General features: G+C 53.0%; 47 protein-coding genes, 8 tRNA genes, 2 rRNA genes and 1 pseudogene (2 of these 58 only partly in view). 16 read left to right on the top strand and 42 right to left on the bottom strand.

The window, feature by feature from the left end:
- The 11 genes from THEAM_RS08355 to THEAM_RS08305 all read right to left on the bottom strand — a co-directional run.
- Positions 1 to 1,066, bottom strand: a 23S ribosomal RNA gene (locus THEAM_RS08355); it reaches 1,912 nt to the left of the window's first position.
- Positions 1,067 to 1,160: 94 nt separating this feature from the next.
- Positions 1,161 to 1,236, bottom strand: a tRNA-Ala gene (locus tag THEAM_RS08350).
- A 10-nt stretch (positions 1,237 to 1,246) separates the two neighbouring features.
- Positions 1,247 to 1,323, bottom strand: a tRNA-Ile gene (locus tag THEAM_RS08345).
- Between the two features lie 69 nt (positions 1,324 to 1,392).
- Positions 1,393 to 2,981 (bottom strand): 16S ribosomal RNA (locus tag THEAM_RS08340).
- Together the 16S and 23S rRNA genes with 2 tRNA genes alongside form the textbook arrangement of a ribosomal RNA operon.
- A 563-nt stretch (positions 2,982 to 3,544) precedes the next feature.
- Positions 3,545 to 3,620, bottom strand: a tRNA-Gly gene (locus tag THEAM_RS08335).
- Positions 3,621 to 3,646: 26 nt separating this feature from the next.
- The gene (locus THEAM_RS08330; protein ID WP_013538386.1) at positions 3,647 to 4,105 is read right to left on the bottom strand and encodes a hypothetical protein; all 459 of its coding nucleotides are present in this window, start codon (positions 4,103 to 4,105) and stop codon (positions 3,647 to 3,649) included.
- A 10-nt stretch (positions 4,106 to 4,115) separates the two neighbouring features.
- A complete protein-coding gene (priA, locus tag THEAM_RS08325; protein WP_013538385.1) occupies positions 4,116 to 6,425 on the bottom strand; it encodes a replication restart helicase PriA in 2,310 nt (769 codons plus the stop codon).
- Between the two features lie 106 nt (positions 6,426 to 6,531).
- Positions 6,532 to 6,795: a hypothetical protein gene (locus tag THEAM_RS08320; protein ID WP_157629632.1), complete on the bottom strand. Its 264-nt coding sequence runs from the start codon at positions 6,793 to 6,795 to the stop codon at positions 6,532 to 6,534.
- 25 nt (positions 6,796 to 6,820) lie between these two features.
- Positions 6,821 to 7,909 (bottom strand): glycosyltransferase family 4 protein, encoded by a 1,089-nt coding sequence (locus THEAM_RS08315; RefSeq protein ID WP_013538382.1) that lies wholly within the window; start codon positions 7,907 to 7,909, stop codon positions 6,821 to 6,823.
- The gene (locus THEAM_RS08310) at positions 7,878 to 8,645 is read right to left on the bottom strand and encodes a glycosyltransferase family 2 protein (protein WP_013538381.1); all 768 of its coding nucleotides are present in this window, start codon (positions 8,643 to 8,645) and stop codon (positions 7,878 to 7,880) included. Before THEAM_RS08310 ends, THEAM_RS08315 begins: the two co-directional genes overlap by 32 nt.
- Positions 8,642 to 9,673 carry a polysaccharide deacetylase family protein gene (locus THEAM_RS08305; protein WP_013538380.1) on the bottom strand — a complete coding sequence of 344 codons (1,032 nt, stop codon included), beginning with the start codon at positions 9,671 to 9,673 and terminating at the stop codon, positions 8,642 to 8,644. Before THEAM_RS08305 ends, THEAM_RS08310 begins: the two co-directional genes overlap by 4 nt.
- Before the next feature lie 28 nt (positions 9,674 to 9,701).
- Here THEAM_RS08305 and ispE point away from each other — a divergent pair, with 28 nt between their 5' ends.
- The 6 genes from ispE (at position 9,702) to THEAM_RS08275 (ending at position 10,975) form a co-directional block, all read left to right on the top strand.
- A complete protein-coding gene (ispE, locus tag THEAM_RS08300; RefSeq protein ID WP_013538379.1) occupies positions 9,702 to 10,547 on the top strand; it encodes a 4-(cytidine 5'-diphospho)-2-C-methyl-D-erythritol kinase in 846 nt (281 codons plus the stop codon).
- A gap of 1 nt (position 10,548) precedes the next feature.
- Positions 10,549 to 10,623, top strand: a tRNA-Gln gene (locus THEAM_RS08295).
- A 13-nt stretch (positions 10,624 to 10,636) separates the two neighbouring features.
- Positions 10,637 to 10,712: transfer RNA gene (locus tag THEAM_RS08290), tRNA-His, on the top strand.
- Between the two features lie 12 nt (positions 10,713 to 10,724).
- A tRNA-Leu gene (locus THEAM_RS08285) sits at positions 10,725 to 10,810 on the top strand.
- A gap of 10 nt (positions 10,811 to 10,820) precedes the next feature.
- Positions 10,821 to 10,896: transfer RNA gene (locus tag THEAM_RS08280), tRNA-Gly, on the top strand.
- 4 nt (positions 10,897 to 10,900) lie between these two features.
- Positions 10,901 to 10,975: transfer RNA gene (locus THEAM_RS08275), tRNA-Cys, on the top strand.
- A 13-nt stretch (positions 10,976 to 10,988) separates the two neighbouring features.
- Here the strand turns inward: THEAM_RS08275 and THEAM_RS08270 are convergent.
- The 8 genes from THEAM_RS08270 to THEAM_RS08235 form a co-directional block, all read right to left on the bottom strand.
- Entirely contained in the window at positions 10,989 to 11,513 is a 525-nt protein-coding gene (locus THEAM_RS08270; protein WP_013538378.1) for a hypothetical protein, read from the bottom strand.
- 2 nt (positions 11,514 to 11,515) lie between these two features.
- Positions 11,516 to 12,499 (bottom strand): hypothetical protein, encoded by a 984-nt coding sequence (locus tag THEAM_RS08265; RefSeq protein WP_013538377.1) that lies wholly within the window; start codon positions 12,497 to 12,499, stop codon positions 11,516 to 11,518.
- Positions 12,500 to 12,577: 78 nt separating this feature from the next.
- Positions 12,578 to 13,792: a homocysteine biosynthesis protein gene (locus THEAM_RS08260; protein ID WP_013538376.1), complete on the bottom strand. Its 1,215-nt coding sequence runs from the start codon at positions 13,790 to 13,792 to the stop codon at positions 12,578 to 12,580.
- Between the two features lie 129 nt (positions 13,793 to 13,921).
- Positions 13,922 to 15,217: a 30S ribosomal protein S12 methylthiotransferase RimO gene (gene rimO, locus THEAM_RS08255; RefSeq protein ID WP_013538375.1), complete on the bottom strand. Its 1,296-nt coding sequence runs from the start codon at positions 15,215 to 15,217 to the stop codon at positions 13,922 to 13,924.
- A gap of 1 nt (position 15,218) precedes the next feature.
- On the bottom strand, positions 15,219 to 16,262 hold the full coding sequence (gene selD / locus THEAM_RS08250) for a selenide, water dikinase SelD (RefSeq protein WP_157629690.1): 1,044 nt from the start codon (positions 16,260 to 16,262) through the stop codon (positions 15,219 to 15,221).
- A 13-nt stretch (positions 16,263 to 16,275) separates the two neighbouring features.
- Positions 16,276 to 16,983 carry a 7-cyano-7-deazaguanine synthase QueC gene (gene queC, locus THEAM_RS08245; protein WP_013538373.1) on the bottom strand — a complete coding sequence of 236 codons (708 nt, stop codon included), beginning with the start codon at positions 16,981 to 16,983 and terminating at the stop codon, positions 16,276 to 16,278.
- A 64-nt stretch (positions 16,984 to 17,047) separates the two neighbouring features.
- Entirely contained in the window at positions 17,048 to 17,278 is a 231-nt protein-coding gene (locus tag THEAM_RS08240) for a hypothetical protein (RefSeq protein WP_013538372.1), read from the bottom strand.
- A 24-nt stretch (positions 17,279 to 17,302) separates the two neighbouring features.
- Positions 17,303 to 17,731: a roadblock/LC7 domain-containing protein gene (locus tag THEAM_RS08235; RefSeq protein WP_013538371.1), complete on the bottom strand. Its 429-nt coding sequence runs from the start codon at positions 17,729 to 17,731 to the stop codon at positions 17,303 to 17,305.
- Positions 17,732 to 17,931: 200 nt separating this feature from the next.
- On the opposite strand from THEAM_RS08235, the gene THEAM_RS08230 reads away from it, so the two are divergent.
- The 5 genes from THEAM_RS08230 to THEAM_RS08210 all read left to right on the top strand — a co-directional run bounded on the left by THEAM_RS08230 (position 17,932) and on the right by THEAM_RS08210 (position 25,299).
- A complete protein-coding gene (locus THEAM_RS08230) occupies positions 17,932 to 18,804 on the top strand; it encodes a glycine--tRNA ligase subunit alpha (RefSeq protein ID WP_013538370.1) in 873 nt (290 codons plus the stop codon).
- Complete coding sequence (gene glyS, locus THEAM_RS08225; RefSeq protein ID WP_013538369.1) at positions 18,779 to 20,848, top strand: glycine--tRNA ligase subunit beta; 2,070 nt, start codon at positions 18,779 to 18,781, stop codon at positions 20,846 to 20,848. Before THEAM_RS08230 ends, glyS begins: the two co-directional genes overlap by 26 nt.
- Positions 20,849 to 20,862: 14 nt before the next feature.
- A complete protein-coding gene (ppdK, locus tag THEAM_RS08220) occupies positions 20,863 to 23,550 on the top strand; it encodes a pyruvate, phosphate dikinase (RefSeq protein WP_013538368.1) in 2,688 nt (895 codons plus the stop codon).
- Positions 23,551 to 23,623: 73 nt separating this feature from the next.
- Positions 23,624 to 24,523: a DsbA family protein gene (locus THEAM_RS08215; protein ID WP_013538367.1), complete on the top strand. Its 900-nt coding sequence runs from the start codon at positions 23,624 to 23,626 to the stop codon at positions 24,521 to 24,523.
- Positions 24,523 to 25,299 (top strand): metal ABC transporter ATP-binding protein, encoded by a 777-nt coding sequence (locus tag THEAM_RS08210; RefSeq protein ID WP_013538366.1) that lies wholly within the window; start codon positions 24,523 to 24,525, stop codon positions 25,297 to 25,299. Before THEAM_RS08215 ends, THEAM_RS08210 begins: the two co-directional genes overlap by 1 nt.
- Here THEAM_RS08210 and THEAM_RS08205 read toward each other — a convergent pair.
- The 12 genes and pseudogenes from THEAM_RS08205 to THEAM_RS08150 form a co-directional block, all read right to left on the bottom strand.
- Positions 25,296 to 25,523, bottom strand: coding sequence for a hypothetical protein (locus THEAM_RS08205; RefSeq protein WP_013538365.1), 228 nt, complete (start codon positions 25,521 to 25,523; stop codon positions 25,296 to 25,298). The two genes, THEAM_RS08210 and THEAM_RS08205, sit on opposite strands and share 4 nt — an antisense overlap.
- A gap of 117 nt (positions 25,524 to 25,640) precedes the next feature.
- Complete coding sequence (gene cas6, locus THEAM_RS08200) at positions 25,641 to 26,459, bottom strand: CRISPR-associated endoribonuclease Cas6 (RefSeq protein WP_013538364.1); 819 nt, start codon at positions 26,457 to 26,459, stop codon at positions 25,641 to 25,643.
- Between the two features lie 79 nt (positions 26,460 to 26,538).
- Positions 26,539 to 26,799 (bottom strand): CRISPR-associated endonuclease Cas2, encoded by a 261-nt coding sequence (cas2, locus tag THEAM_RS08195; protein WP_041439587.1) that lies wholly within the window; start codon positions 26,797 to 26,799, stop codon positions 26,539 to 26,541.
- A pseudogene (gene cas1b, locus THEAM_RS08190) lies at positions 26,800 to 27,765 on the bottom strand (type I-B CRISPR-associated endonuclease Cas1b).
- Positions 27,766 to 27,769: 4 nt separating this feature from the next.
- Positions 27,770 to 28,294 (bottom strand): CRISPR-associated protein Cas4, encoded by a 525-nt coding sequence (cas4, locus tag THEAM_RS08185; protein WP_013538362.1) that lies wholly within the window; start codon positions 28,292 to 28,294, stop codon positions 27,770 to 27,772.
- Positions 28,263 to 30,506 (bottom strand): CRISPR-associated helicase/endonuclease Cas3, encoded by a 2,244-nt coding sequence (locus THEAM_RS08180; RefSeq protein WP_013538361.1) that lies wholly within the window; start codon positions 30,504 to 30,506, stop codon positions 28,263 to 28,265. Before THEAM_RS08180 ends, cas4 begins: the two co-directional genes overlap by 32 nt.
- Complete coding sequence (cas5, locus tag THEAM_RS08175) at positions 30,493 to 31,230, bottom strand: CRISPR-associated protein Cas5 (protein WP_013538360.1); 738 nt, start codon at positions 31,228 to 31,230, stop codon at positions 30,493 to 30,495. Before cas5 ends, THEAM_RS08180 begins: the two co-directional genes overlap by 14 nt.
- Before the next feature lies 1 nt (position 31,231).
- Positions 31,232 to 32,248, bottom strand: coding sequence for a type I-B CRISPR-associated protein Cas7/Cst2/DevR (cas7i, locus tag THEAM_RS08170; RefSeq protein WP_013538359.1), 1,017 nt, complete (start codon positions 32,246 to 32,248; stop codon positions 31,232 to 31,234).
- Complete coding sequence (gene cas8a1 / locus THEAM_RS08165) at positions 32,238 to 33,881, bottom strand: type I-B CRISPR-associated protein Cas8b1/Cst1 (RefSeq protein ID WP_013538358.1); 1,644 nt, start codon at positions 33,879 to 33,881, stop codon at positions 32,238 to 32,240. Before cas8a1 ends, cas7i begins: the two co-directional genes overlap by 11 nt.
- Entirely contained in the window at positions 33,881 to 34,342 is a 462-nt protein-coding gene (locus tag THEAM_RS08160) for a hypothetical protein (RefSeq protein ID WP_013538357.1), read from the bottom strand. The genes cas8a1 and THEAM_RS08160 overlap by 1 nt, the downstream gene beginning before the upstream one ends.
- Positions 34,343 to 34,362: 20 nt before the next feature.
- Positions 34,363 to 35,175, bottom strand: a complete 813-nt coding sequence (gene cas6 / locus THEAM_RS08155) for a CRISPR-associated endoribonuclease Cas6 (protein ID WP_013538356.1) — start codon at positions 35,173 to 35,175, stop codon at positions 34,363 to 34,365.
- Between the two features lie 190 nt (positions 35,176 to 35,365).
- On the bottom strand, positions 35,366 to 36,616 hold the full coding sequence (locus THEAM_RS08150; RefSeq protein WP_013538354.1) for a glutamate-5-semialdehyde dehydrogenase: 1,251 nt from the start codon (positions 36,614 to 36,616) through the stop codon (positions 35,366 to 35,368).
- 62 nt (positions 36,617 to 36,678) lie between these two features.
- Here THEAM_RS08150 and THEAM_RS08145 point away from each other — a divergent pair, with 62 nt between their 5' ends.
- Genes THEAM_RS08145 through THEAM_RS08125 form a run of 5 tightly spaced genes read left to right on the top strand, consistent with a single transcriptional unit; the run spans position 36,679 to position 40,671 of the window.
- Positions 36,679 to 37,434 carry a YiaD family glycine zipper/OmpA-like lipoprotein gene (locus tag THEAM_RS08145; protein WP_013538353.1) on the top strand — a complete coding sequence of 252 codons (756 nt, stop codon included), beginning with the start codon at positions 36,679 to 36,681 and terminating at the stop codon, positions 37,432 to 37,434.
- Positions 37,435 to 37,472: 38 nt separating this feature from the next.
- Positions 37,473 to 38,801: a tRNA (N6-isopentenyl adenosine(37)-C2)-methylthiotransferase MiaB gene (gene miaB, locus THEAM_RS08140; protein ID WP_013538352.1), complete on the top strand. Its 1,329-nt coding sequence runs from the start codon at positions 37,473 to 37,475 to the stop codon at positions 38,799 to 38,801.
- Positions 38,798 to 39,268, top strand: coding sequence for a bifunctional nuclease family protein (locus THEAM_RS08135; protein WP_013538351.1), 471 nt, complete (start codon positions 38,798 to 38,800; stop codon positions 39,266 to 39,268). Before miaB ends, THEAM_RS08135 begins: the two co-directional genes overlap by 4 nt.
- Positions 39,265 to 40,113, top strand: a complete 849-nt coding sequence (locus THEAM_RS08130) for a tRNA (5-methylaminomethyl-2-thiouridine)(34)-methyltransferase MnmD (RefSeq protein ID WP_013538350.1) — start codon at positions 39,265 to 39,267, stop codon at positions 40,111 to 40,113. The genes THEAM_RS08135 and THEAM_RS08130 overlap by 4 nt, the downstream gene beginning before the upstream one ends.
- A gap of 54 nt (positions 40,114 to 40,167) precedes the next feature.
- Positions 40,168 to 40,671 carry a BCAM0308 family protein gene (locus THEAM_RS08125; RefSeq protein ID WP_013538349.1) on the top strand — a complete coding sequence of 168 codons (504 nt, stop codon included), beginning with the start codon at positions 40,168 to 40,170 and terminating at the stop codon, positions 40,669 to 40,671.
- A 63-nt stretch (positions 40,672 to 40,734) separates the two neighbouring features.
- On the opposite strand, the gene atpE is transcribed toward THEAM_RS08125, so the two are convergent.
- The 11 genes in view from atpE to pheA are tightly spaced (at most 39 nt apart) and all read right to left on the bottom strand, a layout consistent with a single transcriptional unit that may run on beyond the window.
- Positions 40,735 to 41,076: an ATP synthase F0 subunit C gene (atpE, locus tag THEAM_RS08120; RefSeq protein WP_013538348.1), complete on the bottom strand. Its 342-nt coding sequence runs from the start codon at positions 41,074 to 41,076 to the stop codon at positions 40,735 to 40,737.
- A gap of 26 nt (positions 41,077 to 41,102) precedes the next feature.
- Entirely contained in the window at positions 41,103 to 41,801 is a 699-nt protein-coding gene (atpB, locus tag THEAM_RS08115; RefSeq protein WP_013538347.1) for a F0F1 ATP synthase subunit A, read from the bottom strand.
- Positions 41,783 to 42,169 (bottom strand): hypothetical protein, encoded by a 387-nt coding sequence (locus THEAM_RS08110; protein WP_013538346.1) that lies wholly within the window; start codon positions 42,167 to 42,169, stop codon positions 41,783 to 41,785. Before THEAM_RS08110 ends, atpB begins: the two co-directional genes overlap by 19 nt.
- Positions 42,166 to 42,375, bottom strand: coding sequence for an AtpZ/AtpI family protein (locus THEAM_RS08105; protein WP_013538345.1), 210 nt, complete (start codon positions 42,373 to 42,375; stop codon positions 42,166 to 42,168). Before THEAM_RS08105 ends, THEAM_RS08110 begins: the two co-directional genes overlap by 4 nt.
- The gene (locus THEAM_RS09505; RefSeq protein WP_013538344.1) at positions 42,362 to 42,937 is read right to left on the bottom strand and encodes a DedA family protein; all 576 of its coding nucleotides are present in this window, start codon (positions 42,935 to 42,937) and stop codon (positions 42,362 to 42,364) included. Before THEAM_RS09505 ends, THEAM_RS08105 begins: the two co-directional genes overlap by 14 nt.
- On the bottom strand, positions 42,912 to 43,490 hold the full coding sequence (locus tag THEAM_RS08095; RefSeq protein ID WP_013538343.1) for a DedA family protein: 579 nt from the start codon (positions 43,488 to 43,490) through the stop codon (positions 42,912 to 42,914). The genes THEAM_RS09505 and THEAM_RS08095 overlap by 26 nt, the downstream gene beginning before the upstream one ends.
- An 11-nt stretch (positions 43,491 to 43,501) precedes the next feature.
- A complete protein-coding gene (hemL, locus tag THEAM_RS08090) occupies positions 43,502 to 44,803 on the bottom strand; it encodes a glutamate-1-semialdehyde 2,1-aminomutase (protein ID WP_013538342.1) in 1,302 nt (433 codons plus the stop codon).
- Positions 44,804 to 44,842: 39 nt separating this feature from the next.
- A complete protein-coding gene (locus tag THEAM_RS08085; protein WP_013538341.1) occupies positions 44,843 to 45,136 on the bottom strand; it encodes a nucleotidyltransferase family protein in 294 nt (97 codons plus the stop codon).
- On the bottom strand, positions 45,133 to 45,720 hold the full coding sequence (gene hisB / locus THEAM_RS08080) for an imidazoleglycerol-phosphate dehydratase HisB (protein WP_041439581.1): 588 nt from the start codon (positions 45,718 to 45,720) through the stop codon (positions 45,133 to 45,135). Before hisB ends, THEAM_RS08085 begins: the two co-directional genes overlap by 4 nt.
- Before the next feature lie 20 nt (positions 45,721 to 45,740).
- Positions 45,741 to 46,187, bottom strand: a complete 447-nt coding sequence (locus THEAM_RS08075) for a hypothetical protein (RefSeq protein WP_013538339.1) — start codon at positions 46,185 to 46,187, stop codon at positions 45,741 to 45,743.
- Positions 46,184 to 47,118: the 3' portion of a prephenate dehydratase gene (gene pheA / locus THEAM_RS08070; protein ID WP_013538338.1), read on the bottom strand. 142 nt of this gene lie beyond the right edge of the window; 935 of the gene's 1,077 nt are visible here — the last part of the coding sequence; its start codon lies off the right edge, out of view; it ends in the stop codon at positions 46,184 to 46,186. The genes THEAM_RS08075 and pheA overlap by 4 nt, the downstream gene beginning before the upstream one ends.

The raw sequence follows: 47,118 nt of genomic DNA, 5'->3' as shown, positions 1-47,118 counted from the left end.
GGGCTGTTTCCCTCTTGTCCACGGAGCTTATCCCCCGCGGACTGACTCCCACGGAGCATCTGCCGGCATTCGGAGTTTGGCGGGGTTCGGTACCCCTTTCGGGGCCCTAGCCCCACCAGTAGCTCTACCTCCGGCAGACTCGACCGTGAGGCTAGCCTGAAAGCTATTTCGGGGAGAACCAGCTATCTCCGTACTCGATTAGCTTTTCACTCCTACCCACAGCTCATCCCCTGGTTTTTCAGCACCAGTGGGTTCGGTCCTCCATCCGGTGTTACCCGGACTTCAACCTGGCCATGGGTAGATCGTACGGTTTCGGGTCTACTCCCGGCGACTTAGCGCCCTGTTCGGACTCGGTTTCCCTACGGCTCCGCCTTACGGCTTAGCCTTGCCGCCGAGAGTAACTCCCTGGCCCATTACGCAAAAGGTACGCCGTCAGGGAGCTTACGCTCCCCTCCGACCGCTTGTAGGCACACGGTTTCAGGCTCTCTTTCACTCCCCTCACCGGGGTTCTTTTCACCTTTCCCTCACGGTACTGGTGCGCTATCGGTCGCCAGCGAGTACTTAGCCTTGGAGGGTGGTCCCCCCGGATTCCCGCAGGATTCCACGTGTCCCGCGGTACTTGGGAGCGCACCCCAGGGAGAGGCTCGAGTTTCGCCTACGGGGCTATCACCCTCTACGGCTGACCGTTCCAGGCCATTCGGCTACCCGAGCCTTTTGTAACTCCCCGAGGAGTCCGCAGCCTCCTCCAGGTGCGTCCCGCAACCCCGGGTGGGCAACGCCTGCGGGCTTTAACACCCACCCGGTTTGGGCTGGTCCCCTTTCGCTCGCCGCTACTCAGGGAGTCTCGTTTGATTTCCTTTCCTCCGCCTACTGAGATGTTTCAGTTCGGCGGGTATCGCCTCCCGGCAAAGCCGGGATGACGGGCTTTGAGCCCGCCGGGTTTCCCCATTCGGGCATCCCCGGGTCATCAGCTGTTTGCGCCTCGCCGGGGCTTATCGCAGCTTACCACGCCCTTCATCGCCTGCTGGCGCCAAGGCATCCACCGTGTGCCCTTAGCACCTCGGCCTTACACTACCTCAGTGCTGGTTCCCTTATTCTGCTGTCAAAGACCCCTCTTTCCGGGCCAGTTATTCTGAACCCACCACTGGTTAGGGAATTAATGGTGGAGACGGCCGGACTTGAACCGGCGACCGCCTGCTTGCAAGGCAGGCGCTCTCCCAGCTGAGCTACGTCCCCACACTTCTTGTGGTGGGCCAGGGTGGACTCGAACCACCGACCTTACCCTTATCAGGGGTACGCTCTAACCGACTGAGCTACTGGCCCTTGACAAGACGATAAGGGACACGCACCTGCCATCTTTTAGGGGCGGGCGCTGCCCGCCCCTGCTCCATAAAAGGAGGTGATCCAGCCGCAGGTTCTCCTACGGCTACCTTGTTACGACTTCACCCCAGTCACCGGCCCTACCTTCGGCCCCTGCCTCCCCCCGAGAGGGGGGTTGGCTCGGGGACTTCTGGTAGAGCCAGCTTCCGGGGTGTGACGGGCGGTGAGTACAAGGCCCGGGAACGTATTCACGGCCGTGTAGCTGACCGGCCGTTACTAGCGATTCCAGCTTCATGCAGGCGAGTTGCAGCCTGCAATCCGAACTGGGACCGGGTTTCTGAGATTTGCTCCACCTCGCGGCTTCGCAATCCCTCTGTCCCGGCCATTGTAGCACGTGTGTAGCCCAGGGCGTAAGGGGCATACTGACCTGACGTCATCCCCCCCTTCCTCCGGCTTGTCGCCGGCAGTCTCCCTAGTGTGCCCGGCATTACCCGCTGGCAACTAGGGACAGGGGTTGCGCTCGTTGCGGGACTTAACCCAACACCTCACGGCACGAGCTGACGACGGCCATGTACCACCTGTGCCGGGTGGGCCCCCCGAAGGGGGCCACGACCCTGCCTTTCGGCAGGGCTACCCCCGGCATGTCAAGCCCTGGTAAGGTTCTTCGCGTAGCATTGAATTAAACCACATGCTCCACCGCTTGTGCGGGCCCCCGTCTATTCCTTTGAGTTTCAGCCTTGCGGCCGTACTCCCCAGGCGGGGTGCTTAACGCGTTAGCTTCGGCACTGCACCCTTTAGGGTGCAACGCCCAGCACCCATCGTTTACAGCGTGGACTACCCGGGTATCTAATCCGGTTTGCTCCCCACGCTTTCGCGCCTCAGCGTCGGTACCGTCCTCGCTGGCCGCCTTCGCCACCGGTGTTCCTCCCGGTATCTACGCATTTCACCGCTACACCGGGAATTCCGCCAGCGTCTTCCGGACCCTAGGCCAGCAGTATCAGAGGCAATTCCCCGGTTGAGCCGGGGGCTTTCACCTCTGACTTACTGGCCCGCCTACGCGCACTTTACGCCCAGTAATTTCGCGCAACGCTCGGGACCTACGTATTACCGCGGCTGCTGGCACGTAGTTAGCCGTCCCTTCCTCTCCGGGTACCGTCACGGGCGGGGGCTATTCACCCCCGCCCGCATCGTCCCCGGCGACAGGAGTTTACACCCCGAAGGGCTTCATCCTCCACTCGGCGTCGCTGGGTCAGGCTTGCGCCCATTGCCCAAGATTCCCCACTGCTGCCTCCCGTAGGAGTCCGGGCCGTGTCTCAGTCCCGGTGTGGCTGGCCATCCTCTCAGACCAGCTACCCGTCGTAGGCTTGGTAGGCCGTTACCCCACCAACTACCTGATGGGACGCGAGCCCATCCCGAGGCGGCAGCATGCGAAGCAGAGGCCACCCTTTTCACACGGGCCATGCGGCCTGTGCGCTTATGGGGTATTAGCCCGGGTTTCCCCGGGTTATCCCCCTCCTCGGGGTAGGTTGCTCACGCGTTACTCACCCGTTCGCCGGTCGCCGGCACCGGTTCCCGAAGGAACCGGCCCGCTGCCCCACGACTTGCATGTGTTAGGCACGCCGACAGCGTTCGCGCTGAGCCAGGATCAAACTCTCCAGCGGAAGAAATTGGAGTCAAGGTGAAACTCGAATCCGCCCGTAGGAGAACAACCCTACGGAACACCTCAAGGGAAAGCCGTAAAGGCTTGAGGACTCAGCGCAGGTGCGTGTCCCTTATTCTCCTGTCAAAGACCGGCTACGGAAGTTATCCGTGCCGCGCAACTATCTAATTTATGCCCTCGCTTTTACTGTGTCAACCCCTTTTGCAGGTTGTGGTCTTTTCTGCAAGGGGTTGAGGGTACAGGAGCTGATAATAGCTCCTGTGGAGGGGTTTGATTTTTTGCTCGGTTGGAGCGATTGCTAAATTTATACCCCTCCTTTTTGGTTGTCAACCCCTGGTTAAGAGAGGGAGTTATCTGCCAAGGGGTTGACGTTGAGGGCCGTATTCGAAGATGTTTTCAAAGAGCGCGAAGTTTAAATTTAGTCGTGTTATCTGAGTTGTCAAGGGGGAGAGGAACCCGGTTAAGGGTTCGTCCTTGGCGACAGCCTGGAGCTGCCGGTTTGGAGAGCGTATTCAGCTGTTGCGAGCCGATAATATAGACCTTGTTTTGAAGGTGTCAAGTTTATGGAGCGGGCGACGGGACTTGAACCCGCGACCTCAACCTTGGCAAGGTTGCGCTCTACCAACTGAGCTACGCCCGCTCAGCTACAGCCATATAAGATAGAGCTCAGTTTTGGTTTGTCAATACCTGAGGAGGTGTTTCTGCGGAAGCTTGTCCGCGAGGGCCTAAGGATATGATTAGGTAGGTTTGCCCGAACTGTTTTTTCACTTGAATTTGGAGGAACTGGTCGGGGGTTACGTATGTGAGTTGGGCGCTGTCGCCGTAGATGGTTATGGCTACAGGTTCCCAGCCTTTTTCCGGCAGTGTGGCTTTGTAGTAGGAGACGATGTCTTTTACGGGAGCGTCTCCTTTGAATATGAGCCTTCCCACTTTGATGTTACCGGATTCGTAGATGAAGCTTTTGTCGGATACCAGCTGGAAGCCGGGGTAGATGGGAACGGTGTCTCCCAGGAGCTCAGCTTTTACCTGTTCTTGGGTTAGGACGGTTGTTTTTGGGGGTTTTTGGTTTACTGCACATCCCGTGACGGCTGCAGCTATGGCGAGGGGAATGAGCAGTTTTTTCATGTTCCACCTCTCAGGGTATTTTGATGGGTTCTACATCTATTTTATACGTAACTTTGAATCGGGAGAGGAGCTGTTTGATTTTGGGAAGTAGGGTGTCGGATTTTAGTTTGATGAAGATTGAGTAGGTTTTGCCGTTGGGGAGGGGTAGGGGCTTTGAGACTTCCTGGGATGGGAGTTTTTTCATGGCAGCGTAGAGTTCTTTCAGTTTGCTTTTTTGTGTTTCCGGTACTTCTACTTCTATAACGGCTCCTAAGGTGTAGGGCGGGTAGTTGAAGAGTTTTCTGTAGCTCAGCTCTTCTTCGTAGAAGGTGTGGAACTGGCCGGTTACGGCGTATTTGATTGGGTAGAAGTCGGGGTTGAAGGCTTGGACGACGGCGTATCCGGGTTTGAACCTTCCCACCCGTCCTATGGCCTGGACGATGGCCTGATAGGCTCTTTCCGCTCCCATGTAGTCGGGCGGGCCGGTGAGTTGGTCTGCGATTAGTATACCTAAGAAGGTGAGGTTGGGAAGGTTGTGACCCTTTACGGCAATTGAGGTGCCGACGATGACGTCTATTTTTCCCTCTACAGCGAGTTTTATGAGGCGGTTTGCGTCTTTGTAGGTTTTGACGGTGTCGAGGTCGAACCTTTCTATTTTCCAGTTGGGGTAGAGGAGTTTGAGTTCTTGGGTGACTCTCTCGGTGCCGTAGCCTGTGAACTCCAGGCGCTGACCGCACTTGATACACCTGAAGATTAGTTTGTAGCGGGTTCCGCAGAGGTGGCAGATGAAGCACTTTTTCTCTTTGTGGTAGGTTACGGGAACGCCGCACTTTTTGCAGTTGAGGGTATAGCCACAGTTGGGGCAGATTATTTTGTGGCTGTATCCTCTTCTGTTTATGAACAGGAGGGCTTGGCCTCCCGAGTTGACGGCTCTTTCAAGGGCAGATAGGAGCTTCTCGCTGAATATCCCTACCCGTTTCCTCTCTTTTTTGAGGTCTACAAGTTCCACTTTCGGGGGCGGAATTCGGGTTACTCTGCTCGGTAGGAAGTGGAAGAGGAACTCCCCCCTTTTGGCCCGGTAGTAGCTTTCTACAGAGGGCGTTGCCGAAACGAGAAGGAGAGGCACTTTTTCCAGCTCGGAGCGCTTAACTGCAACGGTTCTTGCGTGGTAGTAGGGTTTTTGTTGCTCTTTGTATGAGGGGTCTTGCTCTTCATCGAGGACTATGAGGCCGAGGTTTTTCATGGGAAGGGCTACGGCGATTCTCGTTCCTACAATCAGCGGCACTTCTCCTTTAAGGGCCTTTAGCCATACCGATGCCCTCTGGGCCGGCGTGAGGCCCCCGTGGTAGAGTGCGTAGTTTGTGCCGAAGAGGGACTCTATTCTGCTTTGGAGCTCCGGGGTAAGTAGGAGTTCGGGGACGAGAATCAGAACCGAGTTGCCCGAGTCTACAGCTCTCCTTGCGGCGTGTAAGTAGACCTCCATCTTCCCGGAGCAGGTGACTCCGCTGAGCAGGTGAATTCCTCTGTACTTGAAGAGGCTCTCCAGAACGGCTTTCTGCTCTTGCGTGAGTTCTGTTGTGCCCCTTGGTGAGAGGCTCGGGGGAGGGGGCGGGAGGAGAGACTCTTTTTCTGTTATCTGTATGAGGCCTTTTTGCCGGAGGTTTTCTATTACTCCTCGGGAGAAACCGAAGTAGGTTAGGTGTTTCAGCGGGAGTTCGCCGTGTTTTTTTAAGAGGTTGAGAAGCTCTCTGCCCTTCGGACCGCATTTACCTTCCTTCAGGTAGCGGACCCACTTTTCTTTTGGGGGCCCGCCCGGTTTAAGTTGGGTGTTGAGCCGGGCGGCTCCTTTTTCTACCAACCTCTTGAGGTAGGCGTTGAGTGAGCTTCCCCCAAATTTCCTCCTTAGGAAGGAGACCGAAACGGGGGAGGAGAAGGAGGAGATGAGGGTGTGAAGCTCCTCCTCCTTGGGGGTTAAGGGCTTTTGCGGCTTTAGTGGGGAAACTCTGACTTTCTCTTCCACTATAAACGCTCCCGGCAGGAAGCGAAAGAGGGCCTCGCCTAAAGAGGAGCAGTAGCGGCGGGAGACGAACTCGGCCAGCCGGAACAGGGTTTCTGTAAATAGGGGGTATGGGTCGGGGATGTCGAAGACCTCTTTGATTTCGAAGTTTCCCTCGGGAGGAGAGGTGGAAACGGAAACGATTATTCCGGTTTGAAGCCGGTTTGAGGGGCCGAAGGGCACTATGGCCCTCTTGCCCACCTCCGGCTTGTGGGACTCCCTGCCGGTGACTCTGTAGGTGAAAAGCTCCTCTACCGGAAGGTTGAGGGCAACCTGAATAAACACTACTTCTTACCGCTCCTTATGGTTGAGCCTACTGCCATAAGAAGAAGCAGTAGAGAGGTTACAACTACGAGCACGATAACAAAGGCTTTTATGAAGCCGGCCACTCCTACCTCCCCAGGGGTTCTATTTTGATTACGTCAACGTAGGGAAAGTTGAAGGTATCCACCTTTACGAAGCCGAGCACCTTGACTTTTTTGCCTAAGAACTTGTTTAGGTCTTCGGTGTCGTCGTGGATGTAGATGCAGCCGGAGCTATCGCACAGTAGAGGGTCTCCCGGGTAGGGAGGGAAGAGGTCTTGGGGCCTTTTGTCGGTAACGGTTCCTACGAGCTCAACGTAAGAGCCCAAGTAGGATTTTGGAAATCGCTCCACAACCCCAGCCTGGTCGTAAACCGGCTTATTGGCCGTTGCGCACCCCAGAGCAGATAAACCTATCAATGCGGGGAGAAAGAGCTTCAAAAGAGTATTTCTCACGGGCCACCTCCTGAGCCGCCTTACCCAATTCTAAAAGCCTCTCCGCTCCGAGTTTGAGGAGGGAGGATAGACCTAAAGCTATGCCGTCGGCCGATGGCTTCACAAGTCTGCCCCACGGCGGGGCGATAACCTCGGGAAGTGCACCAACGGCCGTTGCCACAAGGCAGGTGCGGCAGGCCATAAACTCAAGGGGCGCCCTTAAAACCACCTCTGAGCCTTTAGAGGGGACAACTCCGATGTCGCACGCCGAGAGCAGGCCAGGCAGGTCGGCTACTCTGTCTGTGAAGAACGCTATCCGTTCAAGTATGCCCAGCGAGGCCGCAAGCTCTTTTAGCTGCCGGAGGGATACTCCCTCTTCCCTGCCAACAACTACAAGTTTCCACCTTTGGTTTTTTACGGCGTGGAGCGCTTTGAAGAGGAGGTCGTGGCCCTTTACGGGGTCGAACCGTGCAACCACTCCTATGAGCGGAAGCTCTGCCGGAACGCCGAGTCTCCTCCTCCAGCGGTGCCTCGCCTCTTGGCTAAAGGAGAAGAGGGATGTATCTACGATTCCCGGAATCAGGAGCTTCTCAAGGGGTGCAACCACATCGTTCAACAGCCTTCTGCTGCTTACTACAACCCCGTTTACGAATCTTTTATGGATGAACCTATTGAGCAGGGTGTTCCTTATCCCCTTTGCGTGGCCGTGAACCCTGAAGAGCTTGTAGCCGTGGCGTTTCTTTAGAAGGGCGGCAAAGAGCATCTCGTCGCCCCTTATGGTTACAACTACCTGGGGTTTTACCGCTTCCACGGCCTTCTTAAACGAGAGGAAGGCTTTAAGGGGGAGCCCTCGCCTCGGGTCTTCAATCGGTAGAGTCTCAAGGCCGAGCTCTGCGGCGCGGCTGAAGGCCGGGTATCCTTTCAAGGCGGCAACGGTTACCCGGCAGTTTAAAGAGCGGGCGATTTTCAGCCCCAAGTCGGTCAGCGCGCTGTTCCAGCGCTCATCGAGAACCACCAGTGCCTTTCGGGCCATTTCTCTCAATCTCCCACAGTTTTGCGTACTTCAGGAATGAGTAGTAAGAGGCCATAACCGAGAGGAGGAACCCCTCAAAGCCGTCGAGGAATCCCCTTTTGAGTACGAACCTCCTTAGGAAGGCGCCGGCCGGCGAGGTGAGCAGTTTCAGGAGCGAAAAGCGCTTTCCTTTTCGGTGGGCGCCTTCGGCGTAGAGGGTGGAGTAGAGGTCTATTTTCCTGAGGTGTTCCGAGAGGGAGGAGTAGGAGTAGTGGAGAAGCTCTCCTTGAAGGTAACCCAGGCTCCCGTTTACTTCAAGCCTTTCGTGGACGCCGTTTCCCACCCAGCGGCACCTTTCCCTTTTTGCAAGGCGGAGCTGCCAGTCGGGGTTCCAGGCGTGCCTTATCCAGCGCCCCAGGTAGTTGGTAACCCTGTTAAGGTGGTAGCCGGCGTGCTTTTCCTCCCTTACCGCCTCCTTAACGCTTCGGGCCAGCTCCTCCGATAGAACTTCGTCGTCGTCGAGGAAGAGGACCCACCGGGTTCTGCACAGGGAGAGGAGGTGGTTCTTCTGGTTTACGAAGTTGTCGAACTTCCGGGTGAAAACTCTTGCTCCGAACTGCTTTAGAATTTCAACCGTTTCGTCGGTTGAGCCTGAGTCGAGAGCTACTATTTCATCGGCAACCCTTTCAACGCTTTTCAGGACCTTCTCTAAGTGGCGTCGGGAGTTGTAGGTTAAAAGGGCAACGGTTAGGCTCATAGGCTCTTACCCCGCTTAAAACGTTGGTATAAGCGCCAAAGGGGCGTGGAGAAAGTTATAACCCTGCCCAGTGCGGTGAAGAGGTCTCTTCCCAGGGGAACTCTGGGAAGCTCAAGGGGCGAGGCGCCGTTTAGGACTCCCCGCTTCGTTGTGAAGAGGAAGGAGTGGTGTTTCGATGCAACTTCTCTTGAGAGGGAAGTGTAGTGACCGAAGGGCCAGGAGAAGGTATCGGGCTCTATTCCGAGGTTTTCCCTGATAAGCCGTTTCGTTTCAAGGAGCTCCGACTCTATTCGGGAGGCCGCCTCTCTCTCCGTTTCCAACCTGCCGGGTTTAACCGAGCGTAGCTCTTGCCTGAGGCGCTCTTTCCAGTTGCCCTCTTTTGGGAAACTTCTGCAGAGCTCAAGGAGCTCCCGTGACGGTATGAAGGCCCGACCCCAAAGGGTACTTCTGGTTTTAAACCGGGGCTTTCCGGGAAAGAGCTCGGGTTCGGGGAAGAGGAAGTCCCGGTGGAGGTTTTTGCCGTCGAAGAAGTCGACTATCTCCTCTGATACGGGGAGCTTCCCGTGGTTCAGTCCGTGGGCCCCGAAGGTGAAAACGTCGGCCATGGCGTGAAGCTCTTCCCAGGTTAGAAACTCGCTTAGGTCCCCGTTCCTGAAAAAACGGATGTGACACTCGCCCATAGAGGTGGGTTTAAAGAGTTCCCTTAGGCTTACTTTACCGCTCCAGTAGTCTGAGAGCGTTGGCCTTACCGTTGGGGCGTTTTGGATTCTGTTTGCCGTTATGAATAGGTGGGCCTTCAGTCCGAGCTTTTTCAAAATGGGGTAGGCGTAAACCCAGTTATCGGCGTAGCCGTCGTCAAAAGTTATCGAGGCCAGGTTCCCCCCGGAATCTGCCGACAGGAGCTCCTGAAGGGGAACAACTTTGAATCGTCCCTTTATCGCCTTTAGAACCCTCTCAAAGCTTTTCAGAGAGAGGTCGTCGGGTCCGCTTTCCGGGTAAACCCTGTGAAGGTAGAAGACAACCTTCAAACTGCCTCCACGCTGTATAATTGCGGTTATGAAACTTATAGTTCCTGCACCGGCAAAAGTTAACCTTTCCCTCTGGATAAACGGCAAGAGGCCCGACGGCTACCACGAGCTCGTTACCGTTCTACACACGGTTAACCTCTTTGACACCCTTACCTTTATGCCCTCCGATAGGTTCGAACTCCAGGTTGAAGGCGACCAGCTGCTCCCCTTGGGAAGGAGCAACCTCATAGTAAAGGCTGCGGAGCTCTTTAGGAGGGCTACCGGCATAAAGCCCAACGTTAAGATAAAGCTGCTGAAGAAGATTCCGATTGGTGCGGGCCTTGGGGGAGGCTCCTCGAACGCTGCTGCGGCCCTGAAGGCTTTAAACACCCTTTACGGGAAGCCTCTTTCGGAGCCGGAGCTTCACCAGCTTGCCGCTCAAATAGGCAGCGACGTTCCCTTCTTCATTAGGGGCGGCCTGGCCGTGGCAACGGGCAGGGGGGAGAAGCTCAAACACTACAATCCCGCCCACTTTAAGCTTTTACTTGTCTATCCCGACTTTAGCTGTCCTACGGCGGAGGTTTACAAGAGCCTTCCTCCGATAAACAGGGAAATGGGCGTTGAAGACGCCGAGAAGCTCATAATCTCTCCTCTTATAGTAGGGAACCTGAGAGAAGTTGCCGAAAACGCCCACAACGACCTTGAGGAGAGTAAGCACCCTTGCGTTGAAAGGGTCAAGAGGGAAGTTAAGCCGGTCCTTGAAGAGGTAGGTGTTAAACCGATAATGAGCGGCAGCGGCTCCTGCGTTTTCGGCCTTGTGGAAGATGAAAAAGAAATCGACCTCTCCCCCTTGAAAAAGAGCGGCTGGTGGTATAAATTACTCACCGCGATATAGCTGGGGCGTAGCCAAGCGGTAAGGCAGCGGACTTTGGATCCGCCATTCGCAGGTTCGAATCCTGCCGCCCCAGCCATTTTATTATTGTGGTGGGAGTAGCTCAGTTGGTGGAGCGCCGGGTTGTGGCCCCGGCGGTCGCGGGTTCAAGTCCCGTCTCCCACCCCATAGAAATCCGCCGCGGGAGTGGCGGAACTGGCAGACGCGCTGGACTTAGGATCCAGTGCCCTCGTGGCGTGCGGGTTCGACTCCCGCCTCCCGCACCAAAAAAAGGGCGCGGGCGTAGCTCAGTTGGTAGAGCACAACCTTGCCAAGGTTGGGGTCGCGGGTTCAAGTCCCGTCGCCCGCTCCACTAAGGCGGCGTAGCCAAGTGGTAAGGCAGGGGACTGCAAATCCCTTATTCGGCGGTTCGATTCCGCCCGCCGCCTCCACTTAAACCTTCCCTCATTCCGCCATTTCGGCTGCCAATACTTTCACGATAGTGTTGTTTTTACTCTTCCTTGATACTAAAAACCGTTTCAGCGGCTTTCTATCGGGGAAAAGAAAGAAAACTGTTAGAACTTTAACCCTTTCATCTTCAAGGCAGCTTCCGAGTAACCAGTGACCTGTTCCAAACATTTTCTCTGCACAGTAGCAGTAGAGAACCTTTCTTCCGTTAGTAAGCTTTGCGTAGGCCCACTGGAGGGAGTCGGAAAGGACCACTTTCCTGACTACGGTATCTAAATCCTTGGGGCTCTTTAAAGAAAGCGGAATGCCGTTCTTCTCCGACTGGAGTATCCGTTTGCAGAAGTCCTTCTCCCGTGCTGTAATGGAAGAGGTGTCTTTGCAGATACTGTTGCAGAAGCTATGACTCTTCAGTGCTTTTCTTAAATGTTTTATCTCTTTGTTATTACACTCTATCTCTTTCCACTTGTACTCTCCCCTTCTCAGGGCGGATAGAAGTTTCTGAGCTTCAAGTTTGTAGTGCAACTTTATACCTGTAAGACGATGTCTCCACTGAGTTCGGATGTTTTCTCGGGAAGTAGTTTTTTCTCTCCGCTTTCCTTTTTTAGTTCGATTTCAAGCTCTCTACTTATAACTATATCTACCTTGAAAAAGGCAAACTGCTCTTCCTTTAAGGTTTTTTCGTTCAGAAACTTAGTGTTTCCTTTGAAAATAGCTTCCTTTAACTCTTGATAGAACCGAGTTTTAAAAACACTTGTCTCTTTTGGAAAGGCTATTAGGAGCTCCTTGTGTTTAAGCTCTTCAAGGTACAGTTTGTTTGTTAAGTGGAGTTTGGCGATTAAGCCCGAAATGGGGAGGACAAATGCGGAGAAGCTGTGTTGTTTTTTTACACGGCCCGAAATTCGAAACTCGTCGTAGATGAATGTGGGATAGTCAAAGTCGATGTTTGAAACGATGTCTTTCTCAAGCTTTTCTCGTTTTTTTAGGTTGGTCTCTATCGGAACGTACAGTAAAACCTTAACCGGTTTCTCTTTTAAACGGCCTGAAACTATTACGGCCTTAAATTTACAAGTTTCTGGAACAAGCAGCCAAATGGGAACGTTGAAGTCGGGAATTTCGTTGGAGTCTAAGTGGTACCACCACAGTTTCTTTGGAATCTCCTTCCAGTTCCTGAACTGGCATTCTTCCGTTCTGAACGACTCAAAGTCAAATTCCTTTTTTAGGAAATCCCTTTTCTTGAGAAGTTTTAGGTCGAGTTCCCTGAGCTTCCTGCATAACTTTATGTACTCTTTCTTTTTCCTGGCCGTTACGGCCAAACCCGGGAGAGGAAGTAAGAAGAGCTTCTGAATGTTGGTTCTGATGTGGAATACCTGGGTCCACTCTTCAGTTTCGGAGTCGAACTCCATCTCTTCAAGGTACCATCGGTAGAAGGAGAAGAGGAGCTTCAACTCTTCGGTTAGGGCGTTAAGCTCTTTTAAGGCTTCTCTCTGGGCTCTGTTTAAAGGTTTCATAGTTATCTAAAAATTCGGATTAGACTCTTCGTTCCACAAAATTCTAACCTTCTAATGGGCTTAGAACCTGATTCTGTTTTAATCTTTCCTGGTGTCGTACTCTATTTTCACGTTCGGCTCGGGGGCGGGGAGGGTTTCGGCGGGTTTGCTGATTTCAAACTCCCCGCTCTTTATCCACTCTTTCAGTATGTTGGCAATCTCCCTTGCCTTGTAGTAGGAGGAGACTGGAGAGGTTGGAACTTTCTTGCCGTTCAGCTCTATGTAGCCCCTACGGAGCTCTGCATAGCTAACGTACTTTAGAGGCTTGGCGTTACCCGAGGGGTAATCGACCGAGTAGTCTATTACCGGGGCGAAGATTTCGTCGTCCCTTACGGAGGTGTAGTAGGCGATTCTCTCGTTCAGAATCGGAATGGGAATGCCTATCCCGACGAACATTGAGACGCCGTAGCCCAAAATGGAAGCGGCCTTTATAAAGTCGGTGCTCATCTGTTTCATGTCCCCTACAACCATCAGGGTGCCAGCCCCTTCCATAGGTTGCCCTTTCTTGCTCCTTTTAACTCCAAAGGGGGCGTGCTGGGTGCCGTGGAAGGCTACGTACCCGATTCCTCCCCCTAAGAATATTCTCGTTCCCACCCCTATCGTTTCGAAGAAGGGGTCGTTCATCAGGGGGGAGAGCTGGCCGGCGCCAGAGTAGGTGGCGTTTCCGAAGTTTGGTTTTAGCGTTCCCATGTAGGTGTAAATGGTTCTTGAGGACTTGTTTACGGCAACGTTGTAGTTCTGGTAGGCGTTACGGGGGCTGCAGAGGATTGCGTCGTTTATGGTTTTTATGTTTATGAGCTTTTTAATCTCCCGCCTTGGGTAGCAGTCGGTTCCGTACCCGTAGGCCTCAAGCTCTATGTCTTCGCCGGCTATGAGCTCCTCTATAACGTGGGCCCCTCCGTACTCGAACCTGCCCGGGTACACTTCGTTCCTGGGGTCGTTTTCGGGGAGGGCGGTTGCTCCTATGTAGAGGTCAACTGCGGCAATTCCTCCGTAGGCGGGAACGCCGTTGAGGTAAATCTCCTCCATTTTCATCCTGGGCTTTGTGTGGCCTACGTTGAGGAAGGCCCCCGAGGAGCACATTGCGCCGAAGGTTCCGGTTGTTACTACGTCTACTTCCCGGGCGGCTTTTACAACGCCAAGCTCTTCTACTATCTCTATCATCTCTTCGGCCGTAACTACTACGGCCTCGCCTTTCCTTATTTTCTCGTTTATCTCTTCGTAGGTTTTCACTACTTTAAACTGCTCGGCCATTAACCTCTCTCTCCGGTTGGGTTTTGAAGCTCCCTTTAAAGAGAAAGTATAAGGTTTTCAAGGGGGGTGTGGGAGCTGGCCGTTCTACCGGATGCAGGAGAGAGGAAGCTCTGCAGTAGGCCGAAGGCGTTAGAGGGGTTCGGCTGTAAGGTCTACGTTGCTTGCAAGGCCCGTGACTTTGGCTTCAACTATTTTGCCGGGGGTGTGGTTTCCTTTTAAGTAGACTATGCCGTCTATTTCGTAGGCGTTTCTGTAGCTTCGGGCCTCTACGAAGCCGGGCATGTCCGACGACGGTGAGTCGACTATGAGCTTGAGGCGTTTTCCGACCAGTGAGCGGTGGAGCTCTTCGTATATCCAGAACTGGGTCTCTTCAAGGAGGTTGAGCCTTGAGTCTTTAAGCTCTTCAGGGAGGTCTCCAAGTCTGTAGGCGGCGGTGCCTTCTTCCCTGGAGTATTTGAAGAAGCCTGCCCAGTCGAATTTGAACTCTTTGATGAAGGTGTGAAGCTCTTCGAACTCGGCTTCCCCTTCTGTGGGGAATCCTACGATGAAGGTTGTCCTTATGGCTATTCCGGGAACCCTGAGCCTCAGCTTCTCTAAGAGTTTTTCGGCGGATGCCCTTGTGTACTTCCTCCCCATGGAGGCGAGCACTTTGTCGTTTATGTGTTGTAGGGGAACGTCTATGTATTTAACGAGCTTCTCGGAGGATGCCATGTAGTCTATGAGGTTGTCGGTTATGTGGGAAGGGTAGGTGTACATGAGCCTAATCCACTCTATTCCTTCAACTTTTTCGAGCTGCTCTAAGAGTTTGATGAGTGCCTTTTCCTCTCCGAAGTCGCGCCTGTAGGCGGTTGTGTCCTGGGCTATTACGTATAGTTCTTTAACGCCCCTTTCGGCGAGGCGTTTGGCCTCTTCCACTACTTCGTTTACCGGCCGGCTTTTAAGGGGCCCTCTGATGATTGGGATTGCACAGTAGGTACAGGCGTTTGAGCAGCCTTCGGCTATTTTCAGGTAGGCAAGGTGGGGAGGGGTAAGGACCTCCCTGTAGAGGTAGGGCTTCCTGACGGCGGCTTTCCTGTTAAGGATTCTCTCTACGCTCCTGAGGAGCTCGTTAACGCCGATGAAGGCGTCTACCTCTGGGAGCTCCCTTTTGAGCTCCTCTTTGTACCGCTGGTAGAGGCAGCCGGCAACAACCACCTTTTTGTCTGGAGACTGCTTTTTCGCCTCTATGGCGTTCAGGATTTCGTCTATGGACTCCTCTTTTGCCGGCGTTATGAACCCGCAGGTGTTTACCAGTATAACGTCGGCTGCTTCAAGGGAGGAGACCAGCTCGACTTCCCCCGTTGCCTTTAAAAGGCCGACCATCAGTTCTGTGTCTACCCAGTTTTTCGGACAACCGAGGCTTATAACGGCGATTTTCTTTTTCAAGCTACTTCTCCGCTTCGAGTTTACCGCTTCTAACCCTTATTTTACCTTCGGCGGTTATTCTGCCGACAACCGTTACCCACTTGACTCCCCTTTTGGTCAGGGCGTTTATGAGTTTCTTAAGGCGCTCCGGGGGAACCGAGATGAGCAGGCCTCCGGAGGTTTGCGGGTCGAAAAGGAGTGAGCGGAGCTCCGGGGTTACGGCTTCTTCGAACTCTGCCGATTCGGCAACGAACTCTTCGTTTTCGTAGGTTGCAGCGGGAAGGAGTCCCATGGAGGCGTATTCCAGGGCACCCGGGAGGAGTTGAAAGCTTTCGGCAAATACTTCGGCTCCCGTGCCGCTGGCCGAAACCATTTCGAGCAGGTGGCCTAAGAGGCCGAAGCCGGTTACGTCGGTACAGGCGTTAACTCCCACTTCTACCATGGCTTCCGATGCGTTTTTGTTGAGGGTGGTCATCGCCTCGCAGACGGCGTCTATCTCCTCCGGCTTTGCAAGGTCTGCTTTTATGGCCGTTGTGAGAACTCCTATGCCGAGGGGTTTTGTGTAGATGAGGTAGTCTCCCGGTTTGGCCGTTGAGTTTCTGACCAGTTTTGAGGGCTCTGCCGTGCCGGTGACCGCAAGGCCGTACTTTGTTTCAAGGTCGTCAACGGTGTGGCCTCCGAGGATTACCGCGTCTGCTTCTTTAACTTTTGAAGCTCCTCCGGCCACTATCTCCGAGAGGAACTCGGCGGGCAAGCGGCAGGTGTCGAACATGAGGAGGTTTAGTGCCGTTACGGGTTTTGCCCCCATGGCGTAGATGTCGGAGAGGGCGTTGGCGGCAGCAACCTGGCCGTAGATGAAGGGGTCGTCTACAACCGGGGTTATGAAGTCGGCTGTTTGAACTAAGGCAAGTTCCGGGGAGAGTAGGTAGACGCCTGCGTCTTCGGCGGTTTCTACGCCTACTAAGACTTTATCGTTTGTGGGAAGCTCTACTTTGGAAAGGAGGTTTGAGAGCCCGACCGGGCTGAGTTTTGCCCCTCAGCCGGAAGCTCTGACCGTTTGTGTCATCTTCACTTTCTTGCTACTCAAGGATTTTGCCCTCCTCCTTCAGCCTTTTTATGAGGTGGTCTTCCTCTCCTACCTCTTCCCAGCCTTTGGCGCGCAGTATGCAGCTGTCGCACTTCATACAGGGTACTTCATCTCCCCTGTAGCACGACAGGGAGTAGGAGTAGTCGGCACCGAGCTCCAGCCCGAGCTTGATTATCTGGCCCTTTGTGAGGTTGATGAGGGGGGCGTGGATGTGCCACCTCTTCCCCTCTGCACCCGCCTTCGTGCCCAGGTTAAGGGCCTCCTCCATCGCCTTGAGGAACTGGGGGCGGCAGTCGGGGTATCCGCTGTAGTCTACCGCGTTCCAGCCTCCTACCAGGTTTGTACACCCCTTTGCCTCTGCGTAGGCGGCTGCTATCGAGATGAATATGCCGTTTCTGAAGGGGACGTAGGTTACTGGAATTCCCCGCTCTTTGATTTCTTCAACGGAGCTCGTTTCGGGAACTTCTATCGACCGGTCGGTTAGGGCGGAAGCTCCTATTCTGGAGAGGTCTACGGGGAATATGAGGTGTTCGTCTACGTTGGCTTTTTCCGCCGTGATTTTGGCGAACTCAACCTCGAGGCTGTGCCTCTGGCCGTAGTAGAAGGTTATTGCGTAAACTTTCTCAAAGTGCCTTTTTGCCCAGTAGAGGGCCGTTGTTGAGTCGAGGCCACCCGAGAATATAACGACGGCGCCGTTCAAGGCTCCTCCTTTAACGGTTTAATCACAAATTTAAGAAGGAGGAGCCATCGGCGCACACCGGGAGTTAATTTCCCCTGCCTTTCATCTTCTTCAGCTGTTCGGTAATAAAGACCTTTAGAACCGGAATCTGGCGTTTAACCTCTAATTCCGATATATCTTCCTCCTGTAGGGCGTCGGCAAGCTCTACGAGCAGGAGCATGAGTCCCTTGTAGTACTCCCGCGAAGAGAGTTCTCCGCTTTTTCGCTTTCTGTTCAGTTTTTCCAGTTTATCTTTCATAGTATCGCTTACGCTCACAATTGCCTCCGTTAGAGGGCAGGTTTAAAGGCGTCTCTCTATGCTCCGGACTGCGGAGAGCACTATTCCGAGTTTTGAGCTTTTCGGGGCGACAACGCTTATAACGTACTCTCCTTTAACTTCTTTAATTACTAAATACCCGTCAACAGACTCAACGGAGAGCTGAACTACGCCTCCCTTCCATCCGTCTGTAAGTTTTGAGTCACTAATCGAGAGTATGGCGGCAGATGCGGCTGCAAGTTCGTCTTCGTCTACCGAAGGGGGCAGGTGTGACGCAAGGGGAAGGCCTTCAATGTCGGCGATTACTGCTCCGTCGAGTCCGTTCTCCTTAACCACTTGGGTAAGGAGGTTTTCCATCTCTTGATGTTTTGTCATACCGTTACCTCCGTTTCCAGTTTCACCCCCCTGGTGAGCCTCTATTAACATTTTCGCAACCGGGTGGGAGTTTTCCATTTGAACCTCCTTAAAGGCCCAGAAGGCCCCCTGTCGTTTTTTTGTTAATGCAAACATTACCAATATTGGAGATTGGTTTATTTGATTTAAATCAAACTCTGTTTGTGCGGCGGCGCAGGTGAAGGGGTATTCACTCCTTGAAGTGGCGGATTTTCCAGTTAAAATTACAGCGAGCAAACCAGCTGAGCCGGAGAGGAAGGTTGACTTTTCAGGAAATCGTTTTCAGGCTCCAGGAGTACTGGGCCTCTAAGGGCTGCATAATTGCCTCTCCTTACGACGTTGAGCAGGGTGCGGGAACGATGCACCCTTTTACTTTTTTAAAGGTGCTCGGTAAGGAGCCGTGGAAGGTAGCTTACCTTCAACCCTGCAGGCGCCCCGCCGACGGACGTTACGGAGAGAATCCGAACAGACTTCAACACTACTTTCAGTTTCAGGTGATTTTGAAGCCTTCTCCTGAAAACTCCCAGGAGCTTTACTTGGGAAGTTTGGAGGCTCTGGGGATAAACCTGAAAGAGCACGACGTTCGGTTTGTGGAGGACGACTGGGAGTCTCCCACCTTGGGCGCTTGGGGACTCGGGTGGGAAGTGTGGCTCGACGGAATGGAGATTACTCAGTTTACCTACTTCCAGCAGGCGGGCGGTATAACCCTCGACCCGGTCTCTGTTGAAATTACCTACGGCCTTGAGAGGATAGCCACCTTTATTCAGGGGGTAGATAGCGTATTTGATATAGAGTGGACCGAAGGTGTTAAGTACGGCGACCTCTACAGGGAAAATGAGTACCAGTGGTCGGTTTACAACTTTGAGAAGGCCGATGTTAAAATGCTTTTAGAGCTTTTCAATATTTACGAAAAAGAGGCCGAGAGGTTAGTTGGGGAGGGGCTCGTTCTACCCGCTTACGATTACTGCCTTAAGTGTTCTCACACGTTCAACTTGCTCGATGCCCGCGGGGCCATATCGGTTGCCGAGAGGGCGGCTTTTATAGGGCGCGTTCGCAGGCTTGCCTCTATGTGCGCCAAAAAGTACCTGGAGCTGAAAGAGGGTAAAAGTGAGAGTAAGGAACCTACTGCTTGAGATAGGGTGTGAAGAGCTTCCCGCCCACTTTGTCACTTCCGGCATTGAGTTCTTAAAAGAAAAACTGCCCCAGGAGCTTGAAAGTAACTTTTTGCCTCCGTCATCGGTGGAGGTTTTCGGAACCCCCAGGAGGCTCATAGCCGTAGCCTACGACGTTCCCGAGGTTCAACCCGACAGGGAGGAGCTGCTTGTAGGCCCTTCGCTAAAGGCCGCCTTCGACACCGAGGGCAGGCCTACGAGGGCCGCAGAGGGGTTTGCCCGCTCTAAAGGTGTTTCTGTAGAGGAGCTGATAACCGTTGAGAACCCTCCCGGGAAGAGGGGAACGTACGTTGCGGTTAAGAGGGTTGTAAAGGGGCGTTCGGCTGTAGAGGTTCTGAGAGAGCTTCTTCCGAAGCTGATACTCTCCATACCCTTTAAGAAGAGTATGCGCTGGGGCACCAAGAGGATAAGGTTCGGCAGGCCTATAAGGTGGATAGCCGCCGTTTACGGAGGAGAGCCGGTAGAGTTTGAGATAGACGGCATAGTCAGCTCCAATATCTCTTACGGCCACAGGTTCCTCTCTCCCGAGCCTTTCGTTGTAGAGGAGCCGGCCGAGCACCTTGAGAAGCTGGAAGAGCGCTTCGTTGTTGCCGACCAGGAGAAACGGTGCGCCCAGATACTCGACGGTGCCGTTTCCCTTGCAAGGCGCGTAGGCGGACACCTCTTAAAGGACGAAGAGCTCCTTGAGGAGGTTACGAACCTCGTTGAGTTTCCCTACCCGATACTGGGGAGCTTTGAGGAGGAGTTTTTGAAGCTCCCCAAAGAGGTGCCCGTTGTTGTTATGAAAGACCACCAGAAGTTCTTCGCCGTTACAGACGAAGCCGGCAACCTAAAAAACTACTTCGTTGGCGTTGCAAACATTAAGCCGGTAGATGACTCTACCGTTTGCCGGGGTTACGAAAAGGTTCTGAGGGCCCGGCTGAAAGACGCCCTCTTCTTCTTCAACGAAGACAGGAAGAAAAGGCTCGAAGAGCGGGTACCCAAGCTTGAGGGCATCATATTCCACGAGAAGCTCGGGACGATGCTCCAGAAAACTAAAAGGTTGGAAGGACTTGCCCCTTGGGTTGCAGGAGTTACCGGTCTGGGCTCTGAAGGTGAGAGCCGCAGGGCGGCCCACCTGTGCAAGGCCGACCTTCTGACAGAGATGGTTAACGAGTTCCCCGAGCTTCAAGGCACCATGGGCAAGTACTACGCCCTCTTAGACGGCGAACCCGAGGCCGTTGCGGTGGCAATAGAGGAGCACTACCTCCCCAGGTTCTCGGGCGACTCCGTTGCTAAAACGGCGGCCGGCGTGGCCCTTTCGGTTGCCGAGAAGGTAGACAACCTCACCGGCTTCATAGGGGTGGGCCTTAAGCCCACGGGCTCGGCAGACCCCTTCGCCCTGAGGAGGAACGCCCTCGGACTCATTCAGACCCTAATAGAGAATGAACTCTTCCTGGATATTCTTGAAGCCGCAAGAGAGGCGGCCCGGCTCTACGGGGAGCAGGGTATTGAGCTTATTCGGGAAGCTCCCGAAGAGACCGCCGAGTTCGTAAAGGAAAGACTTAAAAACTTTTTAAAGGAAAAAGGGTTCAGACCCGATACACTTGAGGCGGTTCTTGCAGTTACCCACGACCCCTACGACGCCTTCTTGAGGGCGAAGGCGGTTGAGAAGCTCCGGGAGAACCCGGAGTTTGAGGCAACGCTGATAACGATGCGACGGGTTGTGAACATAATACCTGAGGGATTTGAGGCCACAGACTTCACCCCGCAAGGGGAGTTTGAAGAGAACCTCTTTAACGCCTTCAAAGAGCTTCAGTCCAAACTCAACAAGCTCATATCCGAAAGGAACTACACCGAAGCCCTGCTTCAGGTAAGCTCGCTCAAACCGGCAGTAGACGCCTTCTTCGACAACGTGATGGTTATGGACAGAGACCCTCAGGTGAGGAACAGGAGGCTCAGCCTCCTGAAGACCATAGCCGACCAACTCCTTAAACTCATAGACTTCTCAAAACTTGCTATCTAAGGGGGGCGCGAGCGATGCGTAAAAAAATGGTTTACTACTTCGGCGGTGGTAAAGCCGAAGGTAGTGCCGACATGAAGATGCTTCTCGGCGGTAAAGGTGCAAACCTTGCCGAGATGACAAACCTTGGTCTTCCCGTTCCTCCGGGAATAACCATAACAACCGAGGTGTGCAAAGACTACTACAAGCTCGGCAAGCAGTTCCCGGAAGGTATGTGGGACGAGGTTCTCGAGGGCCTCAGGAAAATCGAAAAAGAGATGGGCAAGAAGTTCGGAGACAAGGAGAACCCTCTCCTCGTTTCCGTAAGGTCGGGAGCTCCGGTCTCCATGCCCGGAATGATGGACACAATCTTAAACCTGGGCCTTAACGATGAAACCGTTGAGGGCCTTGCAAAATCCACCAACAACGAAAGGTTCGCCTGGGACTCCTACCGCCGCTTCATTCAGATGTTCGGAAACGTTGTGATGGGTATTCCCCACGAGAAGTTTGAAGAGGTTCTCGAGGAGAAGAAGAGGGAAGTTGGGGCCAAGCAAGACGTTGACCTCTCTGCAGAAGACCTTAAAGACGTTGTAAAGCGCTACAAGGAGCTTGTAAAGAGGGAGACCGGCAGGGAGTTCCCTCAGGACCCTTACGAGCAGCTTAAAATGGCCATTAAGGCCGTTTTCGACTCCTGGAACAACCCCAGGGCCATCAAGTACAGGGAAATCAACAAGATTCCCGAAGACTACGGAACTGCCGTTAACATAGTTGCGATGGTCTTCGGGAACATGGGCGAAACTTCCGGAACCGGCGTTGCCTTTACCAGGAACCCCTCTACCGGAGAGAACGAGTTCTACGGCGAGTACCTCAAGAACGCCCAGGGTGAAGACGTAGTCGCCGGAATAAGGACTCCTCAGCCCCTTACAAAAGCCCAGAAGACCAGCCAGGAGCAGACCTCCCTCGAGGAGGAGTTCCCGGAAGTTTACAAAGAGCTCCTCAAGATTAGAGACATCCTTGAGAAACACTACAGAGAGATGCAGGACATAGAGTTCACCATTGAGAACGGCCGCCTCTGGATGCTCCAGACGAGGACCGGTAAGAGGACCGCAAAGGCGGCAGTTAAAATAGCCGTAGATATGGTTAAAGAGGGGCTTATCTCCAAGGAGGAGGCCATTTTAAGGGTTGACCCCTCCCTCATAGACCAGCTCCTCCACCCGATGCTCGACGAAGAGGACAGGAAGAGGGCGAAGGCCGAAGGCAGGCTCATAGCCAAAGGACTCCCCGCAGCTCCGGGAGCCGTAAGCGGTAAAGTTGTGTTTACGGCCGATGAAGCCGTTGAGCTTGCCGAAAAGGGAGAGAAAGTTATCCTCGTAAGGCACGAAACCTCCCCGGAAGATATCCACGGAATGCACGCGGCAGAGGGTATTCTCACCGCAAGGGGAGGAATGACCTCCCACGCTGCAGTTGTTGCAAGGGGTATGGGTAAGACCTGTATAGTCGGTGCCGAGTCCATTCACGTTGACTACGACAGGGAGGAGTTCAGGGTAGGCGACGTTGTTGTTAAGAAGGGAGAGGTAATCACAATAGACGGCTCAACGGGAGAAGTTTTCCACGGTGAGCTCAAGACCATTCCTGCCCAGATTTCCGGCGAGTTTGAAGAGCTTATGAAGTGGGCAGACGAGATAAGGACCCTCCAGGTTAGGGTAAACGCCGACACCCCCGAAGACGCCGAGCAGGGCAGGAAGTTCGGTGCCGAAGGTATAGGTCTGTGTAGAACCGAGCACATGTTCTTCAAAGAGGAGAGGATTCCCGTTGTTAGGGAGATGATTCTCGCCAAGACCCAGGAGGAGAGGGAGAGGGCCCTTGAGAAGCTCCTTCCCATGCAGAGGGAGGACTTCATTGCAATCTTCGAGGTTATGAACGGCCTGCCCGTAAACATCAGGCTCCTTGACCCGCCCCTCCACGAGTTCCTCCCCAGAACGGAGGAGGAGTTTGAGAGGACCGCTAAGGAGATGGGTCTTCCCGTTGAAGAGCTTAAAAAGCGTGCAGAGGAGCTTCACGAAGTCAACCCGATGCTCGGCTTAAGGGGTTCAAGGCTTGGAATCACCCACCCGGAAATCTACAGGATGCAGGCAAGGGCAATCTTAGAGGCCGCCTGCATCTGCAAGAGGAACGGCGTAGAGGTTCTTCCCGAGATAATGCTTCCCCTCATTGCCGACGAGAAAGAGCTTCACGAGCTCAAAAAGCTCATAGACGACGTTGCCGCTCAGGTCTTCCTTGAAATGGGCGTAGAAGTCCCCTACCAGGTGGGAACCATGGTAGAGGTTCCCAGGGCGGCGGTTATAGCCGACAAGCTGGCAAGGGACGCAGAGTACTTCTCCTTCGGAACCAACGACCTTACCCAGATGACCTTCGGCCTCTCCAGGGACGATGCCGGTAAGTTTATCGGTAAGTACGTAGAGCTGGGAATCCTTAAAGGAGACCCCTTCATCCACATCGACGAAGAGGGAGTGGGAAGGCTCATAGAGATGGCCATAGAGCTCGGTAACGCCACAAGGCCGGGCATAAAAACCGGAATCTGCGGCGAGCACGGCGGAGACCCGCGCTCTATCAACTTCTTCCAGAAGGTCGGCGTTAAGTACGTAAGCCCGTCTCCCTTCAGGGTGCCGATAGCAAGGCTTGCAGCCGCGCAGGCCCGTATCCGTCAGCTCAGAGGAGAACTATAAAAACAACAAGGGGGGCGCGAGCCCCCCTTTTTCAATTTACCCCCGCCCAAACCACAATCTTTCGGAGGAAAAAATGAGAACCCTAATCGCCTCTGTGTTGTCGCTGCTGCTCATCAGCTCTTGCGGCATGGCAACCGAAAACACAAAGGCTCAGCCCCAGAAGAGCTTAACAACCGAGGAGAAGATAATAAAGGCCCTTCTCAACCCGCTGAAGGTTAAAGGAATAGAGGTTGAGAAGATAGAGCCCACAGAGGCCGTAAAGGTGCCCGGCTTTAAAACCTACGAAGTTACGATGATAGACAAGAGGCGCCACAGGGAGATTAAGCGCTACATCTTCATGACCCCCGACGGCAAGTACCTGACGCTGGAGATATTCAAAGTCAGGCGGGAAGGGGACGTTGTTCACCTGACGCCTTTAAGGCCGAAGAACGCCGAGAAGCCCCTGAAGGTTGACCTCTCCTGGGTTAAGCAGGTAGATAAAGCCCTCACCGAGCACAACGTTCCCCACGTTGTGGGCAAGGGGGATAAGAAGGTTTACATAGTTTGGGATATCTTCTGCCCCTTCTGCTACGAACACTTCAACCAGATAGAGGAGCTGGCCAAGAAAAACGGCGTAGAGATTCACCTGATTCCCTTCCCCATCCACGGTGAGAACTCGATAAAGGGGCTTGTTGTCTACACCCAGATGGCGAGGAAAGAGGGAGCTGCCGGGGCCCTTAAGGAGCTGTACAGAATGGGCAACGGGAGCTTTATGGTTTACGCAAAGAAGATGGAGGAGCGTATAAAGAAAGAAGAGGCTAAGGTTCCAGGGAGGGAGAAGCTTGAGGAGTTCTTCACCCAGCTGAGGGAGCAGCTTGCCAAGAACGGCGTAAGGGCAACGCCCTCTATCATCTACATGCCTCCCAACAGCGGCGGTAAAGGGTACATCTACATCGGCTTTAAGCCCATAGACCAGGTGATAAACGGCAAGTAATGGAAGGCATTGAGCTTGTAGAGTTATCGGTTGGCTACAGGAAGCCCCTCCTGGAGGGGCTCTCCGTTCACTTTAAGGAGGGTGAGTTCTGGGTGATTGCTGGCCCCAACGGGGTTGGTAAGAGCACCCTTGTTAAAACCGTTCTCGGCATAGTTCCCCCGATTAAGGGGAGGATTCTCATCCACGGTAAGGAGTGCACCTACGGGTGCGACGAGAAACGCTACCTTAGCTACGTTCCCCAGATGGAGAGCTACTCCCGCCACTTTCCGGCCACGGCCCTCGACGTTATTCTTTCCGGTTACTTCCCGAGGCTGGGGCGGTTTGAGCCGATTTCGAAAGAGCAGGTTGAGAAGGCGGTTGCCTGGATGGAGCTTCTCGACCTTAAAGGCTTAGAGGACAAACCTTTTCGGCAGCTATCCGGCGGTCAGCAGAGGAAGGTGCTGATAGCGAGGGCCCTTGTAAGCGACCCCCACTACATATTCTTAGACGAGCCCACAACCGGTGTGGACCTTAAGAGCTCGAGGAAGATACTGAAGCTCATCGACAGGCTCCACAAGGAGAAGGGGTTCGGAATCTGCATGGTAACCCACGACCTTAACTCCGTGTGGGAGTTTGTGGATAAAGTTATACTCATCGGCTACGGCGGTAAGTTCTTTGCTGGCCCGAAGGAGGAGATACTCAACGAGAGGCTTCTGACCGAGATATACCAGGTAGAGGTGAAGGTGGTTCTGACCGAGGCGGGTCCCGTTTTCCTGGTGGGGGATAAACACCTTTAATTTCGTGGAACGAAGATAACCGTGTAGGTGTTGCCGAACCTCTCCTTTGTGATGCGCTTTAACTCCTCTACCTCTCCGTTGGAGATGCTCTCGTTCAGGTAAACCACAATCGTTCTTATGCCGCTCTCTACCGACCTGCAGCTGAGCCCCTTTGAAGGGAGAAGCTCCTGAACTATGAATGCTTTAACCTCATCTGGAAGGATGAACCGTTTAGAGACCGACAAGTCCCCTCCTTAGGGCTGTTATTGTTAATAATCCTTCCCCGGTTTTAATATAAGTGGGTTTTTAAAATTAGAATACTATACCGATGAGTCAGGAATCAAGCCCGGAGGACCGGTAAATCAGGAGACAACCTCTACCATTCCGAACCCTTGGCCGGTTTTGTTCCCTATTCCGGTGTCCAGCAGGAAGTTGATGTCTTCCCTGTCGCCGTAGAGTTTAAAAGTACCCTCGCTGCAGGTCAGGTACATTATCGGCCTGCCGGTTCGCCTGCGGAAGTAGCTGAATGTGTGTTTCACCACCTTCTTCCTGACCTTTAGCGGTTCAAGGGCTATGGGCCTCCGGAGCCCCCTTCCCCTGAGCAACTTGAGCCTTCTGTTGACAACGAAGTTAACGGCCTCGTTGAACCGGGGGTTGTCGGGCAGAATCGGGTTTCCTCCCCGCTCTTCAACGAGAATCGGCGAAAGGGTCCTTACGGTGACGGGAAGCTCTTGGACCCTCCTCTCGGGCAGCGGAGCCACCTTCACAACTTCCCAGCTGAGGCTCTTTCCCCCTACCACCATCTCGTCTCTGTTTGTGAAGTTGAACCTGCCCAGCCTAACGAGCCCGTTTACCAGCGATACCAGGAAGCGGTAGTCGCTTGTAGAGACAAGGAGAGAAATGTATCCGCCGTTTGGGAACTCGAATACCTCAAGAGCCGATAACTCCTCCGGGTGGGTTTCGGGGGTGAAGTCTGAGTCTACCTGAACGGGGAGCTGCTTGAGAATGAAACCCCTCGGGAGGGCCAGGGAGAATGTGTAGGGCTTTGGTGTCGGGAAGGAGTAGAGCTCTCTGAAGTAGGAGGGGTCTGTTCTCTTTACCGATTCTTTGAAGAGTGAAACTATTCTGTGTCTGTAGAGTATGGGAACGGATTCGGCGATGAAGGTGATTTTGAGCCTCAAGTAAGCCTCCCCCCGTCTGTTTTTTGCTATTTTACCGTGGTTGCAGGCGAGTTTTTTAAACCGATGACAATCTTATTAATTAAAGAAACTCCTCGGTTCCTCCCCGCTCGGCCCCTACGGTTTCCCTCTTTACGGCCTTTGGGAACTTAACCGTGTAGATGTAAACGGAGTCGTTCTCCTTTAAGAGCTCCTGTAGCTCTTTTTTAAGGGCGGTTAAGCGAGAAACGGTTATCTCTCCCTCAAAAACGGAGTTTTGAACCCAGTTAAGGTAGCGTCTCAGGAGCTTCCGCACCCTGTCCACCCGCGAGACCTCAACGTCGTAAACCACAATCACGAACATCTACCACCACGCCTTTAACGGTTTGTACTCCAGTTCGCCGATTAGGTGTTTGACCAGCTTGTAGCACTCGAGCCTTATAAGGTGTCTGTAGGAGACCTTCCTATTAAGGCTTCTGTGTTTCACGGTTGTCTCAAGGCTCTGGCTATAGTGTTTTAAGAACTTCTTCCTTCACGCTTCTGAAAGCAGTGCGTAATTAACCCCGGAGTCAAAGTCCTTTTCGGTTAGAACCCTCTTGTTTACAAGCCTTAAGATTAAAGGGTCTACGATTAGCGGTTTGAAGATTTCGGCAATATCCAGAGAGAGCGAGTACCTGCCGGTTGACGGTTCGTGGAGGAAGCTGATGGAGGGGTCCAGGTGGGTTTGGTAGATTTCGGTTAAAACCGTGGAGTACATAAGCGAGTTCCCGAAGGAAATCAGCGCGTTTACCGGATTGCTCGGCGGCCTCCTCTCCCTTCTGCCGAGCTTCAGCCCCTTAAAGAGCGAGTTTAGGTGCCCGTAGTAGAGCTCGCGGATTTTTCCCTCTACCTGCATAAGGGCCGGAACTGTGGCGGCAGAGTAGATGCGGGATTGGAGCTCGTGGAGCTTGGGCTCCTCTATCCCCCTCTTTTTCAGGTTTCTGCCGATGTGGTAGGCGGCTCCGTCTACAAACGAGGCGGCGAGGAAGAGCCTGGAGTCGGGGTTTAGGTAGTGCTCCGCCTGCTTTACGGTTAAAAAACCAGAAACCCTAACCCTTCTGGGAAGGTAGGAGCCGGTGTAAAAGCCATAGCGGTTGAATGTGTGAAGCAGGATTCCCTTTTGGGATAGGAAGTTAAGGAGCCGCAGGTTGAGCTCTACCTCGCCGAAGAGGAGGAGCTCTCTTAGGGTATCTGCCGGCAGGTAGCGCCTCTTTCCGTCTTTTCCCTCAAAGAGCAGTGTGTTGTCTTTCCTTTTCAGCCTGCCGCTCGAGAAAATGAAGGCCCTCTCCAACCGACTACTCCACAAAGCAGAGCTCGTAGTAAGCGCACCTTTTACAGTAGGGAAGCTTTTTGAGCGGAGGCGGATGGGGACTCTCCTCGATGCTCTTTATCTCCCTTAACACCTCTAAGAGCCGTCTTTCGGCTTCGGGGGTTAGGGTTACCTCCTCCCGCTTTCGCTGGTTTGGGTAGTTGATTACCCCCCTTTTTTCAACCCCGAGCCTCTTTAGATAAAACAGGTAGTAGAGGAGTTGCCACCTTGCCGCCTCGCTTAAGGCGTCTGAGCGTTTTACCTCGGCAACCTCTCCGGAGCCAAGGAGGTCAACAACTATCAGGTTGTCTATGAACACCTCTCGCCTGGAGCGATTTCTGTATGCGTATCGGTGCAGTAGGCTCCCGAGTGACACCCTTTCAGAGCTCCCTTCAAGTCCTACCCTTTTACTGAAGAACCAGAGCTTCCTCTTGCAAACGAAGTAGTAGTTAACCTTCGTTCCGCTGGTTTTCAGCTCCTCAAACAAACTCTCCGGTATCTCCGTGTTCATCTGTAATGGCTCCGAGTTCTCTGCTGTACCTGACCCCCTTTGCCACTATTACCCCTTCTCCCAAGGGCAGGAAGGAGCGGAACTGGTAGGGAAAGAGGTTGACCGTGAAGCTCTTCAGTCTCGCCTGTGCCTTCAGCCTCTCTTTAAGGGGGCAGTTTCGCCTTTTTAAGGTTTCTATTAAGGAGAGAATCTCCTCCTCCTTTTCGGTGAAGAGCTCCTCCGGGATAACGGGAACGGTTGTTACTTCCCTGAAAAACTCTTGGGCCTGAGAGCGGCTGTCGGCCTGAAGGCCGACATCAAGGAGGGAGAGGTTTTCCTCAAACTCCCTTAAGAACTTCGGAGCTCTAAGCTCTAAGTTCTTCCTTGTGTAGAGCTCACCTACCAGTTCCCTCTTTGCCGGTTCCCCTACAAGCTCTCCGCTCCACCTTTCAACACCCTCCAGGGCCAGCTCAACCAGAGCTCTTGAGTAAACCCTACCGCTTTTATCTGAATTCTCCCGCAGGATAAAGACGTTGGTAAATTCAGGGGGAGCCGCTTTTGCACGTCTGTTGACCCTACCCATCCTCTGGACGAGGGCGTCAAGTGGAGCTATCTCGGTTATTAGAACGTCAAAGTCAACGTCTAAGGAGGCTTCGGCAACTTGGGTTGTAATCCAGACTACGGGTAGGCCTTTCCTGGCCTCTTTCTCTATTTGGGCTTCCAGCTTCTTTCTGTCGAGCTGTATAAACTGGGAGTGGAGGAGTCTGACCGGGAGTCCCTCTTCCTTTAGCTCCAAGTAGAGCCGAACGGCCCGTTTTACCGTGTTAACTACAATCAGAACGCTTCTTTTGTTGTTTTGAGCCTCCAGAAGCGTTTGGAGGCTAAACTCTTCAAGGAGTTTAACTCTGTGCTTTTCGGGGGATTCCCGGTAGAGCTCCTCTGTATTAACCTCCTTAAAGCCCAGCCTTTTAAGTCTATCTTTAACGAAGGGGTAGAGGGTGGCGCTCATAACGCAGAACTTGCCGCCGAGCTCAGAAACCTCTTCAATTCCCTTAACCATTGCCGCAAGGGTTTTGGGGGTGTAGCCTTGGGGTTCATCTATTACCGTTTTTGAGTAGGCGAGGGTTGCGTAAACCTTTTCAAAGCCGGGGTATTTAAAGACCGAGCTAAAGAGCTGGTCTGCCGTAGAAACCGTAAGGGGAAACGATAGGTGGGTAGACAGGCTTAACTGTGTAAGGGAGAAGGAGAGCTCCTCCTTTTCCTCTACCCCCTCCAGCAGGTAGTAGACCGCTCGCTCTCCGTGGAGGAGCCCTACCGTTTTGAAAGCCCCTTTTAAACGGTTGAACATGGCGTTAACGGCCGTTTTAACGGGCAGGGTGTAGAACCCCTTGTCGTCTGAGAGCCAGTTCAGGGCGAACTCGGTTTTCCCGCTTCCCGTCGGTGCTTCGAGGATAACCGACTCTTCTTTTAGCTTTCGCCCCTCCAGCTGGAAGGGCTTAAATCCCTTAAACTCAACTCCCCTGGCCTTTGAGCGTTCCTTTAAGTACCTTTCGAGTTTCTCTATTCTGTCTGTGTGGGGCTCGATTTCAACGGGTATCCCGGCCGAGGCGCTGTGGTCGAGCCTGTGGAGGAGCCCTTTAAGGAGTATAACTTGAGCTTCTCTGCCCCGGAACCTCTTCATAAGCTCCCTGAAGTTCCGGCGGCGCTTGCGGTAGCTGTCGAGTTTCGTAAATATGACCTCAATTTCCCTCTCTTTTGGAACTCTTAGGGGAGGAGGTTCCTTCCTGCCGCCCTTTTCAAGGAGCTCTGAGAGAATCGCTTTCAGCTTCTCCTCTTTTTTCTTTAGGTCTTTCAAAAGTGCCTCTTTGAACTCTTCGGGCCGGAAGTTGAAAGGCCTGTGGTGGTGGTGGAAGGCAACGCTGTAGAAAACTGCCTCTTTCAGCCGGTTTTTAGTGAGCTTCCCGGCAAAGAGTGCGGCAGAGAGATAGTTGTGTGGAATCTCCCCGGGTTTACCTACCCTTTTCCCCTCTTTTATTTTCAGCTGGAACTGTGAAGATGCCTTGCCGATGTCGTGGAAGGCGGCCGCAAGGAGCAGGGCCTCCCAGAACTCTTCGTCGGCACCGATTTTCTTGCCGTATAGCTTTCTTAGGCTCTTTAGCCTCTCGATGAGCTCCTCGGTGTGTTCACTAATCGTTTGTTCTGTGCCGTCGGGAAATTTCTTAGCTAAGAACATGTTTGTAACCTGCCGGAACCTCTATCAGCTCAACTACTCTATCCTCGGAGGGGTCGTATAACACCTTGTCGCTTAAAGGTTCAACGACCTGTCCGGGAGGGGCCAGCAGGAGGTCTCTCCTCTTGAAGAAGCGCCATCCCAGCTCTTTTGCGAGCTCTCCGTCGTAGGAGAGTGGAAGCCTGTAGAAGGCCCCTCCGAGGCCGAGCTCGGTTGCGGTCTCCCTTGTGAAGTAGGCAAAGGAAGGTAGAACCGTTTCCTCTTCGAGGGGGTCAAGCTCTACGAATCGGGGCTCTTCTTCGAGCCTGGCGATATCCTCCTTCCTCCCCAGGGAAGGGAACTCCTTTAAGAGCAGCCCGTTGAGGAAGTCCTTTTCCAACTCTTCGCTTTCCGGAGGGAACAGGATGTAGAGGGTCAGGTGCACATCGGTAAGGGTTTCTACGTGGGTTGGGGCCTTTAGGAAGCTCCTGCTGAAACCTTTGAGCTCGGGTTGACCCGCCCTTTTTCGGTCGAACTTTAGGAGTTTTTGAAGCTCGTAAACAGTTCCTCCCAGTTCTCCCTGAATGGCTACAGAGATTGGGTAGTCTTGCCGTGCTCCTGCCGTTGAGTGGACGAATCCCTTTACCGTAGAGGGCGGAGGCAGCAGGTAGGTGTTAACTGCTCCGAAGGAAAAGGGCGTTGAGTAACAGGCAAAGGGTTGGTAGAGCTTCACCTTAAGGGCCCGCATCTTAAACTCCGTAAACTTCGGAAACTTGTTCTGCAAGCTCTTTAAACATCTCCGGCACGTTTAAAACCCGGGCGCCGGCCTCTTCAAAGGCCTTTGAGAGCTCCTCTTCGTTCGCCCAAAACCCTTTCAGGATGGCAACTTTCGTTGTTTGGCCCACTCTCTCCCCTCTGAATGAGAGGTTCATGGTGTCTGCCAGGGGCTCGGGGTTGATTGCAAATTTTTTAAGGTTTCTGTCGTAGCCTACCTCTACCCTTCCCAGGAAGAAGGGGTTTTTAACTGTGTAAAAGCCCCCTACTGCAAAGAGGGGGGAGAGGTTCTCAACCCTTCCCTTAATCTCCCGCGACAGGAAGGGAATCGACTCAATAACCATTTTGAGGCGGCGGGCCCGTTCCTCTTCGGGAAGCCGGCCTACGGTTTCCCCCTTGGGGCTGAGCTCTGTTCCCAGTTTATCAAGGTCTACCGTTACTGTGTAGGTGTAGAGGGCGTAGTGGTGTTCGAACTGGAAGGGGTTCGGGTCTGAGCCGGCCCTGTCTGCAAAGCTCTTGTTTGTGCCGAACTCCAGGTCGAGGGCAAGGGGTTCGAGGGATACGGCGGGAGAAAACCTGACTACGGCGCTTCTCGTATCGGCTCCTTCCCCGCCCTTTGTTTTCATGTATCCGAATAGGTCTGCCTCAACGCAGTTGAGGGCGTTTACCTCCGGGTGGAACTGGACTACGTCCTGTTCTGCGGTGAGGATTTGAGGGGGAGGAAGCTCGCCCTTCATTCCCAGGGAGGTCAGAAGCTCTTCCACTTTGACCTTTATTTCGGGCTCTTCGTTCCAGTAGTCGGGGGTGTCTATCCGGTAGTTCTCCTTTAAAAACCTCCAGAGCTCGTGCCTTAACGCCTGACGGGAGATGTAAGAGTAGAGCTCCCCGCCGTGGGTGAGCTTCTTTAGCTCCGAAACGTTTCCTACGCTCTCTCCGTAGTTTGCACTCAGACCTTTAAAAACAACCGTTAGCGTGAAAGCCCTAATCTTCATTATCCCCTCCTTCCCTTTTCTCGTTCAGCAGCCCGGCAATAAAGCTGTAGCCGGCACTTTTGAAGGCTTCTCTGTCTTCAAGGTTTTTAACAAGGCCTTTGGGAACCTTTAGAGAGAACCCGGCGTACACCCTCAGGATGATGTCCATGAACCTGTGGGAGTCGCCGACCTTTAAGGCGTTTAGCAGTTTAAAGGCGAGGGAGTTTACCCTGTTTTCAGCTCCCCTGCTCGTTAAAACTCGCCTGAGCTCTTGGCCTCCGTAAAAGAGGCTCCACAGTTCATTCTCCGAAACTCTGTTCATTCTGCCCTCCAAATTCGCTTTTGCCCTGAAGAGAGCAAGGTTTAGGGTGTGGAGCTGTAGCGGAGAGAAGGCAACGTTTATCTCCCTGTTTCTGTCTGCCGTTAAGAGGAAGCGGAAGAGCTTGTAGAGGTATGAGTAGTTCCTTCTGCCTTGAATGAGGTTTTCGAGGAATTCAACCAGGAGGTTGAAGCTCTTCTTCTTATTCCCGCTTCCCAGCCGGTAGTGGGCCTTTGTAAGTTTCCTAAGGTTTTCTGTGAAAGAGGGGTCTGAGAGGAGCTCGGCCAGCTCGTAGGAGATATTGAGTCCCTTCACCTTCGGGAGGGCTCCCAGCTCCATCTCAACAACCGACGTGCCCAGGAGGGATATGAGCTTAGCGGACTCTTCCTCCTTTGCAAGGACTTTCTCCGCGAAAAAGGTGAAAAGGGGCGAGGAGCTTGAGAGCACTCTTCTTAAGCGCTGGTTGTCGCTAAAGAGCTCTTGAACCGAGGTGGTGTTGTTAACGAAGAGAAAAGAGTTACCGAACCTTACAACCCCTAAAGGTATTAGGGAAATAACCGCTTGGCAGATTTCGCATATGGGAAGCCCCTTATTTGCGAGCTTTTTCCCCTTTAGGTGGAGTAGGTTGAGGTTGTCCTTGTTGAAGCCTACCAGGTCGGAGATTGCCTTGCTGAGGTTGACTCCCTCCTTGGCAAACCTCTCCTGGCAGAGCAGGCACGGGAGCTTCCTCTTTTTTACGGTGAAAACTTCCGGTGGAGTAATCAGGGGAGCTTCAACCTTTTCCTGCAGGTTCTTTAAAGACTCGTACAGTTTGTTGCTCCCGCCGGAGGAGAAAAAGCCCCTCTTTAGCCACCTTTTAGCAAGGTGTTCAATGGCTTCAAGGGGGAGCTCCCCCCTCAGGAGCTTTTCCTTCTCCTCCTCAACCCTTTCTGCGGCTTTCCGGATGTAACGGCTTGCCTCCCCGAGGTTCTTCTTCGAAACCCTTTTCGGGAGTTCAACCTCCTCTTTCAGGTGTGGAAAGAGTTCTTTTAAAAGCCTGTTTATGGTGTCTTTAGCCCGCTTTAAAGACTCTTCGCTCCCTCCGACCTTTAAGGAGTTTACGCTTCTGAACTCTACCTCCCTTTTGGCGGCTTCGGTGTAGTACTTCTTCGCAAAGTCCTTAAAGAGCTGCCGCTCTACCTCTACGTAGTTTTCGCCGATTTTCACCCCTTCTACGGGTAAACCCTCTTTGTTTAGGAGCCTTTCTCCCTTTACAGTCTCTCCGCCCAAGAGCCTGAGCAGGCCCACTATTCCGGCGTTGTAGAACCACTCCTGAAGGTAGATTCTCTCAGCCATTAAACCCTCTTAAGCCAGTAGTGGATTGATTCGGGAGATTCCTCGCTCCCCTTCAAGTACCAGAGAGGCTTGCTCTCTTTAGGTGAAAAGTGGCCGTAAACCAAGATTTCGTAATCGGGTTCAACTACCTCTAACCCCAGCTCATTTAAATTTTTAAAGAAACCGTGCTTAATCCAGGCAAAGGGCGGAGTTTCGTCGTAGATGTTGCTCTTTTTGAAATCCTCTTCAAGAACAGACTCGTAAAAGGAGAAGAGGTTAACTCCTGCCGGGTCGATTGGCGGCCCTAACTCCATCCTTTTGCGCTCTTCCATCTCCTCGTAGTAGTAGAGCTCCAGGTATTTCTTGAAGATTTCTGCCACTTTTACGTAGAGCTCTTCCGGGCTGTTAAACTCCCTTTTAACTTTGAAAACCAGCGTGGCCTCGCTCTCGTAGTCGAAAAAGCGCATAAAGAAGAGCTTCACCTCTCCCTTCCCCTCCCAAACTACTTTATCACCTCCACCATTCCAAAACCTTGGGAGCACCTGTTCCCCAAGCCTGCGTCGCACAGGAAGTTAAGGTCTTCGCTGTCGCCGTTGAGTTTGAATATGCCGTAGCTTCCGGTTAAAACCATGTAGGGCTTACCGGTTCTCTCCCTGAACTCTTTGAACGTTGCCTTTGCAACCTTTTTCTCGCACTTAACGGGGATAACAGAGATTTCCCTTTTGAGCCCCTTTCCCCTCAATTCCTTAAGCCTTCTGTCGGTTACGAAGTTCAGGGCCTTCTGAAAGTCGGGAGAGTTCCACAGGACCGGCTTCCCCCTTTTATCTTCAACCACTATCGGAGAGAGCGTTTTTACTACAGCTTCGCCCTTTTTAACCGGCCTTGAGCGGTAGGGGGTGATTTTCAGAAGCTCCCAAATGACCCTCTTGCCGCCGACCAGCATCTCCTTTTCGGTGCTGAACAGGAACTCTTTTAGGCTCACCAGGCCGTTTACAAGGGAGACTGCAAACAGGTAGTCAGGAGTTGATATGTTCACGGAGAACGTGCCGCTTTCCAGGGTGAACGTTTCCACCTGGCGAAGTTCTTTGAACCTTTCCGGGGTAAAGGTTTCGTCTATCTGGAGGGGCAGCTTCTCAACCCTGTAGGGCGGGTTAAAAAAGAGTGAAAAGGTAAACGGCTTGGGGTTTTGAGAGCCGTAGAGCTTTTCGTAGAGTTCACCGTTTCCCCTTTTCAGGGCCTCTTTAACTAACGAGACAACTCTGTGCCTGTAGAGGATAGGAACCCTATCGGTTCTAAACACGATTTTTAGTCTCAAGCTCCCTCCCTTTCCCCGGAGGTGAAGGGGGCAGCGGCAGCCCCCAGGGAAAATTTATACCATCATCGCTATCTGTTCTTCTTTAACATTCTGTAAGCTCTTACCGCAACTGCGATAACCGTCCAGGCTATCGTTACTACGAAGAAGAACCAGAAGAAGAGGCTTCCCAGCTTCGGGTCGTTTATCACCGTTACTCCCTGATTTGACCGTTTCCGAAGATGATGTATTTGGGAATTGTGAGGTCTTCAAGGCCCATGGGCCCCCTAACGTGGACCTTATCCGTTGAAATTCCCATTTCGGCTCCTAAGCCGAAAACGTTCCCGTCGGTGAAACGGGTAGAAGCGTTAACGTAAACGGCCGCCGAGTCTACCCGGTTTAAGAATTTCATGGCGTTTGTGTAGTTCTCGGTTACGATTGCGTCGCTGTGGTGGGAGCCGTAGGTGTTTATGTGCTCGATTGCCTCCTCCAGTGAGTCAACCACTCTGACCGCCAGTATAAGGTCGAGGTACTCTGCGTACCAGTCTTCTTCTGTTGCGGGTTTTATGTATTCGGGGTCGTAGCTTCTGGCCCTTTCGTCGCCCCGGAGCTCAACTTTTGCCTTTTTGAAGAGCTCAACCATTGTCGGCATGAAGGCGTCGGCTATTTTGCTGTGGACGAGCATTGTCTCCATTGCGTTGCAAACACCCGGCCTCTGCACTTTGGCGTTGAAGCAGATGTTCCAGGCTTTCTCAAGGTCGGCAAACTCGTCTACGAAAACGTGGCATACGCCCTTGTAGTGTTTTATAACCGGCATGCGTGCGTTCTCTGCAACGAAGCGTATGAGCCCCTCTCCGCCCCGGGGAATGACAACGTCTACAAACTGGTCGAGCTGTAGTAGCTCTTTAACGGCTTCCCGCTCTGTTGTGTCTATGAACTGAATCGCCTCTTCGGGGAAACCCTCTTTTGCCGCCGCCTCTTTGAGAATGTTCACAAGGACCCTGTTTGAGTTTATGGCTTCGGACCCCCCTTTAAGGATAACCGAGTTTGAGCTCTTTATACAGAGGCTTGCGGCTTCTACGGTTACGTTGGGTCTGGACTCGTAGATGATGGCGACCACCCCCAAGGGGACCCTCATCTTCCCTATTTTCAGTCCGTTTGGGCGGGTCCACATCTTTATCACTTCGCCTACCGGGTCGGGCAGGTTTGCAACGTCTTTCAGAACTTGAACCATTCCTTTTATTCTCTTTTCGTTCAGGAGGAGCCTGTCGAGCATCGCTTTTGAGAGGCCCCGCTCCTCTCCGGCTATGAGGTCTTTTCTGTTTTCCGTCTCTATGAGCTCCTTTTTCTCCTCTATGAGCTTGGCCGCCGTGAGAAGGGTTCTGTTCTTGAGCTCCGTAGAGAGGTCGACCAGTGAGTAGCTTATCTCCTTTGCCCTTTTTGCAACTTCTTTAACGTTGAACATTTGATAACCTCCGCAAGGGGTTTAAATTGTTTGGTGGAAAACCGTTTCAAGGGAGTCGTGCAATGAAAAGAATTTTAACACTAACAACTGCCGGAGCCCTTCTGCTGGGAGGGTGTGCAACAACGCAACAGCAGCAGGCCCAAACGGCCCCTAAGAAGGAGGTGAACAAGGTTGCGGCTGGAGCTGCAATCGGAGCCGTTGTGGGCGGTGCCATAGGTGCACTCACGGGTCCCTCCGGCAGTAACAAGGGGGAAAGGGCCCTTATAGGGGCGGCCGCAGGTGCGGTTCTCGGCGGGGCTATAGGCTACATACTCCAGCAGCAGGCAGAGGCCCTGGGCAGGGATTTGGGCGTTCAGCCTGTAGACCACACGAACCCTGCTGTTAAGCCTCAGGCGCCTGTGATTTCCGATAAGAGGCCCAAGGCCGTTGTTAAGGAGCCCGGAAGGGTCAAGGTGGTTCTCAAAGACTCGGTTCTCTTCGGCCTCAACAGTGCAGAGCTCAAGCCCGAGGCTGTTAAAGAGCTTCAGCGCATAGCCCAAACCTTAAAGGAGAACCCCAAAACGACCGTTGTAGTTGTGGGCTACACCGACAATACGGGTTCCCTGAAGTACAACCTGAAGCTCTCTAAGGAGAGGGCAGAGGCGGTGAAGAAGGTGCTCGTTGAGGCGGGGGTTAGGCCCGAGAGAATCCTTGTTTTCGGCTGCGGCCCGAAGAACCCGATTGCCCCCAACGACACCCCGCAGCATCGGGCGCTCAACCGCAGGGTAGAGATTCTCATCTACCCCGAGGGCGAGGCCATTCCTAATCCCTGCGGTTGAAATATATTAAGGATTAAAAATCCTGTTAAAGAGGCCCGATGGCAAAGAGGTTCTTCATAAAGACCTTCGGCTGTCAGATGAACGTTAACGACTCTGAGAAGATGGCCGGCCTCCTCAGGGACATGGGCTACGAGAAGGCCCAAACGCCGGAGGAGGCCGACATCGTTATAGTAAACACCTGCTCCGTAAGGGCCAAACCCGACAACAAGGCCTACTCCTTCATCGGCAATCTCAAAAGGCTTAAGAAGAGAAGGCCCGACCTTGTGGTGGCGGTGGCGGGCTGCGTGCCCCAGAAGGAGAAGGAGCAGATTCTCCGCTTTCCCCACGTGGATTTGGTTTTCGGAACCTTCAACTTTGTGAAGCTCCCCCAACTCCTGGAGAGGGTAAAGAGGGAAGGGCGCGTTGTTGAAATCCTCAACCGGAAGATACCGGAGGAGGAGAAGCTCCCCCTCGTAGACAGCTACCTTGAGAACCCCTTCATTGCCTACGTTACTGTTCAGAGGGGCTGTAACAGGTTCTGTACCTACTGCATAGTTCCCTTCACCAGGGGAAGGGAGAGGAGTGTGGCCCCCCACCTGGTTGTTGAAGAGGTTAAACGGCTTGCCGAAAGGGGCGTTAAGGAGGTCCACCTGCTCGGCCAGAACGTAGACTTTTACGGCTACCAAGGGACCGACCTTGCCGACCTCCTGTATATGGTTTCCGAAGTTGAGGGAGTAGAGAGGGTAAGGTTCACAACCTCTCACCCGGCAGGCTTTAGCGAGCGGATTGCCCGGGCGATTAGGGATATACCGAAAGTCTGCCCCTACGTTCACCTTCCCCCTCAGAGCGGCTCCAACAGAGTGTTAGAGAGGATGAACAGGGGCTACACCCGGGAAGAGTACATAGAGAAGGTTCAGATGTTGAGGGAGTTCGTTCCCAACGTTGCCCTATCGGGGGACTTTATAGTGGGCTTCCCCGGGGAAACCGAGGAGGACTTTGAACAGACCCTATCCCTCGTTGAGGAGTGCGTTTTCGACCAGGCCTTCGTTTTTGAGTACTCCCCCAGGCCCTTCACAAAGGCCGCTACCTTTAAAGACGACGTTCCCAAAGAGGTGAAAAACCGCCGACTCCAAACCCTTCAGGAGCTCGTTAAGAAGCAAGCCCTTGAGAGGAATCTTGAGAGGGTGGGGAAGGTTGAAGAGGTTCTGATTGAGGGCTTTAGCCCCAAGGGAAGCGAGCTTTACGGAAGGACCGCCGACAACAAGCCCGTTGCGGTGGAAGGCTCTGAGGAGCTTATAGGGAAAACCGTGGAGGTTGAAATAACTCAGGCTTCGCCCTTTTTCTTAAAAGGAAAACCAGTAACAACCGGAGTGAGGAGCAAGAGATGATTGAGGTATCGGTAATCGGCTTGACCCAGGACAGGTTCAGTAACCTGCCAATCATTATCCTCGGTAACGAGGAAGAGCGTTTCGCCGTTCCCATCTGGGTTGGCAACTGGGAGGCGGAACTCCTCGAGACGGAACTCTTGGGTGCAGTTCCACCGAGGCCTTTCCCCTACGACCTTATCAGGGAGCTTCTGGAGATTTTCAAGGGGGAGGTTGAGAGGGTAATCATCAACGACTTCGACAAGGGCATCTACTTTGCAGTTATTGAGGTGAGGCGCCCCGACGGGGAGCTCTTCAGAATTGACGCAAGGCCCAGCGACGCCATAAACCTGGCGGTAAGGCTGAATGCTCCCATATTCGTGAAGAGGGAGGTTATAGAGAAGGCCTCGGTGATACCACTCGATAAGTGTCAGGGGGAGGAGTGTCAGGAGCAGTGGGAGAGGCTCATAAGGGAAATATTTGAGCAGTGAGGGTTGTAACAACTCAAGACGGCTCAAAAACGTTTCTCTCCGACCTGTTTAACGAACACTTCCACTCAACAACGGCAGGGGCGTTTACGGAGGCGGTAGAGAAGTTCTGTAAACCGTGTAAGGTGGCGGAAGTTGCCGCCTCTCGGGGGGAAGTTACGCTCTTAGACTCCTGTTTCGGCCTCGGCTACAACACGGTTGCCTTCCTCGACACGGTGCTGTCGGCCAACCCTTCCGCCGCGGTTAGAGTTGTTGCCTACGAGTTCGACCTGAGAGTGCCTCTGAAGGCATTGGAGCTTAACTGGGGGCGTTACGAAAAGTGGAAGCCGATTTTCAGAGGGCTTCTCGGCCGCAAGGTATGCAACCGCCCTGTTCCCACCTTTGTTTACACTGACGGCAGAGTCTCTTTAAAACTGCTGATTGCCGACGGCAGGAGGGCGGTTAAGTCTATAGAGGAAGAGCACTTTGCAGATGCTATCTTCCATGACCCCTTCTCCCCTAAGGTCAATCCGGAGCTCTGGACTTACGAGTTCTTCAGGGAGCTGAGAAGGCTCATAAAGCCGGAAGGGATACTGGCCACCTACTCGGCCGCCACTCCCGTTAGGCGGGCCCTCCATATGGCCGGTTTCGGCGTGAGAGAGGGAGTTGCCGTTGGGAGGAAATCCCGCTCAACAGTTGCCTCCCCCTCCTTCGAAACGGAGGGGAAGCTCCTTGAGAAGTTCCATCTGCCCTCGGCCGTTCCCTTCAGAGACCCAACCCTCTCCGAGCCGAGGGAGCTCATAAAGAGCCGGCGGGAGGGGTGTGTGAAGCTCCTTGAAAAGAGCCTTCCCTTGGAGCAGATATGGTGAAAATAACTTAAATTAAAAACAGAGGCCCAAAAATTCAACAGTGAGGAGGAGAGGATGGGAAACAGGTACGTTCCCGCCGGCAGAAAGGAGTACACGTGGGAGAGCGACAACCCCTACTACGAAAAGGCCAAGTATCCCGAACCTACCGTGTGTGAGGAGTGCGGAGCGGTCTTTAAAGACGGCAGGTGGCAGTGGCCCGAACAGCTGCCGGAGCCCGTTCCGGAAGGGGCAAACAGGGCCCTCTGCCCGGCGTGCAGGCGTAAGAGGGACAGGTACCCGGGCGGCATAGTGGTTCTAAGCGGTGAGTTCCTGAAAAAGCACAGAGACGAGATACTCAACAGGGTGAAGAACGTTGTAGACGATGTAATGTCTCTGAGGCCTTTACAGAGGATTCTCTGGATTAACGAAGAGGACTCAAAAGTTGAGATAGCAACAACCAGCGAGCACCTTGCCCGCCATATAGGGGAGGCCGTTAACAAAGCTTTCAAGGGTAAGTTCGAGGTTAAGTACAGCGAGGGCGAGAAACTGGCGAGGGTTTACTGGCACAGAGATTTATAAGGATTAAATAAACTGCGGGGTTGGGGCCTTAAGGCCCCAACCCCGCAGCACCCTACCTTCAACTTAAACGAGCGGGTTGGCGTAGAGGAGAATGAGTGCGATAACGAGACCGTAGATGGCGAGAGCTTCGATAATAGCCAGACCGATAAACATTGTGGTTGTGAGTTTACCGGCCATCTGAGGGTTCCTTGCCATACCTTCACAGGCTCCCCTGACCGCCTGACCCTGACCTGCACCTGCACCGCCTGCGGCGGGACCGATGGCAAGGCCGGCACCGATGGCGGAGAGACCGAGGATAAGCGCCTTACCGGACTCAGCACCCCCTTCACCTGCAAGTGCGGGAAGCGCACCTACTGCTAAAAGGAAGAGTGTGAAAAGGATGCTCTTGAGATAACTCTTTTTCATCAGTACCTCCTTCCTCATGTTTCTATTTAATATCCTACGTGCTCCTCTTCGTGCTCTTCAATGGCGGTAGCGATGTACACTACAGTAAGGATACAGAAGATAAAGGTTTGAAGGAAGCTGTTTGCAAACACTATGAACTCGCCCGCTACCGGAACGAGGAAAGGAACGAGCATAAGGGCAACGAGAACCACCATTTCGTCGCCGAACATGTTACCGAAGAGACGGAAAGAGAGGGAGAGAATCCTCGAGAGGTGGGACACCACCTCAATCGGGAACATTATGGGCGCCATCCATGGCACGGGCCCTGCAAAGTGTTTGATGTAATTAATGAGGCCGTGCTTCTTGACGCCTTCGTAGTTGTAAACGAGGAAAGAGATTATTGCCAGAGCCAGGGTTGTGTTAAGGCTGGATGTGGGCTGCTTTATCCAGGGAAGGGGGATGAGGCCCACCAGGTTCGCAAACAGGATAAAGGTTGCAAGTCCGGCTATAAGGGGGAAGAACTTCCTGCCGTACTTGCCCATGGCGTCTTCGAGGGTGTAAACGATGAAGGAGGTGAGAGCTTCAAACGTATACTGAACGCCGTTGGGGAACTTCCTCAGGTTCTTTCCGAGGAAGTAGGCGAAACCGAGAACCACAACCATCATGAGCCAGGTTGTAACCACAACCCTGCAGTCTATATACTGTGAGAGGGGTCCGCACACTCCCGTTACTGCTGCGTGTTCCATCTCCTCCACTCCTTACGGTGTAGTAAAACGGTAAGTATTAGGGCAGCGTTGGTTGCGACAACCGCCGAAATTATAGCAAAGAAGTTTAAACGAGTAAATAAACTTAAACCAACCAGGATAAGGAGAATCGAGATAAAGCGCCAGGCGAATCCCGACTTCGGGAATACCCCGGCCTGGACCTGCTGGGGCAGCCGTCTGGAGAACTTAACCAGCTGGTAGTAATCGTACGCCATAACGGCGTATCCCAAAAGGTATGAGTAGGTAAAAACGCTCCACCCTTTAACCAGGAGCAGGGGCATAAAAGTCAGAATAAAAACGGCCCCTTCAACAACCAGGAGCCTCTTTAGAAAGAGCTCAAACTCCCTCATCTGGATACCTTTTTAAGCTCCCTGTAAACGTTTTTGAACCCGGCGGCTAAACCTATGAAGAACCAGAAGACAGTCAACCACGGAAAGGTTTTGAAGTGTTTATCGAGCCAGTAGCCTATTGCCAAGCTTATGAAGATTGAGAGGGCAAACTGAACCCCCACCATCATGTAGGAGGTGCGCTCTATGTAGTCCCTAATCTTTCCCACGGCTTACGCTCCTTGTAGTGAATTTCACCAACTTGTGGCTTACCGCTAAAGTGGCAACTAAGAGCAGAAGGAGCAGTAATTCCTGCCGGAAAAGCTCCCTTAATACCCTTTCGGACACTTCTCCGAAGAGGTACCCTCCCCAGAAGCAGCCCAGAATCCACACTACAGACGAGGCCGAAGATAGCAGAAAGAAGCGCCCCCACGAGTAGCCGTTAACCCCTAAAAAGAGGGGTATTACCACCCCCATACCGTATATGAAGGGAACCGCAAGTGAGAGGTAGTCGAAATCCCTGCCGAACTCTCTGTCTATCCGCTGGAACTCCTCTTCGAGCTTCGGGAAGCGGACGAGAAGCTCCTCTTTAAGGAGCCTTCCGACCAGGAAGAAGAGCTGGTAGGAGAGGACGGTTCCTGCGTAGGCGGCGGTTAGAGTTGAGGCAACCGGAAAGAGCCCCAAACGGGCAAAAACCCCGCACAGGAAAACGGTAACGGCGCCTTCTGTGAACCCTCCAACAAAGGCAAAGAGAACCGGGTGAGTTTTAAGAAGAGCCAGTATCCTCTCCAACAAAGTACCCCAAAGCTTTAAGGAGAACCAGTAAAACTATGATACCAACAACGGCGGTAAGGGGCAGTAGAGAGTGGCTCTTCCAGAGTTTCTCCGCCTCTTTGCCGAAAAAGTAGCCTACCGACAGCAGTGTAAAGGCCCACACTGCGCAGGAAAAGGTGACGGCGGCGGCGTAAACCCTAAAGGGGAACTTGAACAGGCCGAGGAAGAAGGCTGAAGCCGTTCGGAGTCCGTATATGAAGGGGACGAGGAAGGCAAGGAGGGCTCCCCAGCGGTTGAGTTTGGCCTCTACCGTCTTTTCTTTCTCTTTAAACTTCGGGAAGCGCTCAAGGAGCCCTTCGCCTACCAGCCTGCCCAGCCAGTACCAGAAGTTGTAGATAAACGCGGCCCCGAAGAAGGCACCCAGAAACGATGGGAGGAAGCGAAAAGTCCCCTCTTTAACCAGAACCCCTGCAAGTATGAGAGAGAACTCCCCTTCGAAGAGGGAGACTACGAAGCAGTAGAGGAAGCCGTGGCCGTGGGCCACGGCGAGAAGGCGGTTTAGAAGCTCCACAAACGTGCCTCTTACAGGAGTTGGGCGGCCTCTTTAAAGGCCACTTCTGCGGCCTTAACGGTTTTCTCTATATCCTCTTGGGTGTGAGCCGTAGACATAAACGCAACCTCAAACTGGGAGGGGGCAAGGTAAACGCCCTGCTGGAGCATCTTCCTGAAGAAGGCCGCGTAGGCCTGCGTGTTGGAGGTTAGGGCATCTTGGTAGTTCTTCACTTCCTTCGGCGTAAAGTAAACGATGGAGATGCTCTCTATCTGCTTAAAGTGGAGCTTGTCGTATATGCCTGCGGCCTTGGCGGCCTCTTTTAGCCCTTCCGAGAGCTTCTCGGTTTTTGAGCGGAGCTCTTGGTAGACGCCGGGCTTTTGAAGCTCCTTTAAGGTTGCTATACCTGCCGCCATTGCAAGGGGGTTACCCGAGAGGGTTCCGGCCTGGTAAACCGGGCCTTCCGGTGCAAGGTGGTCCATAATCTCGGCCTTACCTCCGAAGGCTCCTACGGGAAGGCCTCCCCCTATAATCTTGCCGAAGCAGGAGAGGTCGGGAGTAACGCCGAAGTACTCCTGGGCTCCCCCTAACGAGAGCCTGAAGCCGGTGATAACCTCGTCGAAAATCAGAACGATTCCCTTCTCGGCCGTCAGCTCCCTTACGGCCTCTAAAAAGCCCGGTTCCGGGATTATGAGGCCGGCGTTTGCCATAACCGGCTCCATTATAACGGCCGCAACGTCGTGCCCTACCTCGTCTATTACCCTCTTCAGGGCGTCTATGTCGTTGAAGGGCACGGTTATGGTGTGTTTTGCAAAATCTTCGGGTATGCCGGGGCTTGTGGGAACGCCGAAAGTTGTCAGGCCCGAGCCGGCCTTTACAAGCAGGGCGTCAACGTGGCCGTGGTAGCCCCCTTCAAACTTTATAACCTTGTTCCTGCCGGTGTATCCCCTTGCCAGCCTTATGGCAGACATTGTCGCTTCGGTTCCCGAATTGACCATACGGACCTTCTCAACAGAGGGAACGAGCTCAACAATCATCTTTGCAAGCTCAACCTCAAGCTCGGTGGGAGCGCCATAACTGGTTCCCTTCTCCGCCTGCTTCTGAATTGCCTCAACGACCTTAGGGTGGGCGTGGCCCAAAATCATCGGCCCCCACGAGCAGACGTAGTCAATGTACTCGTTTCCGTCAACGTCCCAGATGTGGCTTCCCTTGGCCCTCTCAATAAAGCGGGGAACATCGCCGACAGACTTAAAGGCCCTTACGGGGCTGTTTACCCCTCCGGGAATGTACTTCTTTGCCTCCTCAAAGAGGGCTTTTGAGCGCTCAACCCTCATACTCCTCTACCTCCTCCAGAATTTTTAATACCACCTCTTTCAGACATTTAAAGCCTCTTTCTCTATCTCCGTCAGGAAGTGCCTCTTGATACCTCCCTTGACCAGAAGGTCAAGCGGCCTACCGAGAAGCTCCTCAAGATAACCTTTCAAAGCCATGTAATTACGGAAAGTTTCATACTCTGGAAAAAACTCAACAACAAGGTCAACGTCGCTCTCCTCACCCTCGTCTCCGCGGGCAAAGGAGCCAAAGAGGAGGAGCTCCTTTACCCCGAATTCCCTTCTCAAATAGTCCTTCTTTTCCCTTAAAAGCCTGACTACATCAGCGCCTTTCATAGCTTACCCTTTGTGGAAGGTACTCCCTTTACCCTTTCATCTACTGAAACCGCAACTCTCAAAGCCCTTGCAACTGCCTTAAAGGTTCCCTCTGCCATGTGGTGGAGGTTTAAACCGTAGTGGCAGTTAATGTGGAGGTTGCACTTTAGCGAGTAAGAAAAAGACTTCCAGAACTCCCTGAAGAGGTCAAACTCTATCCCCATCAGGGTCTTAAACTGGGGGAAACCCCCGTAAACAAAGTAGGGGCGGCCGGAAAGGTCAATGGCGGCAGAAATGAGGGTTTCGTCCATCGGAAGGGTAAAGAAGCCGTAGCGGTTTATACCCCTCTTATCGCCCAACGCCCTCTCAATTGCCTCTCCTAAAACTATCCCGACATCTTCAATTAGGTGGTGGTGGTCAACTTCAACGTCGCCGGTTGCAACAACTTCAAGGTCAATCAAAGAGTGGCGGGAGAAGAGCTCCAGCATGTGGGTTAAAAAGGGAATGTCGGTCTTAACCGAGTAGGAGCCGGTTCCGTCAAGGTTCACAGCTATCTCTATTTCTGTTTCATTTGTCTTCCTAAGGGCTTTTGATTTTCTCATCACTCAAACCTACCAGAAAAAATTCAAGGTTTTCTTAATCTACCGGTAATTTTATAGAAATAGAAGATTAATACAAAGAAGAGAGAAACAGCCAAAGCAAGAACAAAAATCAAAAATGCATTCTCCGGAGTGGGATTAAGAAGAATAAGTTTCCTTGTTAAGACTATGAATCCAATTTCAAGAAGGCATAAAACATAATGGATTCTTTTTTGATAAAACATTGCACTTACAAAATCAAGTATAACAAGCACGAAAAGGGCATCTGTTAAAAAGGTTCTCATGTAGTTAAAAGTAAAAACTAACCCATCTGAACTAACGTGAGAGACTAAGGTAAAAATCAAAGTTAATATACAGAAAGCCAAATATACAGTCATAACTGCAATAAAGAGCCACCTAAAGAAAAGCACTAAAGAGTAAAGGAACCTATACCACTTACTCTGAATTAACTCCATTAAATCTGGTGTCTTCATTCTCTAAACCCCGCCGGGTAAGAGCCGAGGACTTTAAAGAAGGAGCAGCTCTCCTCAAGCTCCTTCAGGGCTTTTGCCACCCTGTCCTCCTTCCTGTGGCCGTCAAGGTCAACGAAAAAGACGTATTCCCACGGCTTTTTCTTCGTGGGGCGGGATTCAATTTTGGTAAGGTTAACGTCGTAAACGGCAAAAGGTTGAAGGGCCTTAAAGAGTGCTCCGGCCTCGTGGCGGGTGCTGAACATAACGGAGGTTTTGTCTCTGCCGGAGGGGTATTCGGAGTCGCTCTTCCCTATAACAAGGAAGCGGGTGAAGTTTCGGGAGAGCTCCTGAACGTTCTTTGCCAAAATGTTTAGGTCGTAGAGCAGGGCGGCGGCTTCGCTTGCGACTGCAGCACTTCCGGGTTCGGCGCTTGCGATTTCGGCCGCCTTGGCCGTGCTTGAAACCTCTATGAGCTCCGCTCCGGGCAGGTTTTCAGAGAGCCACTTACGGGCCTGAGCGAGGGCGTGGCGGTGGGAGTAAACCCTTTTCACCTTGGAGAGCTCCCCCTCCTTACTCATCAGGTGGAGGTTAACGGGAACGAAAACTTCTCCGCTTATCTTCAGGTCGGTGTCGAGGAACATATCTATGGTGTAGTTAACAACACCCTCTATTGAGTTCTCTATGGGGACAACGCCGTAGTCTACCCTTCCTTTCTCGACTTCGTCGAATACGTCCTCTATGGACTCCTTCGGACGCAGGTCGGAAGAGGTGCCGAACTGTTTGAGGGCCGCAAGGTGGGTAAAGGTTGCCTGGGGGCCGAGGAAGGCCACTTTTGTCGGCTCTTCAAGGGCCCTGCAGGCCGAGATTATCTCCCTGAAGATTGCCCTTACGCTTTCGGGAGGTAGTGGGCCCTGGTTCAGCTCCTCCAGTTTTGAGAGTATTTTCGCTTCCC

This window comes from Thermovibrio ammonificans HB-1 (genome assembly GCF_000185805.1).
GTDB lineage: Bacteria > Aquificota > Aquificia > Desulfurobacteriales > Desulfurobacteriaceae > Thermovibrio > Thermovibrio ammonificans.
The sequence above is the reverse complement of the archived record's forward strand: the minus strand, read 5'-3'. Positions and strand labels throughout refer to the sequence as shown.

Coding starts and splice junctions, on each gene's coding strand:
- cas8a1 (WP_013538358.1), bottom strand. CDS start 33,881: ATGGCTGAGAGAATCTACCTTCAGGAGTGGTTCTACAACGCCGGAATA.
- atpB (WP_013538347.1), bottom strand. CDS start 41,801: ATGGAACACGCAGCAGTAACGGGAGTGTGCGGACCCCTCTCACAGTAT.
- cas5 (WP_013538360.1), bottom strand. CDS start 31,230: ATGCGGGCCCTTAAGGTGAAGCTCTACCAACCCTTTGCCTGTTACTCA.
- THEAM_RS08110 (WP_013538346.1), bottom strand. CDS start 42,169: ATGAGGGAGTTTGAGCTCTTTCTAAAGAGGCTCCTGGTTGTTGAAGGG.
- THEAM_RS08085 (WP_013538341.1), bottom strand. CDS start 45,136: ATGAAAGGCGCTGATGTAGTCAGGCTTTTAAGGGAAAAGAAGGACTAT.
- THEAM_RS08315 (WP_013538382.1), bottom strand. CDS start 7,909: ATGGCCCGAAAGGCACTGGTGGTTCTCGATGAGCGCTGGAACAGCGCG.
- THEAM_RS08125 (WP_013538349.1), top strand. CDS start 40,168: ATGGGAAACAGGTACGTTCCCGCCGGCAGAAAGGAGTACACGTGGGAG.
- THEAM_RS08150 (WP_013538354.1), bottom strand. CDS start 36,616: ATGTTCAACGTTAAAGAAGTTGCAAAAAGGGCAAAGGAGATAAGCTAC.
- THEAM_RS08210 (WP_013538366.1), top strand. CDS start 24,523: ATGGAAGGCATTGAGCTTGTAGAGTTATCGGTTGGCTACAGGAAGCCC.
- miaB (WP_013538352.1), top strand. CDS start 37,473: ATGGCAAAGAGGTTCTTCATAAAGACCTTCGGCTGTCAGATGAACGTT.
- THEAM_RS08180 (WP_013538361.1), bottom strand. CDS start 30,506: ATGTTCTTAGCTAAGAAATTTCCCGACGGCACAGAACAAACGATTAGT.
- THEAM_RS08310 (WP_013538381.1), bottom strand. CDS start 8,645: ATGAGCCTAACCGTTGCCCTTTTAACCTACAACTCCCGACGCCACTTA.
- cas7i (WP_013538359.1), bottom strand. CDS start 32,248: ATGAAGATTAGGGCTTTCACGCTAACGGTTGTTTTTAAAGGTCTGAGT.
- THEAM_RS08330 (WP_013538386.1), bottom strand. CDS start 4,105: ATGAAAAAACTGCTCATTCCCCTCGCCATAGCTGCAGCCGTCACGGGA.
- atpE (WP_013538348.1), bottom strand. CDS start 41,076: ATGAAAAAGAGTTATCTCAAGAGCATCCTTTTCACACTCTTCCTTTTA.
- THEAM_RS08260 (WP_013538376.1), bottom strand. CDS start 13,792: ATGGCCGAGCAGTTTAAAGTAGTGAAAACCTACGAAGAGATAAACGAG.
- ispE (WP_013538379.1), top strand. CDS start 9,702: ATGAAACTTATAGTTCCTGCACCGGCAAAAGTTAACCTTTCCCTCTGG.
- THEAM_RS08215 (WP_013538367.1), top strand. CDS start 23,624: ATGAGAACCCTAATCGCCTCTGTGTTGTCGCTGCTGCTCATCAGCTCT.
- ppdK (WP_013538368.1), top strand. CDS start 20,863: ATGCGTAAAAAAATGGTTTACTACTTCGGCGGTGGTAAAGCCGAAGGT.
- THEAM_RS08075 (WP_013538339.1), bottom strand. CDS start 46,187: ATGAAGACACCAGATTTAATGGAGTTAATTCAGAGTAAGTGGTATAGG.
- cas2 (WP_041439587.1), bottom strand. CDS start 26,799: ATGTTCGTGATTGTGGTTTACGACGTTGAGGTCTCGCGGGTGGACAGG.
- cas4 (WP_013538362.1), bottom strand. CDS start 28,294: ATGAACACGGAGATACCGGAGAGTTTGTTTGAGGAGCTGAAAACCAGC.
- THEAM_RS08265 (WP_013538377.1), bottom strand. CDS start 12,499: ATGAAACCTTTAAACAGAGCCCAGAGAGAAGCCTTAAAAGAGCTTAAC.
- THEAM_RS08135 (WP_013538351.1), top strand. CDS start 38,798: ATGATTGAGGTATCGGTAATCGGCTTGACCCAGGACAGGTTCAGTAAC.
- THEAM_RS08235 (WP_013538371.1), bottom strand. CDS start 17,731: ATGGAAAACTCCCACCCGGTTGCGAAAATGTTAATAGAGGCTCACCAG.
- hemL (WP_013538342.1), bottom strand. CDS start 44,803: ATGAGGGTTGAGCGCTCAAAAGCCCTCTTTGAGGAGGCAAAGAAGTAC.
- THEAM_RS08145 (WP_013538353.1), top strand. CDS start 36,679: ATGAAAAGAATTTTAACACTAACAACTGCCGGAGCCCTTCTGCTGGGA.